The sequence below is a fragment of the Bradyrhizobium sp. SUTN9-2 genome, from assembly GCF_003122645.1.
GTDB classification, from domain to species: domain Bacteria; phylum Pseudomonadota; class Alphaproteobacteria; order Rhizobiales; family Xanthobacteraceae; genus Bradyrhizobium; species Bradyrhizobium yuanmingense.
The window spans coordinates 5,130,096-5,185,359 of record NZ_LAXE01000001.1; the positions used below are offsets into that span (position 1 = coordinate 5,130,096).

The 55,264-nt window shown below is 64.9% G+C and carries 55 protein-coding genes, 1 tRNA gene and 3 pseudogenes (1 of these 59 running past the window's edge); 27 read left to right on the forward strand and 32 right to left on the reverse strand.

Annotated elements, in window-relative coordinates; all coding sequences use genetic code 11:
• Nucleotides 1–595 (reverse strand): annotated as a pseudogene (locus XF30_RS23830) (hypothetical protein); the annotation flags it as partial.
• Nucleotides 596–870: 275 nt separating this feature from the next.
• On the opposite strand from XF30_RS23830, the gene XF30_RS23835 reads away from it, so the two are divergent.
• Nucleotides 871–2,121, forward strand: coding sequence for a cyclopropane fatty acid synthase (locus tag XF30_RS23835; RefSeq protein WP_036022698.1), 1,251 nt, complete (start codon nt 871–873; stop codon nt 2,119–2,121).
• Between the two features lie 9 nt (nt 2,122–2,130).
• Here the strand turns inward: XF30_RS23835 and XF30_RS23840 are convergent, their stop codons facing one another.
• Nucleotides 2,131–2,442: a hypothetical protein gene (locus XF30_RS23840; RefSeq protein ID WP_225112255.1), complete on the reverse strand. Its 312-nt coding sequence runs from the start codon at nt 2,440–2,442 to the stop codon at nt 2,131–2,133.
• Nucleotides 2,443–2,887: 445 nt separating this feature from the next.
• On the opposite strand from XF30_RS23840, the gene XF30_RS23845 reads away from it, so the two are divergent.
• On the forward strand, nt 2,888–4,393 hold the full coding sequence (locus XF30_RS23845; protein WP_036000744.1) for a replicative DNA helicase: 1,506 nt from the start codon (nt 2,888–2,890) through the stop codon (nt 4,391–4,393).
• Between the two features lie 54 nt (nt 4,394–4,447).
• Nucleotides 4,448–5,725, forward strand: a complete 1,278-nt coding sequence (alr, locus tag XF30_RS23850; protein ID WP_192893438.1) for an alanine racemase — start codon at nt 4,448–4,450, stop codon at nt 5,723–5,725.
• A gap of 11 nt (nt 5,726–5,736) precedes the next feature.
• Here alr and XF30_RS23855 read toward each other — a convergent pair whose 3' ends face one another.
• The gene (locus tag XF30_RS23855) at nt 5,737–5,952 is read right to left on the reverse strand and encodes a hypothetical protein (RefSeq protein ID WP_036034055.1); all 216 of its coding nucleotides are present in this window, start codon (nt 5,950–5,952) and stop codon (nt 5,737–5,739) included.
• Nucleotides 5,953–5,991: 39 nt separating this feature from the next.
• Between XF30_RS23855 and XF30_RS23860 the strand changes: the two genes are divergently transcribed.
• Nucleotides 5,992–6,762: an exodeoxyribonuclease III gene (locus XF30_RS23860; protein ID WP_109144012.1), complete on the forward strand. Its 771-nt coding sequence runs from the start codon at nt 5,992–5,994 to the stop codon at nt 6,760–6,762.
• Between the two features lie 175 nt (nt 6,763–6,937).
• Here XF30_RS23860 and XF30_RS23865 read toward each other — a convergent pair whose 3' ends face one another.
• Nucleotides 6,938–7,714: a potassium channel family protein gene (locus XF30_RS23865; RefSeq protein ID WP_036000861.1), complete on the reverse strand. Its 777-nt coding sequence runs from the start codon at nt 7,712–7,714 to the stop codon at nt 6,938–6,940.
• Nucleotides 7,715–7,852: 138 nt separating this feature from the next.
• Between XF30_RS23865 and XF30_RS37860 the strand changes: the two genes are divergently transcribed.
• The 10 genes and pseudogenes from XF30_RS37860 (at nt 7,853) to XF30_RS23915 (ending at nt 14,802) form a co-directional block, all read left to right on the forward strand.
• The gene (locus tag XF30_RS37860) at nt 7,853–8,053 is read left to right on the forward strand and encodes a hypothetical protein (protein WP_141697612.1); all 201 of its coding nucleotides are present in this window, start codon (nt 7,853–7,855) and stop codon (nt 8,051–8,053) included.
• Nucleotides 8,054–8,220: 167 nt separating this feature from the next.
• Entirely contained in the window at nt 8,221–8,961 is a 741-nt protein-coding gene (locus XF30_RS23875; RefSeq protein WP_036000760.1) for a FadR/GntR family transcriptional regulator, read from the forward strand.
• Between the two features lie 48 nt (nt 8,962–9,009).
• Nucleotides 9,010–9,915: pseudogene (locus XF30_RS23880) on the forward strand (NAD(P)-dependent oxidoreductase); the annotation flags it as partial.
• 10 nt (nt 9,916–9,925) lie between these two features.
• Nucleotides 9,926–10,276: pseudogene (locus XF30_RS23885) on the forward strand (ABC transporter permease subunit); the annotation flags it as partial.
• Nucleotides 10,277–10,325: 49 nt separating this feature from the next.
• Nucleotides 10,326–10,994 carry an amino acid ABC transporter permease gene (locus XF30_RS23890; RefSeq protein ID WP_036000865.1) on the forward strand — a complete coding sequence of 223 codons (669 nt, stop codon included), beginning with the start codon at nt 10,326–10,328 and terminating at the stop codon, nt 10,992–10,994.
• A gap of 1 nt (nt 10,995) precedes the next feature.
• Nucleotides 10,996–11,754, forward strand: coding sequence for an amino acid ABC transporter ATP-binding protein (locus XF30_RS23895; protein ID WP_036000768.1), 759 nt, complete (start codon nt 10,996–10,998; stop codon nt 11,752–11,754).
• Between the two features lie 21 nt (nt 11,755–11,775).
• Nucleotides 11,776–12,570, forward strand: a complete 795-nt coding sequence (locus tag XF30_RS23900; RefSeq protein WP_036000770.1) for a transporter substrate-binding domain-containing protein — start codon at nt 11,776–11,778, stop codon at nt 12,568–12,570.
• Nucleotides 12,571–12,642: 72 nt separating this feature from the next.
• Nucleotides 12,643–13,089 carry a ribose 5-phosphate isomerase B gene (rpiB, locus tag XF30_RS23905; protein ID WP_036000775.1) on the forward strand — a complete coding sequence of 149 codons (447 nt, stop codon included), beginning with the start codon at nt 12,643–12,645 and terminating at the stop codon, nt 13,087–13,089.
• A 12-nt stretch (nt 13,090–13,101) separates the two neighbouring features.
• Nucleotides 13,102–14,019, forward strand: a complete 918-nt coding sequence (locus XF30_RS23910; RefSeq protein WP_109144014.1) for a ribokinase — start codon at nt 13,102–13,104, stop codon at nt 14,017–14,019.
• Nucleotides 14,020–14,076: 57 nt separating this feature from the next.
• A complete protein-coding gene (locus XF30_RS23915) occupies nt 14,077–14,802 on the forward strand; it encodes a sulfite exporter TauE/SafE family protein (RefSeq protein WP_109144015.1) in 726 nt (241 codons plus the stop codon).
• A gap of 12 nt (nt 14,803–14,814) precedes the next feature.
• Here XF30_RS23915 and XF30_RS23920 read toward each other — a convergent pair whose 3' ends face one another.
• Together XF30_RS23920 and XF30_RS23925 are read right to left on the reverse strand one after the other, a co-directional pair.
• The gene (locus XF30_RS23920) at nt 14,815–16,866 is read right to left on the reverse strand and encodes a putative bifunctional diguanylate cyclase/phosphodiesterase (protein WP_502696138.1); all 2,052 of its coding nucleotides are present in this window, start codon (nt 16,864–16,866) and stop codon (nt 14,815–14,817) included.
• Between the two features lie 17 nt (nt 16,867–16,883).
• Nucleotides 16,884–17,996, reverse strand: a complete 1,113-nt coding sequence (locus XF30_RS23925) for an ABC transporter substrate-binding protein (RefSeq protein WP_036000788.1) — start codon at nt 17,994–17,996, stop codon at nt 16,884–16,886.
• A gap of 226 nt (nt 17,997–18,222) precedes the next feature.
• On the opposite strand from XF30_RS23925, the gene radA reads away from it, so the two are divergent.
• The 5 genes from radA (at nt 18,223) to XF30_RS23950 (ending at nt 24,397) form a co-directional block, all read left to right on the forward strand.
• The gene (radA, locus tag XF30_RS23930) at nt 18,223–19,668 is read left to right on the forward strand and encodes a DNA repair protein RadA (protein ID WP_109144017.1); all 1,446 of its coding nucleotides are present in this window, start codon (nt 18,223–18,225) and stop codon (nt 19,666–19,668) included.
• A gap of 167 nt (nt 19,669–19,835) precedes the next feature.
• Nucleotides 19,836–20,465, forward strand: a complete 630-nt coding sequence (locus XF30_RS23935) for a CvpA family protein (RefSeq protein ID WP_036000794.1) — start codon at nt 19,836–19,838, stop codon at nt 20,463–20,465.
• A 29-nt stretch (nt 20,466–20,494) separates the two neighbouring features.
• A complete protein-coding gene (purF, locus tag XF30_RS23940; protein WP_109144018.1) occupies nt 20,495–22,018 on the forward strand; it encodes an amidophosphoribosyltransferase in 1,524 nt (507 codons plus the stop codon).
• A gap of 139 nt (nt 22,019–22,157) precedes the next feature.
• A complete protein-coding gene (locus tag XF30_RS23945) occupies nt 22,158–22,898 on the forward strand; it encodes an SDR family NAD(P)-dependent oxidoreductase (RefSeq protein ID WP_109144019.1) in 741 nt (246 codons plus the stop codon).
• A 275-nt stretch (nt 22,899–23,173) separates the two neighbouring features.
• Nucleotides 23,174–24,397 (forward strand): ABC transporter substrate-binding protein, encoded by a 1,224-nt coding sequence (locus XF30_RS23950; RefSeq protein ID WP_036000868.1) that lies wholly within the window; start codon nt 23,174–23,176, stop codon nt 24,395–24,397.
• Between the two features lie 139 nt (nt 24,398–24,536).
• On the opposite strand, the gene XF30_RS23955 is transcribed toward XF30_RS23950, so the two are convergent.
• The 9 genes from XF30_RS23955 to XF30_RS23995 all read right to left on the reverse strand — a co-directional run bounded on the left by XF30_RS23955 (nt 24,537) and on the right by XF30_RS23995 (nt 34,315).
• On the reverse strand, nt 24,537–25,793 hold the full coding sequence (locus XF30_RS23955) for a TCR/Tet family MFS transporter (RefSeq protein ID WP_109144020.1): 1,257 nt from the start codon (nt 25,791–25,793) through the stop codon (nt 24,537–24,539).
• Complete coding sequence (gene der, locus XF30_RS23960; protein WP_109144021.1) at nt 25,790–27,172, reverse strand: ribosome biogenesis GTPase Der; 1,383 nt, start codon at nt 27,170–27,172, stop codon at nt 25,790–25,792. The genes XF30_RS23955 and der overlap by 4 nt, the downstream gene beginning before the upstream one ends.
• 121 nt (nt 27,173–27,293) lie before the next feature.
• Entirely contained in the window at nt 27,294–27,830 is a 537-nt protein-coding gene (locus XF30_RS23965) for a hypothetical protein (protein WP_109144022.1), read from the reverse strand.
• A 31-nt stretch (nt 27,831–27,861) separates the two neighbouring features.
• A complete protein-coding gene (locus tag XF30_RS23970) occupies nt 27,862–28,515 on the reverse strand; it encodes a tetratricopeptide repeat protein (protein ID WP_036022675.1) in 654 nt (217 codons plus the stop codon).
• Nucleotides 28,516–28,681: 166 nt separating this feature from the next.
• Nucleotides 28,682–30,274, reverse strand: a complete 1,593-nt coding sequence (locus XF30_RS23975; protein WP_109144023.1) for a class I adenylate-forming enzyme family protein — start codon at nt 30,272–30,274, stop codon at nt 28,682–28,684.
• Between the two features lie 73 nt (nt 30,275–30,347).
• Nucleotides 30,348–30,932 (reverse strand): NnrU family protein, encoded by a 585-nt coding sequence (locus XF30_RS23980; protein ID WP_109144024.1) that lies wholly within the window; start codon nt 30,930–30,932, stop codon nt 30,348–30,350.
• Nucleotides 30,933–31,002: 70 nt separating this feature from the next.
• Nucleotides 31,003–31,581, reverse strand: coding sequence for a UCP034077 family protein (locus tag XF30_RS23985; RefSeq protein ID WP_036022667.1), 579 nt, complete (start codon nt 31,579–31,581; stop codon nt 31,003–31,005).
• Nucleotides 31,582–31,657: 76 nt separating this feature from the next.
• Complete coding sequence (locus XF30_RS23990) at nt 31,658–32,635, reverse strand: ABC transporter substrate-binding protein (RefSeq protein ID WP_109144025.1); 978 nt, start codon at nt 32,633–32,635, stop codon at nt 31,658–31,660.
• Between the two features lie 57 nt (nt 32,636–32,692).
• Nucleotides 32,693–34,315, reverse strand: coding sequence for a peptide chain release factor 3 (locus XF30_RS23995; protein WP_036034125.1), 1,623 nt, complete (start codon nt 34,313–34,315; stop codon nt 32,693–32,695).
• Nucleotides 34,316–34,473: 158 nt separating this feature from the next.
• On the opposite strand from XF30_RS23995, the gene sugE reads away from it, so the two are divergent.
• The gene (sugE, locus tag XF30_RS24000; RefSeq protein ID WP_036022660.1) at nt 34,474–34,788 is read left to right on the forward strand and encodes a quaternary ammonium compound efflux SMR transporter SugE; all 315 of its coding nucleotides are present in this window, start codon (nt 34,474–34,476) and stop codon (nt 34,786–34,788) included.
• Here the strand turns inward: sugE and XF30_RS24005 are convergent.
• The 7 genes from XF30_RS24005 to XF30_RS24035 all read right to left on the reverse strand — a co-directional run bounded on the left by XF30_RS24005 (nt 34,781) and on the right by XF30_RS24035 (nt 41,281).
• Complete coding sequence (locus XF30_RS24005) at nt 34,781–35,785, reverse strand: inorganic phosphate transporter (RefSeq protein ID WP_036022657.1); 1,005 nt, start codon at nt 35,783–35,785, stop codon at nt 34,781–34,783. The genes sugE and XF30_RS24005 overlap by 8 nt on opposite strands.
• A 12-nt stretch (nt 35,786–35,797) precedes the next feature.
• Nucleotides 35,798–36,442, reverse strand: coding sequence for a DUF47 domain-containing protein (locus XF30_RS24010; protein ID WP_036000836.1), 645 nt, complete (start codon nt 36,440–36,442; stop codon nt 35,798–35,800).
• A 157-nt stretch (nt 36,443–36,599) separates the two neighbouring features.
• Nucleotides 36,600–37,568 (reverse strand): branched-chain amino acid ABC transporter permease, encoded by a 969-nt coding sequence (locus XF30_RS24015; protein ID WP_036022655.1) that lies wholly within the window; start codon nt 37,566–37,568, stop codon nt 36,600–36,602.
• A gap of 1 nt (nt 37,569) precedes the next feature.
• On the reverse strand, nt 37,570–38,433 hold the full coding sequence (locus XF30_RS24020) for a branched-chain amino acid ABC transporter permease (RefSeq protein WP_036000843.1): 864 nt from the start codon (nt 38,431–38,433) through the stop codon (nt 37,570–37,572).
• 76 nt (nt 38,434–38,509) lie between these two features.
• The gene (locus XF30_RS24025; RefSeq protein ID WP_036000846.1) at nt 38,510–39,730 is read right to left on the reverse strand and encodes an ABC transporter substrate-binding protein; all 1,221 of its coding nucleotides are present in this window, start codon (nt 39,728–39,730) and stop codon (nt 38,510–38,512) included.
• A gap of 56 nt (nt 39,731–39,786) precedes the next feature.
• Nucleotides 39,787–40,533, reverse strand: a complete 747-nt coding sequence (locus tag XF30_RS24030) for an ABC transporter ATP-binding protein (RefSeq protein ID WP_036022650.1) — start codon at nt 40,531–40,533, stop codon at nt 39,787–39,789.
• The gene (locus XF30_RS24035) at nt 40,526–41,281 is read right to left on the reverse strand and encodes an ABC transporter ATP-binding protein (RefSeq protein ID WP_018317619.1); all 756 of its coding nucleotides are present in this window, start codon (nt 41,279–41,281) and stop codon (nt 40,526–40,528) included. The genes XF30_RS24030 and XF30_RS24035 overlap by 8 nt, the downstream gene beginning before the upstream one ends.
• Nucleotides 41,282–41,621: 340 nt before the next feature.
• Between XF30_RS24035 and XF30_RS24040 the strand changes: the two genes are divergently transcribed.
• Nucleotides 41,622–42,269 (forward strand): hypothetical protein, encoded by a 648-nt coding sequence (locus XF30_RS24040; RefSeq protein ID WP_167361655.1) that lies wholly within the window; start codon nt 41,622–41,624, stop codon nt 42,267–42,269.
• A 3-nt stretch (nt 42,270–42,272) separates the two neighbouring features.
• On the opposite strand, the gene XF30_RS24045 is transcribed toward XF30_RS24040, so the two are convergent.
• Nucleotides 42,273–42,632: an ArsC family reductase gene (locus XF30_RS24045; RefSeq protein WP_109144027.1), complete on the reverse strand. Its 360-nt coding sequence runs from the start codon at nt 42,630–42,632 to the stop codon at nt 42,273–42,275.
• A 105-nt stretch (nt 42,633–42,737) separates the two neighbouring features.
• Here XF30_RS24045 and XF30_RS24050 point away from each other — a divergent pair, with 105 nt between their 5' ends.
• Nucleotides 42,738–43,109 (forward strand): tRNA-binding protein, encoded by a 372-nt coding sequence (locus tag XF30_RS24050; RefSeq protein ID WP_057028941.1) that lies wholly within the window; start codon nt 42,738–42,740, stop codon nt 43,107–43,109.
• 68 nt (nt 43,110–43,177) lie between these two features.
• On the opposite strand, the gene XF30_RS24055 is transcribed toward XF30_RS24050, so the two are convergent.
• Entirely contained in the window at nt 43,178–43,909 is a 732-nt protein-coding gene (locus XF30_RS24055) for a glutathione S-transferase N-terminal domain-containing protein (protein ID WP_109145833.1), read from the reverse strand.
• An 86-nt stretch (nt 43,910–43,995) separates the two neighbouring features.
• Nucleotides 43,996–44,142: a hypothetical protein gene (locus tag XF30_RS38645; protein ID WP_192893234.1), complete on the reverse strand. Its 147-nt coding sequence runs from the start codon at nt 44,140–44,142 to the stop codon at nt 43,996–43,998.
• Between the two features lie 166 nt (nt 44,143–44,308).
• On the opposite strand from XF30_RS38645, the gene XF30_RS24060 reads away from it, so the two are divergent.
• Nucleotides 44,309–44,512: a hypothetical protein gene (locus XF30_RS24060; RefSeq protein WP_036022634.1), complete on the forward strand. Its 204-nt coding sequence runs from the start codon at nt 44,309–44,311 to the stop codon at nt 44,510–44,512.
• 6 nt (nt 44,513–44,518) lie between these two features.
• Here XF30_RS24060 and XF30_RS24065 read toward each other — a convergent pair whose 3' ends face one another.
• Nucleotides 44,519–45,190, reverse strand: a complete 672-nt coding sequence (locus tag XF30_RS24065) for a DUF429 domain-containing protein (protein WP_036000909.1) — start codon at nt 45,188–45,190, stop codon at nt 44,519–44,521.
• A 941-nt stretch (nt 45,191–46,131) separates the two neighbouring features.
• On the opposite strand from XF30_RS24065, the gene XF30_RS38225 reads away from it, so the two are divergent.
• The 3 genes from XF30_RS38225 (at nt 46,132) to XF30_RS24080 (ending at nt 49,163) form a co-directional block, all read left to right on the forward strand.
• Nucleotides 46,132–46,287: transfer RNA gene (locus XF30_RS38225), tRNA-Arg, on the forward strand.
• Between the two features lie 98 nt (nt 46,288–46,385).
• Nucleotides 46,386–47,711, forward strand: a complete 1,326-nt coding sequence (locus XF30_RS24075; RefSeq protein WP_109144029.1) for a TROVE domain-containing protein — start codon at nt 46,386–46,388, stop codon at nt 47,709–47,711.
• Between the two features lie 111 nt (nt 47,712–47,822).
• Entirely contained in the window at nt 47,823–49,163 is a 1,341-nt protein-coding gene (locus XF30_RS24080) for an RtcB family protein (RefSeq protein ID WP_109144030.1), read from the forward strand.
• A gap of 74 nt (nt 49,164–49,237) precedes the next feature.
• Here the strand turns inward: XF30_RS24080 and XF30_RS24085 are convergent, their stop codons facing one another.
• From XF30_RS24085 to XF30_RS24110, 6 genes are all read right to left on the reverse strand, one after another.
• A complete protein-coding gene (locus XF30_RS24085; RefSeq protein WP_109144031.1) occupies nt 49,238–49,759 on the reverse strand; it encodes an RNA polymerase sigma factor in 522 nt (173 codons plus the stop codon).
• Entirely contained in the window at nt 49,756–49,965 is a 210-nt protein-coding gene (locus tag XF30_RS24090) for a YgaP family membrane protein (protein ID WP_192893235.1), read from the reverse strand. The genes XF30_RS24085 and XF30_RS24090 overlap by 4 nt, the downstream gene beginning before the upstream one ends.
• Before the next feature lie 94 nt (nt 49,966–50,059).
• Complete coding sequence (locus tag XF30_RS24095) at nt 50,060–51,244, reverse strand: serine hydrolase domain-containing protein (RefSeq protein ID WP_109144032.1); 1,185 nt, start codon at nt 51,242–51,244, stop codon at nt 50,060–50,062.
• A 73-nt stretch (nt 51,245–51,317) separates the two neighbouring features.
• Nucleotides 51,318–52,010 carry a GNAT family N-acetyltransferase gene (locus XF30_RS24100; RefSeq protein WP_192893236.1) on the reverse strand — a complete coding sequence of 231 codons (693 nt, stop codon included), beginning with the start codon at nt 52,008–52,010 and terminating at the stop codon, nt 51,318–51,320.
• A gap of 4 nt (nt 52,011–52,014) precedes the next feature.
• Nucleotides 52,015–52,362, reverse strand: a complete 348-nt coding sequence (locus XF30_RS24105) for a Lin0512 family protein (RefSeq protein ID WP_018646107.1) — start codon at nt 52,360–52,362, stop codon at nt 52,015–52,017.
• 217 nt (nt 52,363–52,579) lie between these two features.
• Complete coding sequence (locus XF30_RS24110) at nt 52,580–54,235, reverse strand: acetolactate synthase large subunit (protein ID WP_204524524.1); 1,656 nt, start codon at nt 54,233–54,235, stop codon at nt 52,580–52,582.
• A 162-nt stretch (nt 54,236–54,397) separates the two neighbouring features.
• Between XF30_RS24110 and XF30_RS24115 the strand changes: the two genes are divergently transcribed.
• On the forward strand, nt 54,398–55,264 hold the 5' portion of the coding sequence (locus XF30_RS24115) for a bifunctional helix-turn-helix transcriptional regulator/GNAT family N-acetyltransferase (protein ID WP_109144035.1). The gene runs 6 nt beyond the window's last position; 867 of the gene's 873 nt are visible here — the first part of the coding sequence; it begins with the start codon at nt 54,398–54,400; its stop codon lies off the right edge, out of view.

Genomic DNA, 55,264 nt, shown 5'->3' on the forward strand with positions numbered 1-55,264 from the left:
TTGGCGCTGTCAGGCTTGACGGGCTCCGGCTTCGGCTCGGTCTTCTTGTCGTCGGTCGTCGGCGCCGCGGCATCGACCTCGGGGCTTCCTCCGTGCCGGGCTTGGCGCGCCGCTTGCCTTTGCGTGCCTCGGGCGCAGCCTCTCCCTCCGGCTTGGCACCCTCCTCGGCCGGCCGCGCCGCACGCTTCTGGCGCGTACCCTCGGCGGCAGGAGCAGCACCCTCGCCCTCCGGCCTCGCGGCATCCTGCGCGCGCTGGCGTCGACCCTGTTGTTCAGGCGCGGCGCCGTCCTTCTTGGCGTCCTTGGCCTGATAGCGCGTGTCGGTGGCACCGTTCGAGATCAGATAGGCGGAGAGGACGCCCGCCATATCCGAACTCGTCGTGTAGTGCTGGCGCAGGAATCCCGGCAGCGAGCCGGGCGACACGGACTTCAGCAGCCCGCGCGGGCTCTTGTGGCAGACATTGCAGGTCTGCGAGAACAGCTGCGACGGGGTCTTGCCAGCCTCGAGGTTCGTCGCCTGCGCAAGAACGGAATTAGCCGCACCGAAGCCAATCAGAAGCAACACCGTCGCGAGGCTGAGCGCTCGGCTCGACATTCCCATCATCTCCGTTGAATTTCCGCAAATGCAGCCGGCATCCGGCGCGGCGGCGGTCACCTTTTAACCGATTGAGCCGCGAATGGAAGCAGGTCCGCGCGCAAGGATGTGATTAAGCGGTTTTCGAATATCTACTTTGAACACAGTGCAACTAGCGCAGCCGGAACCGGCTCGCTAGATTTGAATGCAAACGCATAGGAACCGCTGCGGCGCCTGGGCGTCAGTTATAAAGGCCGGGTAGTCGCATCTTTCGGGTTCGCTCGAGAGGATTGCCGATGGACCGTTTGTTGCGTCGATTTCTGTCCCAATTCATCCGCCGCGGGTCGTTGACGGTGACCAGCGCGAGCGGGTCGAAGTTCACCGTCGGCGACGGCTCCGGCGAGCCGGTCGCAGTCCGCTTCGTCACTGCGGACTCCGAGCGGAGGGTCCTCGTCAATCCCGAGCTGGGGCTGGGCGAGGCCTACATGAACGGCGAGTTCGTGGTCGAGCGCGGCACCATAGCTGATGCCCTCGCGATCCTGCTCGATCAACCCGACCCATTGCCGCAGTGGGCAAAGCCGTGGTGGCACCTGCGCTACCTGACGCGGCACCTCAAGCAGTTCAATCCCCGCCCGCGCTCCCGTCAAAACGTCGCTCATCATTACGATCTCGACGGCCGGCTCTATTCGCTGTTTCTCGATGCCGACAAGCAATATAGCTGCGCCTATTTCGAGACGCCCGAGATGTCGCTGGACGACGCGCAGCTTGCCAAGAAGCGGCACATCGCGGCGAAGCTTCTCGTCAGCAATGGCCAGCGCGTGCTCGACATCGGCTCCGGCTGGGGTGGCCTCGGGCTCTATCTCGCCGAGATCGCGAGCGCCGACGTCACCGGCATCACGCTGTCGACCGAGCAGCTGGAGGTCGCCAATGCGCGCGCCGCCGAAAAGGGCCTGACGGGCTCGGCCAGATTCCAGCTCCAGGATTATCGCGACGTCGAAGGTACGTTCGACCGCATCGTCTCCGTCGGCATGTTCGAGCATGTCGGGGCGAGGTTCTACGACGCCTACTTCCAGCGCTGCGCCGAGCTGCTGAAGGAAGACGGCGTCATGCTGCTGCATTCGATCGGCCGTTCGCAGGGCCCGGATTCGACCAATCCGTGGATCGCCAAATACATCTTCCCCGGCGGCTACATTCCCGCGCTCTCGGAGGTGCTGCCGGCGATCGAGCGCGCGGGCCTGCTGGTCTGCGACATCGAGATTCTGCGCCTGCACTACGCCGAGACGCTGAAGGCCTGGCGCGAGCGGTTCATGGCGCGGCGCGAGGAAGCCGTGCAGCTCTACGACGAGCGCTTCGCCTTGATGTGGGAATTTTACCTCGCGGCCTGCGAGATGACGTTCCGCAAGCAAGCCATGATGAACTTCCAGATCCAGATCACCCGTCGCCAGGGCGTGGTGCCGATGACCCGCGACTATATCCCGCAGGAAGAAGCCCGGCTGCGGGCCCGGGAGGGCGCGGCCATGCCGAAGCTCAAGCTGGCTGGTGAATAGGTCCGGATCCTAGTGACGCAGGGTCGAAATCCCGGACGTCCGGAAAGACGCCGTTAACGCCAATTGCGCCCGCAATTCCAGCAGGATTTCGGGGGCGACCGGCTGGCGACGTACCTCGGGCCGCTCCGCGTGCTTCATAGCCGCGATCAGCCCCGACAGCCAAAGCCGGCTGCCTGCCTCGCTTCGCCAGTTCTGGTGCTGCCGTTCTGGCTGCATCGCTCGCCTCGTATCCCTGTTGGCGGGGAATGAGATAATCCCCTGCCCATCCGCCTGTTCCGACATGACACCCGAAAGAATCCGGGGAGATGTGATCTGGTTCACAGAAGTCTGGTCGGGCCTGGCTTAGACCGTCGCCATGAGCAAAGAGACCCAAACCTCATTCGACGTGCAGGACGACCTCCGCACCGATTACGCCCTGATCGTCACCGGCGTTGGGGCGGCTCTGGTTGCGCTGGTCTACCTCCTGCTGGTCTGAAGCCGAGCCGAATCGGTCAGCGTGCGTCATTTTGCGCGCCTCTCGGTAGGTCTGCGCGTCAGCCCCCAGGGTTCACGGGTTTCAGGATTTTTCCGCGGCGCGATCACAGCCCTCTGCGCCGAGCGAGCTCCGCCAAAATCCAGTCAAGCGCGGCGCGTGCTGCGACTGCTAATCATCCACCATTTTAACTGAGCGGTTGATAGCGGTCAGCTTTTGCTTCCGCTTTGACCTGCGGCGGCGCTTTATCCCGGCCCCGCATCCGCCCAAGAAAATTGCTAAGCACGTCCGACCATGGCACTGACTGATTCGAACGTTCTCAAACTCGCGCCCGATGCCGGAACTCCCGCCTATCGGAGCGCACCGCACAATATCGAGGCGGAACAGAGCCTTCTGGGCGCAATCCTGGTCAACAACGACGCCTTCTACCGCGTCTCCGACTTCCTGGAGGCGAAGCACTTCTTCGAGCCGCTGCACCAGACCATCTTCGAGACCGCGGGCAGCCTGATCCGGATGGGCAAGATCGCCACCCCGGTCACGCTGAAGACGTTCCTGCCGGCCGATACCGATGTCGGCGGCATGACCATCGGACAATACCTGGCGCGGCTTGCGGCCGAAGCCACCACCATCATCAACGCCCAGGACTATGGCCGCACCATCTACGACCTGTCGCTGCGGCGCGACCTGATCGGCATTGGCGAGGACATGGTCAACGTGGCCTATGACGCGCCGGTCGACTTCCAACCGCGGGCGCAGATCGAGGATGCCGAGCGAAAGCTGTACGAGCTCGCCGAGTCCGGCCGCTACGACGGCGGCTTCCAGAAATTCTCGCAGGCCCTCACCGTCGCGGTCGATCTCGCGGCCAAGGCATTCCAGCGCGACGGCAAGCTGTCGGGCATTTCGACGGGCCTGCGCGACCTCGACACCAAGATGGGCGGTCTGCAGCATTCCGACCTCATCATCGTCGCGGGACGCCCCGGCATGGGCAAGACGTCGCTGGCGACCAACATCGCCTACAACGTCGCGCAGGCCTACGTGCCGGAGCTTCAGGCCGACGGCACCATGAAGGCCGCCAATGGCGGCGTGATCGGCTTCTTCTCCTGCGAAATGTCGGCCGACCAGCTCGCCACGCGTATCGTGGCCGAGCGCACCGGCATTCCCTCCTCCCACATCCGCCGCGGCGGCATCACGGAAGCCGATTTCGAGAAGATCCGGCAGGTCTCGATCGAGCTGCAGTCGCTGCCGTTCTACGTCGACGCCACCGGCGGCCTCTCCATCGCGCAGCTGATGGCGCGCGCGCGCCGACTCAAGCGCCAGAAGGGCCTCGATCTCCTGGTGATCGACTACATCCAGCTGCTCTCGGGCTCGGGCAAGCGCGCCAGCGACAGTCGCGTGCAGGAAATCACGGAGATCACGACCAGCCTGAAGGCGCTGGCCAAGGAGCTCAACGTTCCCGTGATCGCGCTGTCGCAGCTCTCGCGTCAGGTGGAATCGCGCGACGACAAGCGGCCGCAGCTGTCGGACTTGCGCGAATCCGGCTCGATCGAGCAGGACGCCGACGTCGTGCTGTTCGTGTTCCGCGAGGAATATTACCTCGCCATGAAGGAGCCGCGCCCCGGCACCGAAGAGCATGCCAAATGGCAGGCCGACATGGAACGTACCGTGGGGCGCGCCGAAGTCATCATCGGCAAGCAGCGCCACGGTCCGACCGGCACCGTCGAGCTGCACTTCGATGCCTCGGTCACGCGCTTCGGCGACCTCGCGCATGACGGCCAGCTGCCGGACCGCAGCGACTACTAGATTGTTCCCCGGGTTGAACGGGGCCGGTCTCTTGCGTAAAACGACGCCATGACAATGGCGTCCGCCCCGAAATCAATCCCGCAATCCGGCCCCCTCTCCCCGGAGGCCAACCAGGCTGCCGCGCTCGCCGCCTTCGGCGGCGTGCTGACCGTCGATCTCGATGCGATCATCGCCAATTGGCGCAAGCTCGAGAAGACCGCGGTGCCGGCCGAATGTTCGGCGGTGATCAAGGCCGACGCCTATGGCTGCGGCGCCGAGCAGGTGTCGCGCGCCCTGAGCAAGGCCGGTTGCAAGACCTTCTTCGTCGCCACCATCGAGGAAGCGCGCAAGGTGCGCGCCGCCGTTCCGGAGCCCACGATCTACGTGCTCGGCGGCTATTTCCAGAACACCGGCGAGCACTACGCCAAGATCAATTGCCGTCCGGTGATCGGCGATCTCAACGAGCTCGCCGAATGGGACGTGTTCTGCCGCCGCACCGGCTGGAACGGGGGCGCCGCTGTTCACATCGACACCGGCATGAACCGGCTCGGGCTGACGCTGTCGGAGGCGCAGGCCATCATCCCCCGCATCAACGCCGGCGATCACGGCATCACGCTGGTGATGAGCCATCTGGTCTCGGCCGAGCAGCTCAACAGCCCGATCAATGCCAGACAGCTCGCGACCTTCCGCAGCATCGCCAGTGAGTTCACAGGCGTGCCGGCGGCGCTCGCCAACTCCTCCGGCATCTTCCTCGGCGCGCCCTTCCAGTTCGACCTGGTGCGCCCCGGAGCTGCGCTCTACGGCGTCAACCCGACGCCGGAGGCCGACAATCCCATGCAGCAGGTGGTCGACCTCAAGGCGCGCATCGTGCAGATCCGCACCATCGATCGCGGCGAGACCGTCGGCTATGGCGGCACCTGGACCGCGCGGCGGCCGACGAAACTGGCGATCATCGCGGTCGGCTATGCCGACGGCTATTTCCGCGCCGCCAGCTCCAATGACGGCACCCGCGGCGCCGATGTCATCGTGGCGGGCAAGCGCTGCCCTGTCGCGGGCCGCATCTCCATGGACCTGATCGCGATCGACATCACCGATCTGCCGCCGAACGCGGTGCGGCGCGGCCACATGGTGACGCTGCTCGGCGAAGGCATCACCGTCGACGAGCTCGCGCACCATTTCGGCACGATCGGCTATGAGGTGCTGACCAGCCTCGGCCGCCGCTATGCCCGCGTCTACAAGGGTGGCAATGTCGAGGAGCCGCTGACGAAGCCGGAGCCCGTCTCGAACGCCGGGGAGCCGCCTTCCCCACAGTCAATCGAACAGCCGTCGGCGTTGCCGCCGCTGCCGAGTTAAACCACCCGTACCTACTTCTTCTTTCTGCTGTCCAGCGCCGTCTTGCAGGTGGCGCTGAGCTGGTCGCGCTTGGCGTTGAGACAGGCGACGATGCCGCCACCCGGCGCGATGCCGGCGCAGAATTTGTCGTAGTCAGCCTTGCACGCGCCGCGCGTTTCGGCTGACTGTGCCGTGGCCCCGGAGAACGCGACGATGAAGGCGGTAGCGGCAAAGCTCAACTTGGACATTGTATCTCCGGGGACGAAAGGCAGAGCCGGTAGCTCTAGATGAAGATCGCGACATTCAACATCAACAACATCAACCGCCGCCTGCCCAATCTGTTGGCATGGCTGCGAATGGCGAAGCCCGATGTCGTCGCGCTTCAGGAGTTGAAGGCAAGTGATGGCGAATTTCCGGCGGCCGCCATCGAAAGGACCGGCTATGGCGCGGTGTGGCGTGGACAAAAGACCTGGAACGGCGTCGCCATCCTCGCCCGCAATGCCGAGCCCGTGCTGACGCGCGACCGTTTGCCGGGAAAGCCTGCCGATCTCGAAGCGCGCTACATCGAGGCCGCCGTGCGTGGCGTCATCGTCACTAGCATTTATCTGCCCAACGGCAATCCGCAGCCGGGACCGAAATTCGACTACAAGCTCGACTGGTTCGCGCGGCTGCGGCGCCACGCCAACACCTTCATCAAGCAGGACCTGCCGGTGGTGCTCGCCGGCGACTACAATGTTGCGCCCACCGAGATCGACATCTATCCGACGCGCTCATGGGACAAGGATGCGCTGATCCAGCCGAAGAGCCGCGCAGCCTTTGCCGCGCTGGTCGAGCAAGGCTGGTGCGACGCGATCCGCGAGCTGCATCCGGACGAGCGCATCTACACGTTCTGGGACTACAAGCGGAACCGCTGGCCACGCGATGCGGGCCTGCGGCTCGACCATCTCCTGCTCAGCCCTGCCCTCGCCCCGCGCCTCGCCAAAGCCGGCGTCGACAAGAAGATCCGCGGCGAGGACGGCGCCAGCGATCACGCGCCGGCGTGGGTGGTGTTGCGGTGACCCAAACGCTGTCAGCAGCGGGCCGCCCGATAAAACCTGAAAACAACCCCATGCACAGTAGCTGGCCCCAGTCCGCTCAATGACTTACGGGTAAACCGAAATCAAAGTTGATCCGTCGGGCAAAACACTGGCATGATGTCACCATCGAAGGCGTCCACGTGGCGCCGAGGGCTCTTCAGATCGCCCCTTCATCGGGAATGTTGAGGACGGTGCCGCAAGCCTTGCAATGCACCGCGTCGGCATCGTGCCTCTGGAGCCCGCACGTCGGGCATGGAAACCGCACCTTGTGGGGACTGAGGAGCGCGCGGGCGAGATTGAAGAACAGCGTCACGCCGAAAATCATGATCACGACGGTGATCAGACGACCGAACGTACCTGCCAGCGTGATGTCGCCGAAGCCGGTCGTCGTCAGCGCCGTGACGGTGAAATACAGGGCATCGGCATAGTTCCGGATCTCGTCGTTGCGAAACTTCTGGGTCTCGTACACGATCCCGGTCATGACGAAGATGAAAACGGCGAGGTTCGTGACGGCGAAGATGACCTCTTCGTTGCGACGAAAGAACGGGGAATCGATGCGCAGCCTCACGAGCATCTGGTAGTCGCGAAGCAGCCCCAGCGTTCGCAGGATCCGGAGAAAACCGCCCGCCTCGCCGGCAAGCGGCGCCAGGAAGGATACGATCGCAACCATGTCTGCCCAGGTCGCGAGCTGGGTGAATTTTTGAAACGGATGCCGATCGACCAGGAGCCGGGCGGAGAAGTCGGCCAGCAGAATAACGCCGAACAGGACGTCGAGCGTCTCGACGATGTCACTGGGCGGCAGGAACGAGGTCGCAATAATGAACAGCACCGTCACGATATCGAAGATGAGCAGCGCATAACGGAAGCGCACGCCGTCCGGCGTTGCGCCCTCGTAAAGGAGTCGGACGTTGCTTTTGAGAGACGTGAGGGTCACTGCACCATGATCGCGGTTTGCACGGATGATGGCAACTCGGAGCGAGTGCCGCAACCGACGACGTTTGTATAGCTAGAGTGGGCCTCGCGATTAGGAACCCGGACCGCGACGCGGTGTTCAGCTCTCTTTGGGGGCTGAATGCTCAAACCCGACGATTGTCGCAAGCTTGCGGAGCAATATCGAGCGCGCGCGAATGATGCCACATCGGCGAAGCGCCTCGCCAATGTGCTTCTGAGCGTTTCCAACGCCTATCTCGCTCTGGCGAGCCAACTGGAGCTCCTTGCGTCCGTCGAACATCAGGAGCACGCGAGGAGAGCCGGTCGGAACGTTCAAGGCTGAGCCGTCAGACGAAAGATGCAAACCGAGCCGGCGGCGGCGCCATGAAACCTCCTCATTGCGGTGCCCCGCGATCGAGTTCGCCCCGCTGATCCCTCGGAGGGAAGCCTCTTGACCTCCGCGGCCTGGTAAGCATACTGGTCTGACCACGATCAGACCAAGAGATGGGGATGGAGTTCAAGCGAGCCGCCGACGGCGAAAAGGGGTTCGAGAAGGTGTTTGCCTTCCTGCGCGAGCGCCTGCTTACCGGCTCGCTCAGGCCGGGCGACCGCCTGATTTCGGAGCGCGAGCTCGCCACCCTGCTCGGCGTCAGCCGGCCAATCGTCCGCGAGGCTCTGCGCGCCCTCACCGTCCTCGGGATCGTCGAGATCCGCGACCGCATCGGCACCGTCGTGACGCGGCCAGATGTCTCGGTGCTGAACGACTTCTTCACTTTCGCCCTCGCCCAGCAGGCCGACATGCTCGAGGACGTCATGCAGGCGCGCGTCGCGATCGAATGCCAGGCGATCCGGCTCGCCTGCGAGCGCGCCAACATCGCCGATTTCGAACGGCTGCAGCGCGCGCTGACGAAGATCGGCGAGACCATCGACGAAGCCGATGCCGGCGGCATGGCCGATTTCGACTTCCACCGCGCGATCGTCGTCGCCTCACATTCGGAGACGCTGAGCGTGCTGCACGCCTCCATGGCGGGCCTGTTGACACATTCGCATCGCAGCCGCCGCGAACTGGTGCAGGCCTTCCCGTCGATGAAGACCTACCTTGTCGACGATCACCGCCGCATCTTCGAAGCCCTCATTGCGCGCGATCCCGAGCGCGCGGATGCGACGCTGCGCAAGCATTTCGCCATCGGCGACGAATACCGCAGACGCGCCGTCGTCGGCGACATCGACAAGACCAGTGCCTCGGGCTGATCGCGCACAGCCCTTCAATCAAGACGCCAATTAAACAAGAAACGGACTGACGACATGGGACGGAACGACAAGGGCAAGGTCGGCTTCATCGGCATCGGCACGATGGGGCGGGAGATGGTGCGCAACCTGCAGGCGGCGGGCCACGCGGTCCGCGTCTTCGATCTGAACGAAGCCGCGCTGGCCGACAGCGTCAAGGAAGGCGCGACGCGTGCCAAAAGCCCTGCCGATGCCGCGCAAGGCACCGATATCGTCATCACCATGCTGCCCGACACGCCCCACGTCGAGGCGACGATCTACGGCGAGCAGGGCCTGCTGAATTTCCCGCCGCCGGGCAAGCTGATCGTCGACATGAGCACGATCTCGCCGGTCGCCGTTCGCCGCATCCATTCGGACCTGCAGAAGACAGGCGTCGGCTTCATCGACGCGCCGGTCTCCGGCGGGCCGGTGGGCGCCAGGAACGCCGCGCTCTCGATCATGGCCGGCGGCGATGCGGACACGTTCGCCAAGGCCGAGCCGTTCTTCCGCGCGATGGGCACGACCATCACCCATGTCGGCGCATCCGGCGCCGGCCAGACCGTCAAGCTCTGCAATCAGCTGATCTGCGGCATCAACATCCAGGCGATCTGCGAGGCGCTCGCGCTCGGCCGCGCTTCGGGCCTCGATCTCAACCTGCTGCGCCGGGTGCTGCTCGGCGGCTCCGCCGCTTCCTGGATGCTGGACAAGCTCGGCCCCGCGATGATCGCCGGCGACGTCTCCGCGGGCTTCCGGATCGATCTGCAGCTCAAAGACCTTCGCCTCGTGCAGGAGCACGCACAGGCCCTGAACGTGCCCCTGCCCGGCACCGCGCTCGTCACCAGCCAATATGTCGACGCGCGCGCCCATGGCGAAGGCAGCAACGGCAACCAGGCGCTGTTCCGCGTCTATGACCGCATGACCAACCAGACCACCGGCTGACCCTGGAACGATGAGCCTCCAACTCGACTTTCCCGCAGTGCTGGAGCGTTGGCCGAGCTTTCTGGCCGGCGCCGTCCTCACGCTTGAGTTGGCATTCTTCGCGACCGTGCTAGGCGCTTTGCTCGGCACGCTCGCGGCGGTCGGACGCGGCACGCACAATTCGCTGATTGCAGGCGCCTGCAAAGTCTATGTCGAGACCATCCGCAACACCCCGCTGCTGGTGCAGATCTTCCTGGTCTATTTCGGCCTCGCCAGCCTCGGCCTGAAATACTCCGCCTTCACGGTGGCGGTGGCGGCGCTGACCATCAATGTCGGCGCCTATACCGCTGAGATCATGCGGGCCGGCTTCGAGGCGATCCCGCTCCTGTTTCCGCGCCGGCGCCGGCTCGGCACGCCGTTGTGAGATGACCATGGGCGGACATCTCAACATCAATCACCTGATGTTCCTCGGCCAGGGCGCGCTGTGGACCATTGGTCTGTCGCTGATCGCGCTGATCGGCGGCGGCATCGTCGGCTTCGTGATCGCGCTGGCGCGCATCTCGCCGCTGAAATCGGTGCGGCTCGCCAGTGCGATCTATGTCCAGTTGATCCAGGGCACGCCGCTGCTCGTCATCCTGTTCCTCGGCTATTTCGGTCTTGCCGCGATCGGCCTGAAGGTCTCGCCGCTGGTCGCGGCCGGTGCCTCGCTGACGCTCTACGTCGCGGCCTATCTCGGCGAGATCTGGCGCGGCTGCATCCAGTCTGTGCCGAAGCCGCAATGGGAAGCCGCCGAAGGCCTGGCGCTGAGCCGCACCCAGCGCATGGTCAAGGTGATCCTGCCGCAGGCGATCCGCATCGCGACGCCGCCGACCGTCGGCTTCATGGTGCAGATCATCAAGAACACCTCGCTCGCGTCCGTGGTCGGCTTCGTCGAGCTGATGCGCTCGGGCCAGATCGTCAACAACTCGCTGTTCGAACCGTTCGCCATTTACGCCATCATCGCCGTCACCTACTTCGCCATGTGCTATCCCCTGTCGCTGTTCAGCCAGAGGCTGGAACGGCAGATGGGTCGTGGCAGGTCCAACCTCGCGCCAACCTGACATGCAGCAAAACGCCCCCTCCTCCGAACCGATCGTGTCGCTCCACAACGTGCAGAAGAGCTTTGGCGCGCTCCGCGTGCTCGACGGCGTCTCCTTTGCCGTTGCACGTGGCGAGGTGCTCGCCCTGATCGGCCGCTCCGGCTCCGGCAAGAGCACGGCGCTGCGCTGCATCGACCGCTTCGAGAAGGTCGACGGCGGCCAGATCGTGGTCTGCGGGCATCGCGTCGACCGTCCCGACGTGAACTTGCGTGCGCTACGCCAGGACGTCGGCATCGTGTTCCAGAGCTACAATCTGTTTCCGCACCTCACCATCGAGCAGAACATCACGCTCGCGCCCTGCGCGGTGAAGGGCATGGCGACGTCGCAGGCCAAGGATCTCGCACGAAAAGTTCTGGCGCAGGTCGGGCTGGATGAAAAGCTGCACGCCTATCCCGAGCAGCTCTCGGGCGGCCAGCAGCAGCGCGCCGCAATCGCCCGCTCGCTCGCCATGCAGCCGAAGGTGATGCTGTTCGACGAGGTCACCTCCGCGCTCGATCCCGAACTCACCGGCGAAGTGCTGAAGGTGATCGAACAGCTCGCGGCTGACGGCATGACCATGGTGATGGTTACCCACGAAATGGGCTTCGCCAAGGGCATCGCCGACCGGATCGTGTTCATGCATCGCGGCAAGGTCCACGAGACCGGACCTGCCTCGATCCTGACGTCGCCGACCACGCCCGAACTCACGCAATTCGTGGGGACGGGGAACCTAAAATCATAACAGGGAGAGGAGAACCAAGGGATGACCAACAGAATGGTGCTGGGGACTGCCGCCGCGTTGTGCGGCCTCATCATGATGGCGGCAACGCCCGCGTCGGCCGATCTGCTCGACGACATCATGAAGGCGAAGAAGATCCGCATATCGACCGACCTCGCCATCCCGCCCTCGGGCATGATGGATTCCACCATGAAGCCGACGGGCTCCGATGTCGAAGTGGCGCAGATGCTCGCCAAGGATTGGGGCCTCGAGCTGGAATTCATCCAGACCACCGGTGCGACCCGCATCCCGAACGTCCTGACCGGCAAGGCCGACATCATCATCTCGACCCTGTCGGTGACGGCCGAGCGTGCCAAGGTGATCGACTTCACCAAGCGCTATGCGACGCTGCAATCCGACGTCGGCTGCCTGAAATCGTCGACCGTGAAGGACTGGCCGGACCTGAAGGACAAGTCGATCGGCGTCTCGCGCGGCACCACGCAGGACACAACCTTGTCCAACATGAAGGACAAGGACCTCAAGATCGCGCGCTATGACGACGATGCCACCATGGTGACGGCGGCGGTGTCGGGCCAGGTCGACTGCGTCGGCTCGTCCGCGACAATCATCAACCAGATCGGCGTGAAGAATCCCTCGCGCGTGTTCGAGTCCCGGATTCCGCTGGCGACCTTCGACCTCGCGATCGGCCTGAAGAAGGGTGAGCAGCCGCTGATGGACAAGCTCAACGCCTGGATCACCGACAACGTCAAGAACGGCAAGCTCAACGCCATCTACAAGAAATTCCACGGCGTCGATCTGCCGGCGGACATGCGCAGCTGAACTACGGGGAAAGATATCGTGACAGCCGCGCGCGGCTGTCACGATCAATGCAAAGATCAAGAAGGACAAAGAATGCGTCTCGTCATCGGATCCGACCACGCCGGCTGGCCGCTCAAACAGACCGTCATCGACCACATCCGCAAGCTCGGCCACGAGGTCATCGACGTCGGCTCCTATGACGACAAGCCGGTGGATTTCCCCGACATCGCCCGCGCCGTGGCGGCGAAGGTGACGTCGGGCGAAGCCGCGCGCGGCATCATGGTGTGCGGCACCGGCGTTGGCGCCTCGATCGCCGCCAACAAGATGAAGGGCATCCGCGCCGCGGTCTGCCACGACGTCCACTCCGCGCATCAGAGCGTCGAGCATGACGACGTCAACGTCATGTGCATCGGCGCGCAGATCGTCGGCGCCTGGCTCGCTGTCGATCTCGTGTCGTCGTACCTGTCCGCCGAATTCTCCACCGACGAGGATTTCCGCCGCCGCGTCGAGAAGCTGCGCGTCATGGACGAGAAAGGCTGAGGGCTCTCCGCCATGATCCTGGTGTTCGGATCGCTCAACATCGATCTGGTCGCGCAGGTTCCGGTGATTCCAGGTCCCGGCCGAACGGTGCTGGCGCCGTCCTACCGGACGCATTTCGGCGGCAAGGGTGCCAATCAGGCCGTTGCCGCCGCGCGGATCGCCGGGCCTCGACGCGTGAGCATGGCTGGCCGCGTCGGCCGGGACGGATTTGGCGACAGCGCGATCGAGAACCTCAGAGCCAACGGCGTCGACGCCGATCACGTCATCAGAGCCGACGAGCCGACCGGCTGCGCTTTCATCACCGTCGATCAGGCCGGCGAGAACGCAATCACGGTGGCGAGCGGCGCCAACATGACGGCGCGTGCCGGCGATCTTGCGAGGGAGCTGTTCAATTTGGACACCGTGCTAGTGCTTCAGATGGAGGTGCCCTTTGCGCACGCGCTGGAAGCTGCCCGAAGAACCGCCGCGGCCTCCGGCACCGTCATCTGGAACCTTGCACCCGTTCCGGAGCAGATGACGCGTGAGATGGTCACGGAGCTTCTCGCCGTCACCGACTATCTCCTCGTCAACGAGCACGAGGCGCGCGACGCCGCCACCGCCATCGGTCTGGCGTCCGCCGACTACGAAGCCGCAAGCGCCGGACTCGCGAAGTCCGGCAACCTCACCTGCATTGTCACCGCCGGCGCACAAGGCGCGCTCGCCGTGACGGCGGAAGGCACCCGCCTGCGGGCGCCCGCCCAGCGCATCACGCCGGTGGACACGACCGGTGCCGGCGACACCTTCGTCGGCGCCTTTGCGGCGATGATCAGCGAAGGCGTGTCGCTGCAACGCGCGCTCGAAGTGAGTTGCGAAGCGGCGGCTTTGAAATGCCTCAAGGCCGGCGCCCAGACCGGCATGCCCATGCGCAGCGCGATGGGCTCCCTCGCGTAGGACTGATCGCCCGCATCGCTGCCCGCGGCTAAACTCTCCCGATTCCTGGAGGCTGTTTTGGCCTTTCTCTTCGTCCTCGCCGTCGGCCTCGTCGCCGGCACCATCTCCGGCATCGTCGGCACCGGCTCGTCGATCATGCTGATGCCGGTGCTGGTCTATGCCTATGGGCCGAAGGAGGCCGTGCCGATCATGGCGGTGGCCTCCGTCATGGCGAATTTTTCGCGGATCCTGGCCTGGTGGCGCGAGGTCGATTGGCGGGCCTGCGCGGCCTATTCGGTCACGGGCATCCCGGCGGCGGCGCTCGGCGCGCGGACGCTGCTGGCACTGCCCTCGCATGCCGTCGATCTCACCATCGGCCTCTTCCTGATCGCGATGGTGCCGGTGCGGCACTTTCTGGCGCGGCACGAGCTCAAGGCCAATCTCTGGCATCTCGCCATCGGCGGCGCGCTGATCGGCTATCTCACCGGCATCGTGGTCTCGACCGGGCCGCTCAGCGTGCCGTTGTTCCTGTTCTACGGCCTGTCCAAGGGCGCATTCCTCGCCACCGAAGCGGCCTCCTCGCTCGGGCTCTATTTCGCGAAGTCGGTGACCTTCGAGCGTTTCGGCGCGCTCACCGGCGAGGTCTTCATCAAGGGTCTGATCGCGGGCGCCTCACTGATGTCGGGCGCCTTCATCGCCAAACGCTTCGTGCTGCATCTGAGGCCGGAAACCTTCCGCCTGCTGATGGACGCGATCATGATCGCGGCGGGGCTCTCGATGCTCTGGACCGCAACGCAGCCGTGACCCAGCCGCTACTCAGACGGCGAATTCGGGGGTGATCGATGGGCCGTCAGAGACGACGCGGCTCGCCACGGCCGGCTGCCCGTCGAGCCATTGCAGCACGGCCTCGAGTGGCTGCGGCCGCTGATAGAGGAACCCCTGCCCGAGCCGCACGCCCATCTCGCGCATGGCCTCGGCCTGCTCGGCGCGCTCGATGCCTTCGGCGACCAATGTCAGTCCCAGCGTGGCGCCAAGCGATGCGATGACGCCGACAATGGCCTTGTCCTCGGCGCTGTCGGGGATCTCGCTGATGAACGCCTTGTCGATCTTCACCTTGTCGAGCGGAAACCGGCGCAGATGGGCGAGCGAAGAGTAGCCCGTGCCGAAATCGTCGAGCGCGATCGTGGCTCCCAGGCGCCGCAGGCGATGCAGCGTTTCGGAGGCGCTGGCGATGTTGTTGATCAGCGACCCTTCCGTGATCTCGAGCTCGAGCATCGATGCCGCGACACCGAAGCGCGCACAGGTCGCGCGCAGCTCGGCGGCGAGCGAGTGGTCGGCAAGCTCGGACGGCGGCAGATTGATCGCGATCCGCAGCTGCGGCCTGCCCGCAGCGGCCAATTGCTGCAAGGCCCGGCAGGCATCGGTCAGCACGTAGCGGGTCAGCCGCGCATTGTTCCCGCTGCGCTCGATCAGCGGCAGGAATTCGCCGGGGCCGATCACGCCGTGCTCGGGATGGCGCCAGCGGATCAGCGCTTCCAGACCTACGACCTCATGGCTATCGAGATCGACCTGGCTCTGGTACCAGACCTCGAACTGGCCCTCGGCGAAGCCGGTGGGAATTGCGAGCTCGAGATCCCTGCGGCGGCGATAGTCGCGCTGAAGCGCTTCGTCCAGCACGGCGACCGTGCCGGGCGCCTTGCTCTTGGCGTGATAGAGCGCGATGTCGGCGAGCGTCGGCAGATGCGACAGTTCCGGATCGTCGGCGTGGCGCACGGCAAGGCCGATGCTGGCGCGCGGCACCACCTGCTTGTCATGGAGGCGGATCGGCTCGGAAATGGCATCGAGCACGCGTTGAGCGAATGCGTGCGCGGCCTGCTCGTCGCTCACCTCGGGGCGAATGACGACGAACTCGTCGCCGCCGAGCCGGGCGACCCAGTCCTCGGCTTCGACCGCGCGACGAAGGCGCTGCGAAATCTGGACCAGGAACGCATCGCCGGCCTCGTGACCGAAGGTGTCGTTGATGCCCTTGAAGTCGTCGAGATCGATGAAGCAGAACGCGACCAGCGTATCCGGCGCGCCTCCATTCTGGCTCGTCACGGCGAGGCGCTCGGTCAGGGAGCGCCGGTTCGGCAGCCCGGTGAGCGGATCGTGCGTCGCCATGTGCCCGAGCCGGTCCAGCGCGCCCGACGTCGTGTGCTGCATGGCGTTGAAAGCGCGCGCGAGCTGCCCGAATTCGTTCGAGGACGTGACATCGGCCGGATAGGCCCGGCCGTCCTGCTTGCTGCGCTGGATCGCCGACATCATGGCCGCGAGCGGCCGGCCGATGAAGATGTTGGCGGAGATGCGCATGGCGATCAGGGTCGCGAACGTTGCCAGCAGCCCGACGACGAGCAGCAGCATCAGGCGGCTGCCCGCATCCGCGTACAGGGTCACACGCGAATAGGCGATGGCGATGCGGCCGGCCTGAACGGCCATGTTGCCGTTGCTGTAGTGGATCGGGTGCGAGACTTCGGCGACCGACTGGCCTTGGGGGCGTGCGACCACGCGGGCGATCGCAGCGCCGGTATCGTCATAGACGGCCGCCGCCGCAATGGTCTCGTCGTGCATGATCTCGTTGAGCACGCCCGTGACCTGGTCGTAGCGCATCTTCCAGAGCGGCTCGGCGATCAGCTCGGCCCGGCTCTCGGCGACGCGGGCCATGCGGGCGTCGAGTTGCCTGAGCTGCGACCAGAAGCTCGATGCCTCGACGCCGGCGGAGGCGAGCAATTGCACCAGCAGCAGAACGGGCACGGTGGCCCAGATCATCGCGTGGACGACCGAGCGCAAGCGCGGCGGCGCTGCCTGCTCGTTGCGATCCGGCTCGGTCATCGCCTCATCCTTGCGCATCAGTCGGCAACGCCTTCGGCGACCGGCAGCGACGAGATGAGCGCATCGAGGGAAAAGTCATATTGACCGCAGCGCCCGGCCTTCGCCCGGAACCGCGCGAAGTCGATCCGGTCGAACGCACGGGTCTTGATGAGGTCGCCGACCGAAGCGAGATTGTCGCGCGTGATCGCTGACGTCTTGACCTCGACGCGGGGCGAGACGGCTGCAAAATCGCAGCCATCGGCATAATCGCGCAGGAGAATGACGGACCAGCCGCCGAGCAGGAAATGCCCGCCATCGGTCAGGAGCATGCGGCCCGCCTTGATCTCGCGCAGCGCATCCTCCGACCAGTTGAGGCCGACCACCTGGATGTTCTCGCCGGGCACGAGGCCGGCGGCGATCGTCGCGCGCAGCGCGCCGAGCGCCATCGGATCGTTTCCGGCCCAGATCCCGGCGGGCCGGATCTGCTTGCGCGCGGCCCAGCTCAGGTAATTTGCCGTGACCCGCTCGGCCTCGGACTTCGTCCAGTTGGCGAACAGCATGCGGTCCACCACGACGTCGGACGCAGCATCCACCGCGAGCGTGAGGCCGGCGTTGCGGGCGATCGAGGCGGGCGTGGTCTCGTCGCCACCGATGCCGAGAATGTGGATCTTGCCGTCCGCGCTCTGCCATTTCTCGGCACGCGCCGCCGTGATCAGCGCATTGGCCATCCGCGCGCCCGCGGTCTGAAGATCGGTCGTGATGTCGCCGAGCCAGGTCTTGAGCTTTTGCCTGGGCGGTCCAAGGCGCACCGCGTCCTCGCCGATCAGCGTGTTCGAAAGCAGCAGCGTCTTGACGCCCGCGGCTTCGGCCGCCTCCAGGATGGGAACGGCGGCGGATTCCTCGTTCGACAGGATGAGGAAGTCGGGCTTGTCGGGACGGGCCACCACGCCGAAGCCGAGCTCCTGCATGGTGCGGTGGTTCCGCTCGCTGGTCAGCACCTCGACATGGGCATCGAGCTTGCGGCCGGCGGCCTGCATGGTCTGCGCGACCATGTCCCAATAGACCTCGCCGGACTTGCCGGGATTGACGAAGACGATGTTGAGGGGCTTGGCGATGCTACCGCCAACGGACCCGAAGACGCCGCAGGCCATGCCCGCCGCGAGCAATATTCGCAGGAATCTCGTCAATTTCGCCGCCCCCATTGGTTCCGAGATTGGACCCACGTCCGCTAAGAATTGGCAAAATCGCACCGGGCACAGCGGCGCAGGGCTAACGAAAGGTATATCTCCCGTGCCGAATTGAGATATTCGAAGCGCCGGCGATCGGCCTGCCAATCCGTGCTATCAGCACATCTGAAACCCGCGACTCGCGCTCCCCATGGCCAAATCCACACTGTCCTTCGTCTGCCAGAACTGCGGCGCGGCCTATAACCGCTGGCAGGGCAAGTGCGAGTCCTGCGGCGAGTGGAATACGCTCGCGGAAGAAGACACCAGCGGCAGCGTGCCGGTGTCGATCCGCTCCAAGCGCAAGGGAAGGACCTTCGCGCTGGAGAGTCTCGCCGGCAGGAGCCCGGATGCGCCGCGCCTGTCCTCGGGGATGACCGAGCTCGACCGCGTCACCGGCGGCGGCTTCGTGCGCGGCTCGGTGCTGCTGGTCGGCGGCGATCCGGGTATCGGCAAGTCGACGCTGCTGACGCAAGCGACCAGCCTGCTCGCGCGCGCTGGCCACCGCGTCGTCTACATCTCCGGCGAAGAGGCGGTCGCCCAGGTGCGCCTGCGCGCCGAGCGGCTCGGGCTGTCGGACGCGCCGGTGCAGCTCGCGGCCGAGACCTCGGTCGAGGACATCGTCTCGACGCTGTCGGAGGGCGCGGTGCCCCGGCTGATCGTGATCGACTCGATCCAGACCATGTGGACCGACACGGTGGAATCGGCGCCTGGCACGGTGACGCAGGTGCGCGCCTCGGCGCAGGCGCTGATCCGCTTCGCCAAAAAGACCGGGGCCGCCATCATCCTGGTCGGCCACGTCACCAAGGACGGCCAGATCGCCGGCCCCCGCGTGGTCGAGCACATGGTCGATGCGGTGATGTCGTTCGAGGGCGAAGGCTCGCAGCAATTCCGCATCCTGCGCGCGGTGAAGAACCGCTTCGGGCCGACCGACGAGATCGGCGTGTTCGAGATGACGGGCCTCGGCCTGCGCGAGGTCACCAACCCCTCCGAGCTGTTCCTGTCCGAGCGCGACCTCGGCACGCCCGGCACCGCGGTCTTTGCCGGCATCGAGGGCACGAGGCCCGTGCTGGTCGAATTGCAGGCACTGGTGGCCCCGACCTCGCTCGGCACCCCGCGCCGGGCCGTAGTCGGCTGGGATCCGAGCCGGCTCTCAATGGTGCTGGCGGTGCTGGAGGCCCATTGCGGGGTCAAGCTGTCCGGCCACGACGTCTATCTGAACGTTGCCGGCGGCCTTCGCATCCACGAGCCCGCGGCCGACCTCGCCGCCGCCGCGGCCCTGGTGTCGTCGCTGGTTAATGCGCAGTTACCCACCGATGCCGTCTATTTCGGCGAAATCTCGCTGTCGGGCGTGGTGCGCCCGGTGGCGCAGACCCCGGCCCGGCTCAAGGAAGCGGCAAAGCTCGGCTTCCAGCGCGCCGTGCTGCCCGAATCGGCACGGGGCGATGCGGGCGGCGATGCCGGACTGTCCCTGAACGCGGTGAACAGCCTGACGACATTGGTGGCCGAGATCGCAGCGCGGGGCTCCCGCCGGGGCGAATCCGGTGCACAGCCAGAGAAAAATGCCACACCGGCCAGATTCCGCCGCGGAGAGGGTTAGGTGGAGGTGACGCCGGAGGCCTCCGCCGCTATACAGCCGTCACAAAAGCAGCATGGGATTGCGTGGTTGCGGCCTTGCCGGGAACGCCGTCTGCCCTTCTTTTAGGGCAGCGGCCAAGCACCGATTCGCTAGAGCACCTTTGAAGTACGAGCGGACCAGACCAGCCGATGCCAGTAACCATTCTCGACCTGATCCTGCTCGGTGTGATGCTGATCTCGGGCCTGCTCGCGATGGTTCGCGGCTTCATGCGCGAAATCCTGTCGATCGCGGCCTGGGGTGCCGCGGCGATCGTGACGCTGTATTCGTTCTCGAAGCTGCTGCCGACCGCCAAGACCTATTTCAACAACGACACGGTGGCGAGCGTCGTCGTCGTGGCCGGCGTGTTCATCGGCACCCTGGTCGTGGTCTCCGTCATCACGGTCCGGATCTCCGACATGATCCTGGATTCGCGGATCGGCGCGCTGGATCGGACCCTCGGCTTCCTGTTTGGGCTGGCTCGCGGGCTTTTGATCGTCGTGGTCGCGTTCCTGTTCTTCACCTGGCTGGTGCCGGACAAGCAGCGCCCCGACTGGGTCAGCGGGGCCAAGTCCCGCGTCGTGCTGCAGGGAACCGGCGATTGGCTGATGGCCCTCTTGCCTGACGACCCCGAGAACACCATCTTGAAGAGATTCAAGAAAAACAAACCAGATGATGATCAAGCTGAATCCGAGCAGCAGCCTTCGGGCAGTGGCGACGGGTACAGTAAGTCGGCTCGTGACGGCATGAAAAAGCTGATCGAGAAACCTGCGGCGCGTTGATAGGGCCCCAAAAGAGAGGCGAGAACGAGATGCGACACCCTGACCAGGACGCCCTGCTTGATCTCGATCCAAACGCCGGTCCAGGCCCGGCGGCGCTTGAGCTTCAGGACGATCTGGAAGGCGATACGCTGCGCGAGGAATGCGGCGTCTTCGGCATCTACGGCCACCCTGATGCGGCCGCCATCACCGCGCTCGGCCTTCACGCGCTCCAGCACCGCGGCCAGGAGGCCGCCGGCATCGTCTCCTACGACGGCAGCCGCTTCCACTCCGAACGCCGCCTCGGCCTCGTCGGCGACACCTTCTCCCGCCGCGAGGTGATCGACCGCCTGCCCGGCAATGTCGCGGTCGGCCATGTCCGCTACGCCACGACCGGCGCGACCATCCTGCGCAACGTGCAGCCGCTGTTCGCCGAGCTCAATGCCGGCGGTCTCGCGGTCGCTCACAACGGCAACCTCTCCAACGGCCTGACGTTGCGCCGCGAGCTCGTCAAGAACGGCGCGATGATGCAATCGACCTCCGACACCGAGGTGATCCTGCACCTGGTGGCGCGCTCCAAGCGCGTCCGCTTCATCGAGCGCTACATCGACGCGCTGCGCGAGATCGAGGGCGCCTATGCGCTGGTCTCGCTGACCAACAAGAAGCTGGTCGGCGCCCGCGATCCGCGCGGCATCCGCCCGCTGGTGCTCGGCGAGCTCGACGGCTGCCCGATCCTGACCTCGGAGACTTGCGCTCTCGACATCATCGGCGCCCGCTTCGTGCGCGACATCGAGCCCGGCGAAGTCATCGTGTTCGACGAGAACGGCCAGGACATCCACAAGCCGTTCCCGCCGATGGCGCCGCGCCCCTGCATCTTCGAATACATCTACTTCTCGCGGCCGGATTCCATCGTGCACGGCCGCTCGGTCTACGAGGTGCGCAAGAATTTCGGCGCGCAGCTGGCGCGCGAGAGCCACGTTCCGGTCGACGTCGTGGTGCCGGTGCCGGATTCCGGCGTGCCGGCCGCGGTCGGCTACAGCCAGCATTCCGGCGTGCCGTTCGAGCTCGGCATCATCCGTAACCATTATGTCGGCCGCACCTTCATCCAGCCGACGCAGGCGATCCGCGAATCCGGCGTGCGCATGAAGCATTCGGCCAACCGCGCCGCGATCGAAGGCAAGCGCATCATCCTGATCGACGACTCGCTGGTGCGCGGCACCACCTCGAAGAAGATCGTGCGCATGATGCGCGATGCCGGTGCCAAGGAGGTGCATTTCCGCCTCGCTTCGCCACCGATCCTTTACCCTGACTATTACGGCATCGACTTGCCCGATCGCGGCGGCCTGCTGGCTGCGACGCATTCGCTGGAGGAGATGCGCGAGCTCATCGGCGCCGACTCGCTCGCCTTCCTGTCGATCGACGGCATGTACCGCGCCATGGGCGAGCCGGGCCGCGACCCCGCCAATCCGAAGTTTGCGGATCACTGCTTCACCGGTGTCTATCCGACCCACCTCACCGACCAGACCCAGACCGAGCCGCAGCCGCGGCAATTGTCGCTGCTGGCGGAGGCGAGCTGACCAAGGATCGTCCCCGGGGGCTCATCGGAGACTTCTTTTCGTCATGGCCGGGCTTGTCCCGGCCATCTTCGTCTGTAATACCCGCCGCAAAGAACGTGGATGCCCGGGACGAGCCCGGGCATGACGGAAGTATTCGACGATGACCAAACCTCTCGCCAACCGTATCGCTCTCGTCACCGGCGCCTCGCGCGGCATCGGCTTTGCCACCGCAATCGCATTGGCCAAAGCCGGCGCGCATATCGTGGCCACCGCGCGTACGCAAGGAGGGCTCGAGGAGCTCGACGACGAGATCCGGAAAGAGGGTGGCAGTGCCACCCTGGTGCCGCTCAACCTCACCGATTCCGACGGCATCGCGCGTCTCGGCGCCGGCCTGCACGAGCGCTACGGCAAGCTCGACATCCTCGTCGGCAATGCCGGCGTGCTCGGCCCCTCCTCGCCGATCGGCCATATCGAGCTGAAGACCTTCAACGACGTGATGGCGGTGAACGTCTCCGCGAACTTCCAGCTGATCCGCTGCATGGAACCGCTGCTGAAGCAGTCCGATGCCGGCCGCGCCGTGTTCATCACCTCGGGTGCCGCCAACAAGGCCACCGCTTACGTCAGCCCCTACGCGGCCTCCAAGGCCGCACTGGAGACGCTGGCACGTGCCTGGGCGCAGGAAACCGCAAACACGAAGCTGCGCGTCAACCTGTTCAATCCGGGCCCGGTGCGCACCCGCATGCGGGCCACCCTGATGCCCGGCGAGGATCCGGCGATGCTCGACACGCCCGAGCAGGTCGCAGAATTCATCGTGCCGCTGTGCGCGCCCGACTGGACCGAGACCGGCAAATTCTACGATTACAAGACCCGCACCCTGATGAGCTTCCGCGCGCCGGCCTGATTGCCCTCCGACGCCTTGGACGTCATGCCGGCGGTAATGTCCGTACCGCCGAGTTCGATACCGGAAAGCACATTTAGAATTTCAAGCCGACATCGAACGCGCTGAAATAGCGTCTCAACGCATTTTGCCCAAAAGTTAACCGATGGATGACGCTACGACGCAGCGTCATCCGGCTTTAGGTGCATTGCCGTCGGCCATGGGACACGGTAGAGCGTCAATTGGAATAAGGCTCCCGAAGAGAGCCGTCCGCATATGTGACAATGGAGGAAGCCTTTATGACGATGCCCGCACGCCGCGCCGCGGCTCTTCTGGCCTGTGCCGCTTTCGGCTTTGCCACATCCGCCTTCGCGCAAGACAAGACCATCAAGATCGGCGTGCTCAACGACATGTCGAGCCTCTATGCCGACATCGGCGGCCCGAACTCGGTGGCGGCAGTGAAGATGGCGGTCGAGGATTCCGGCCTGAAGGCCAAGGGCTGGACCATCGAGGTGCTCTCCGGCGATCACCAGAACAAGCCCGACATCGGCGTCAACATCGCCCGGCAATGGATCGACGCCGACAAGGTCGACGCCATCGCCGACACGCCGAGCTCCGGCGTCGCGCTCGCGGTGAGCAATCTCGTCAAGGAAAAGAATGCGGTGCTGCTCAATTCGGGTGCGGCCACCGCCGACCTCACCGGCAAGGCCTGCACGCCCAACACCGTGTCCTTCACCTACGACACCTACATGCTCGCCAACGGCACCGGCAAGGCGCTGACCAAGGCGGGCGGCGACAGCTGGTTCTTCCTCACCGCGGATTATGCCTTCGGCCATGCGCTGGAGCGTGATACCGGCGCGGTCGTCACGGCGACCGGCGGCAAGGTGCTCGGCGGCGTCAAGCATCCGCTGAACACGGCCGACTTCTCCTCCTTCCTGCTGCAAGCGCAGTCCTCCAAGGCCAAGATCATCGGCCTTGCCAATGCGGGCGGCGACACCACCAACGCGATCAAGCAGGCCGCCGAGTTCGGCATCGTCCAGGGCGGCCAGAAGCTCGCCGCGCTGCTGCTGTTCATCAACGACGTGCACTCGCTCGGCCTGAAGACCGCGCAGGGCCTGACCTTCACCGAGTCGTTCTACTGGGACCTCAACGACCAGACCCGCGAATGGTCGAAGCGTTTCCAGAAGGTCTCGCCCAAGGGCTCGATGCCCTCGATGACGGTTGCGGGCCTCTACGCCGAGATCCTGCATTACCTGAAGGCGATGGAAGCGCTCGGCAGCAATCCGCGTGACGGCGCCAAGGTCGTCGCCAAGATGAAGGAGCTACCGACCGACGATCCGCTGTTCGGCAAGGGCCCGCTGCGCCAGGACGGACGCCGCCTCATCCCCGCCTATCTGTTCGAGGTGAAGAAGCCCGAGGAGTCGAAGGGGCCGTGGGACTATTACAAGCTGGTCGCCACCATCGCGCCGGAAGATGCGGCCAAGCCGCTCAAGGACAGCGACTGCCCGCTGGTGAAGAAGTAGGATCGTAGGGTGGGTTAGCATGCGGCTGCGCAAAGCGCAGTCCGCTGGCGTAACCCACCTCTTCCGCCTCCGCGGAAATGAAAGAGGTGGGTTACGCCTCGCGGTTTGCGCTTCGCGCGAACCGCGAGGCTAACCCACCCTACGAGACTGTCCTGGTCGCACCCAGCGACCGCACCGCGATCGCCACGCACACCACCATCAGCACCGCGGCGAGCAGGAACGGGGCGCCGGGCAGATGCAGCGGCGCGCTGGCGCCGATGAAATAGGAAAATGTCAGCGTGAACAGGAACGGGCCGACGAGCTGCGACACGCTCTGCACGCTCGCGGTTGCGCCCTGCAGCTGGCCCTGCTGATCCGGCGTGACGAGCCGCGTCATCAGCGCTTGCGAGGCGGCACCAGAGATGCCCCACAGCGCCAGAATGGGAATCCCGAGCCAGGATAGCGGTCCGGTCGGCGCAGCGCCGAGGACCACGAATCCAATCGCGCCACAGCAGAGGCCGAGCAGGAGCGCGTTGCGCTCGCCGAGCGCATGCACGATGGGGCCGATCGCAAAGCCCTGCACCACCATGGCGCAGATGCCGACCATGGCGAGCGTCAAGCCCACCGTCTTGGCATCCCAGCCGTAGCGATAGGTCGCGTAGAGCACGAAGGTCGAGGGCAGCACGACATGGGCGACCTGCGCGATGAAGTTGACGATCGACAACGCGGCAAGCAGCGCGTCGGAGCGCAGCAGATGCAGCGCTCCGAGCGGACTGGCGCTGCGCCAGCGCAGCGGCGCGCGCTTGTCGGGCGCAAGCGACTCCGGCAGCACGAACAGGCCATAGAGCGCGTTGGCGAAGCTCAGGGCCGCCGCGGCCCAGAACGGCAGGCGCGGATCGATATCGCCGAGCAGGCCGCCGAGCGCTGGCCCCAAGATGAAGCCGGCGCCGAAGGCCGCGCCGATCCGGCCGAAGACCGCCGCACGCCGTTCCGGCGGCGTGATGTCGGCGATATAGGCGAAGGCGGTCGAGATGCTCGCCGAGGTGATGCCGGAGATCACGCGGCCGATGAACAGCCACACAAGCGACGGCGCCAGCGCCATCAAGACGTAATCGGCTGCGAGCCCGAAATTCGACAGCAGCACCACCGGCCGGCGTCCGAAACGATCGGACAGCGCACCAAGCACCGGCGAGAACACGAACTGCATCAAGGCCCAGGCGGTGCCGAACAGGCCGAAGATGCGCGCGGCATGTGCGGTGTCGTTGTCGACGAAGCTTTCAATCAGCTTCGGCAGGACCGGCATGATCACGCCGAGCGCGACCATGTCGAGCAGGATGGTGACGAAGATGAAGGCGACCGCGCCGCGCGGGGCCGGCGCTGCGTCCTGCACCACCGCCTCGCCGGCACCGTCGCTCACGATGGCCGCTTGCGCTTGTGCGCGAAGGGATTGGCCTTCTCGCGCAGTGTGATGCGCACCGGCGTGCCCGGCAGCTCGAAGGTCTCGCGCATGGAATTGGTGAGATAGCGCAAGTAGGATTGCGGCACGGCGTCCGCGCGCGAGCAGAACAGCACGAAGCTCGGCGGCCGGGCCTTGGTCTGCGTGATGTAGTTCAGCTTCAGCCTGCGGCCGGAGACCGCCGGCGGCGGGTTGGCCTGGATCGCCTGCTCGAACCAGCGATTGAGCGCCGAGGTCGGCACGCGCCTGTTCCAGATCGCATAGGCGTCCTGGATCGCCTGCATCAGGCGATCGATGCCCTCGCCCATCAAGCCCGAGACGGCGACGATGGGCACGCCCTTGACCTGCGGCAGCCAATGATCGGCATCGCGGCGCAGGCCGGAGATCGCGCCGCCGCCCTTGGTCTCCATCAGATCCCATTTGTTGACGGCGAGCACGACCGCCCGTCCCTCGCGCTCGATCAGGTCGGCAATGCGCAGGTCCTGCTCCTCGAAGCGGTTCTGCGAATCCATCATCAGCACGACGACCTCGGCAAAGCGCACCGCGCGCAGTGCGTCCGCAACCGACAGCTTTTCCAGCTTCTCCTCGATGCGCGAGCGCCGGCGCAGGCCCGCGGTGTCGAAGACGCGGAAATCGCGGCCCTTCCAGTTGATCTCGACTGCGATGGAATCGCGCGTGGTGCCGGCCTCCGGGCTGGTCAGCAGGCGCTCCTCGCCGAGCAGATGGTTGATCAGCGTCGACTTGCCGGCATTGGGCCGGCCGACGATCGCGACCCGAATCGGGCGCGTGGCCGCCTCTTCCTCGGAGATCGGCGCGTCGTCCTCATCGTCGTCTTCCTCGACGGGTTCGGGCATCAGCTTGGCCAGCGCATCGTAGAGCTCGCCCATGCCCTCGCCGTGCTCGGCCGAGATCTGGATGGGATCGCCGAGGCCGAGCGCGAATGCTTCCATTGCGCCGGCATCGCCGTGCTTGCCCTCGCTCTTGTTGGCGACCAGCAGCACCGGCTTGTCGGCCTTGCGGGCGAAATCGGCGAAGGCGCGATCGGTCGGCGTCAGGCCGATGCGGGCGTCGACCACGAAGAACAGCGCGTCGGCCTGCGCGATCGCGGTCTCGGTCTGCTCCTGCATGCGCGCGGTCAGCGAGCCCTTGGCGCCCTCGTCGAGGCCGGCGGTATCGATGATGGTGAAGCGGAGATCACCGAGTCTGGCCTCGCCTTCGCGGCGGTCGCGGGTGACGCCCGGCAGGTCATCGACCAGCGCGAGCTTCTGCCCAACTAGGCGGTTGAACAGCGTCGACTTGCCGACATTGGGCCGGCCGATGATGGCGATCGTGAAGGACATCGGTCATTCGTGCGCTGCCGAGGCTGCGCCTGTCAATGCAACGGGAAATATTGTTTGAGCATGATCTTTTCGGAAAACCGCTTCACACTTTGCGCTCGGCCCTCCGGGTCCGGATCATGCTCTAGCGCGAGAAGCTGCCGCTCGGCAGCGGTGCCGGGAAGGCGCTCTGCGATTGCTGCTGCGGGGGCTTGGCCGGCTGCGCCTGCTGGGTCGGCTGCTCCGGCGGCGGCGCGGTGGTGCGCCTGCGGACGATCTTGTGCTTGGGCGGCGGAGCGGACGTCGCTGGTGCTGCCTCCGGCTGGGCCTCGCCGTCGACCTCGCCGACGGGTGCTTCGGCCGGCGCGGCGGACTGCTTGGTATTCTTTGCCTTGGCCCCCTTTGCCGGCTTGGCCGGCTCCGGCTCCGCAGGCAGGGCCGCGACGGCAGGTGCGTTCGGGTCGGGCTGCTGCTGCTGTGCGCCTTTGTAGAGATCCCTCGGCACGCCCTGCTCGAGCCCCGGCACCCCCTCGGGGAAGACCGGCTTGCGGTCGCCCGGCAGCTTCTTCTTGGTGTCGAGGAAGTCGAGCAGATCGCTCGGATCGAAGCTTGAGCAGCCGCCCAGGGCGCCGGTGAAGGCGATCAGGACGGCGGCTGCGATCAAGCGTGGCGTGCGGCGCATCTTGGTGTCTCGTTACGTCAGAGAACCGTCGTCAGCTTTTGGCGACGGGTGGCAACAAAGCCTGGAGCGCCTCGGCGCGAGAGCGCAGGCCGGGCGGCGTTTCGCCGTCTCCGTCAATCGCCTCGAGCCATTTGCGGGCTGCAGTCATGTCGTTGTTACGCCAGGCCGACAGCGCCAGCATCTCGCGGGCGGTGTGGCGGAAGGTCGATTTCGGCGCGGCGGAAGCTTCCAGCCGCTGCTGGATGTCGGCATAGCCGGCGCTGTCGAGCAGGAGCCCCGCGGCGCGGATCTTGGCCAGATCCTGCCACTCGCCGCCAATGCTGCGGTCCGCGGCGATGTCGTCATACATCTTCGCGGCCGCCTTGGGATCGCGGCTCGCGGCCTCGGCCGCAGCACGCAGCCGCGCCAGGGTGCGATAGCCGGACGGCGCCTTGGCGGCGAGCTCGGTGAAGGCTTTCTCGGCGTCCTCGTGCTTGCCCTGCTCGGACAGCTCGGCGGCCTTCTCGAAAGCGGCGCCGGCCGCGGCGGCCTTCTGGGCCTCCAGATACCTATAACCCTGCCAGCCACCAGCGCCGGCGACGATCAGCACCATCAGCGCGATGAAGTAGATCGAATACTTGTCCCACAGCTTCTTGAACTGTTCGCGACGTACTTCCTCGTTGACTTCGTCAAATAATTCAGACACTTATGCCAATCCCATGCCCGTCCGGGTGCGCGCGCCAAAGCGTTCGCGTCAGGAATCCCGTCCCCGTGTGGCGGCGAGGTAGCCTAACGATATGGCGGTGGCAAGGCAAAGCGAGCCCGATCAAGGCGTTAACCACCCGGGACATCCCCGGATGCCCCTGCCCGGCTCAAGCTCCCAGCAGCTCCCGCAGCTGTCGCTTCAGTACCTTGCCGTTGGCGTTGCGCGGCAGGGGGTCTGTCGTGATCGCCATGGTTTCGGGAACCTTGTAGTCGGACAGGCGCTCGGCGCACCAGGCGCGCAGGTCCGTATCGGTCACCGGCTGTCGCGTCACCACCACGGCGTGGACGCGCTCGCCCAGCACCGGGCAAGCCCTGGCAATGATCGCGCTCTCGACCACGGCGGGATGGCCGGCCAGCACGGATTCGACCTCGGCCGAATAGATCTTCAGGCCGCCGCGATTGATCATGTCCTTCTGCCGGTCGAACACGCGAACGAAGCCTTCCGCATCGACCGAGCCGAGATCGCCTGAATGCCAGAATCCGCCCGTGAAGCTTTCGACGGTGGCCTTCGGGTTATTCCAGTAGCCCCTGATGACGGAGGCGCTCTGGATCCAGAGCTCGCCGATCTCGCCGGGAGGCAGCTCGCGCCCGTCCGGGCCCATCACAGCGATACGCGCGCCGGGACACGGCAGACCGACGCTGTCGATATGGCGCTCGGTCAGCTCGCCCGGCATGATGGTCGAGGGCGAGGTCGTCTCGGTCGCGCCGTAGCAGTTCATCAGCTTCAGGCCCGGAATCTTCGCCTTGAGCTTCTCGATGGTGGCGACCGGCATCGGCGCGCCGCCGAAACCGCCGATGCGCCAGCTCGAGAGATCATAGCCGTCGAAATCGGGCTGGAGCAGGCAGAGATTGTACATCGCCGGCACCATCACCGTGTAGGTGACGCGCTCGCGCGAGGCGAGCTTGAGGTAATCGGCGGCCTTGAACTCGGGCATGATGATCAGCGTCCCGCCGCAGCGGATCATGGTCGTAATGTTGGCGACTACGCCGGTGACATGGCCGAGCGGCACAGCTGCGATCGAGCGATCGACCTCCGTCAATTGCAGGCAGGACACGAACACCATGGAGGAATGGACGATGTTGCAATGGGCCAGCATCGCGCCCTTCGGCTTGCCCGTGGTGCCGGAGGTGTAGAGGATCATCGCGGTGTCCTCTTCGCTCACCTCGATCGGTGCCGATGCCGGAGCGTTTTCGGCGAGCGAAGAGAAGCTCGACCGCGCGGCATCGTCATCAATGGCAATGCGATGGATCACATCGGGCACGTCCTTTGCGTCGGGCAGTCGCTCGGCGAGCGAGGCCTCGTGGATCAGGATCTTCGCGCCGCAATCGGCGAGCACATAAGCGATCTCCGGCTTCTGCTGGCGCGTGCTGAGCAGCACGGTCACCAGCCCCTCATGCGCGGCGGCAAACAGCAGCAGCGGAAATTCGATGCGGTTGCCGAGCAGAATGGCGACGCGATCGCCACGCTGCAATCCGAGCTTACGCAATCCCGCAGCGATCCGCGCGGCCTGCTCCGCTGCCTGCCGCCAGCTCAGACGGACATTGCCGCAGATCAAGGCTTCGCCATCGGCATTGCGGCCGCGCGCCTCCGCGATCATCGCCCAGAGGCTCGACGGCCGATCGCAAAATGCCGGCACCACCCGCTCGCCAAAGCGCGCTTCGAGCCGCATCGGCGGGATCTGAGATTGCGACCAGTCCATCGGGATGCCCTCGGCTTGTTGCTCTCGTTATCTTCCCCGCACGGTCAGGCGAGCCCCGTCTTGCGCCGATCGGCTAGACCCCGATCACGGGCACGCCTATCACCACCGGATGGAACGCGAACGCGAGGGCCAGATAGGCGACCACGCCGACCGCGACCGCGATCAGATCGTTGGTGGGGCCGCCGACCGGAATCGGCGGGGCGCCGGCGTCGGTGCGAGCTTTGAGCGAGATGCGGTCATAGACCGCCCAGGCGAGGAACGAGCCGAACAGGACGATGGAGCCGAGATCGCCATTGGCGAGCAGATGCGCTGCCGCCCACAGCTTGATGCCGGCCAGCATCGGATGCTTCAGCGTCGCATAGACGCGGCCACGCATGTAGGACGCCACCACGAGGATGACTGCAGGCAGCATCAAGGCCAGCGCGATGTGCTTCATCGCCTTCGGCGGATACCAGACGTCGATCCAGCCGGAACTGCGGTAATGGGCATAGCCCCAGATGATCAGCACCAGCCCCGCCAGCGAGACCAGCGAATAGATGATTTTGTAGGTCCCCTCGCCCAGCCTCGCGATCGCCTGCGCGCGCGCCTTCCGTCTGGTTGTGAAAATATGGGATGCAAAAAACAGCACCAGCCCCAGGATCATGACCAGCAGACCCACGACATCCTCCCCGCAAAGCAGCCCCCGCCACTGAGGTATCATCGATCGGCCGATGCTCGCAACTCGCGCGCTATTTGCCGAGCTCCCGATTGTCGACATAACGGATCGCGATGGGCCGCCCGGCCAACGCCCCGCCGAGCCCGCTGGTCAATTTCAGCGGCAGACAGGCCTTCAGCGATGCATTGATGGCATTCAGATAGGTCGTCCGGGTGTCCGCCGGCACGCCCGCAGTCGCGTATGTGAGGCGCGGCGGGCCGATCAGGCCGCCGGTCTTGTTGAAGCTGAAGCGCACCGACATCTGCATGCCTGCGCGCGCATGGTCCGATGGCGGCGACCAGCAGCTGCGCAGCGCGGCGAAGAGGTCGCCGATCGTGTCGAGATCGTGATCGGGCTTCCGGTATTTGGCGCGGTCGGCCTCGGCAGGCACGCTCTCGATCGTGAGCTGGAGGTTCTGGCCGTAAGGGTAGTCGATCTCGGGAATACAGGGGCCGGGCTCGAGCGGGCTGCAATAGGATGGCGTGCAGGGCTCGCCGTCGAGCACGCTGCAAGGCTCGTGCGCGAACGGAATCGGATTGATCTGGCGTCGCTGCGCGTCGGCGGCGATCGAGGTCATTGCCAGCAAGGCAAGAACAAGAATGCAGCGCCACATGTACCGGGACCGCAATGGCATTTGCAACAGGTGGCGACGGCTATGAAAGCTTCAAGGCTGGCCGCGATGGTTCGCTTCACTCGACAATCTGATCCGCTTGCGCCACCAGCGTGGGCGGTAAATTCAGCCCCAACGCATTGGCTGTCTTGAGATTGAGCAGGAACTGGAATTCATTCGGTTGTTGGACTGGCAAGTCTGCGGGACGGGTTCCTCTCAAGACGCGGTCGACATAATCCGCCGAGCGACCGACGAGCTGCGTAATCGAGACTCCGTAAGACATCAGCCCGCCGTCCGTGACGAAGGACGGGAACGGATACATCGCCGGCAGACGATGCGCGGCCGCCAAGTTCAGAATCAATTGCCGATGAACGAGTGGAAATGCGTCGGGAAAGATCAGCAGCCCGCCGTCTGGCTGCTCTGCAAAGCGGGAGATCGCCTGTTCGAGCTCGGCGGCGTTGTGCGCCGGCGCCGGAACGAGCTGGAGCTGGACTGCCGGAATGGCCGCCTGCACGGATGGCATCAAGATCATGGGCGCCGTTCGCGGATTGAAGATTGCGGCAACCCTCCGTATCGCGGGTGCCGCCTGCTTGAGCAATTGCAGCCACTTGCCCGCCATTTCAGGCTCGAAGGTCGTGAACCCCGTGATATTTCCGCCCGGCTTGCCCAGACTTTGGACGAAACCGGCACCCACGGGATCGGCAACGACCGTGAAGATGATCGGCAAGGTCGGCGCGCGTCGCCTCAGGGCTTCCACAGAGGGAGTGCCGATTGCCAGAAGCACATCCGGCCCCCACTTCACGAGCTCAGCCGCTTGAGCATCGGCGACATTCGGATCGCCGGCCCACCAGCGATACTCGATATGGATGTTGCGCCCCTGTTCCCAACCGAGTTCACCCAGACGCTGTCTCAGTTTCTGGTAGCCGGCCTGGCTCTCCGGATCGCTCGCCCTACCTCCCGCCAACACACCGATCCGCCGCACATTCCCCTGCGCGGATGTGCTCAGCGGATAGGCCGCCGCGCCTGCAGCGAGCATGATGAATTCGCGCCGCCTCATGACCGTCGACCTCGCTATGCGTTGCCGTCCTGCATCACGGAGAACGTCTGGGAAACATTACCCCTTTTTCTTGACGTCCTTGACGTTGCTAAACTCGATACCCTCGGCACGCTCCTTGGTGTAGCCGAGGTAGAACTCGTTCCGGGCGAGATAGACGGGATCGCCGTCGACGTCGTCGGCAATGCTCGAATTATTGGCGGCGATGAAGCTGTCGAGCTTCTTGCGGTCCTCCGAGGAGACCCAGCGCGCCAGCTGGAACTCGCTGACCTCGAACTCGACCGGTAGCGAATATTCCGCCTCGAGCCGGGCCTTGAGCACATCGAGCTGCAGCGCGCCGACCACGCCGACCAGCGCCGGGGCGCCGTCGCGGGGGCGGAACACCTGCACCACGCCCTCTTCCGACATCTGCTGCAGCGCTTCCTTCAGCTTCTTCGCCTTCATCGCGTCGGTGAGACGGACACGGCGGACGATTTCCGGCGCGAAGCTCGGCACGCCGACGAAGTTGAAATCCTCGCCCTCGGTCAGCGTATCGCCGATGCGCAGCGTGCCGTGGTTGGGAATGCCGACGACGTCGCCGGCGAAGGCTTCGTCCGCGACCGAGCGGTCCTGCGCGAAGAAGAATTGCGGGCTCGACAGCGGCATGCTCTTGCCGGTGCGCACGAGCTTGGCTTTCATGCCGCGGCTGAGCTTGCCCGAACACAGGCGCGCAAACGCGATGCGGTCGCGGTGGTTGGGATCCATGTTGGCCTGGATCTTGAACACGAAGGCGCTCATGCGCGGATCGGTGGCCTCGACCTTGCGCTGGTCGCTGTCCTGTGCGCGCGGCTCGGGCGCGAACTTGCCGAGACCCTCCAGGAGGTCGCCGACGCCGAAATTGCGCAGCGCGCTGCCGAAATAGACCGGCGTCAGATGTCCCTCGCGGAACGCGTCCAGCTCGAACGGCTTCGACGCCTCGGTGACGAGCTCGAGCTCGTCCTTCACGGCGGAGACGTCGAGATTGGCGTTGAGCTTGGCGAGCTCTTCGATCTCGATCTCGAGCGCCGCGCCGGTCTTGGCGCCGCCGCCTTCGAGCAGGCGCACGCCGCCATTGACGACGTCATAGGTGCCGAGGAAGTCGCGGCCGCGGCCGACCGGCCAGGTCATCGGCGTGGTGTCGAGCGCCAGCGTCTTCTCGATCTCGTCGAGCAGCTCGAACACGTCGCGGCTCTCGCGGTCCATCTTGTTGATGAAGGTGATGATCGGGATGTCGCGCAGACGGCACACCTCGAACAGCTTTCGGGTGCGCGCCTCGATACCCTTGGCCGCGTCGATCACCATCACGGCGGAATCGACCGCCGTCAGCGTGCGATAGGTATCTTCCGAAAAGTCCTCGTGGCCCGGCGTGTCCAGCAGGTTGAAGACGAGGCCTTCGAACTCGAAGGTCATCACCGAGGTCACCACCGAGATGCCGCGCTCGCGCTCGATCTTCATCCAGTCCGAACGCGTGTTGCGCCGCTCGCCTTTGGCCTTGACCTGGCCGGCGAGGTTGATAGCGCCGCCGAACAGCAGCAGCTTTTCGGTCAGCGTGGTCTTGCCGGCGTCGGGATGGGAGATGATCGCAAAGGTCCGCCGCCTCGCCACCTCGGCGGCAAGCGGGGAACGGGCCGGCGATTCGGCTGTGGTGGCGGCGATGTCGGACATGGCGGGAGCGTGTGGCAGGGAAAACGGGCCTGATCAAGCCTCATTTGGTGATTGCGAAGGTTTCCGGCCAGCCCCATATCCCCCTTTTGGGAGGACGACCTCCCTGCCCATCAGCACACCAGCCGCGGGGACGACCCTGCCTTGAATGGAGGGTCGTCATGGCCTGGAGCATCCTGTTCGTCGCCGGTCTCCTCGAGATCACCTGGGCCATCGGCCTGAAATACACCGAGGGCTTTAGCAAGCTTGTCCCGTCCGCGGTCACGCTCGCGGCCATGGCCGGCAGCGTCATCCTGCTCGGATTTGCGCTCAAATCCCTGCCCGTCGGAACCGCCTATGCGGTCTGGACCGGCATCGGCGCGGTCGGCACCGCGACGCTCGGCATGGTTCTGTTCGGCGAGCCGGCGACGGCCTTCCGCCTCGCCAGCATCGGCCTGATCGTCGCCGGCATCATCGGACTGAAGCTCGTCACTTGACGAGCTGGACCACCCACCAGGTCAGCGCGGCCACGATGCCTGAGGCCGGGATCGTGATCACCCAGGCATAGACGATGGAGCTTGCGACGTTCCAACGCACGGCCGAGACGCGGCGGGCGGCGCCGACGCCGACGATGGCGCCGGTGATGGTGTGGGTGGTCGAGACAGGAACCCCGAGGTAGGTCGCCATGAACAGGGTCACCGCGCCCCCGGTCTCGGCGCAAAAGCCCTGCATCGGGGTCAATTTCGTGATGCGCAGGCCCATGGTGCGGACGATGCGCCAGCCGCCCATCAGCGTGCCCAGCGCCATCGCCGCCTGGCACGACAGCACCACCCAGAACGGCACCGAGAACTCGCTGCCGAGATGGCCCTGCGAATAGAGCAACACCGCGATGATGCCCATGGTCTTCTGCGCGTCGTTGCCGCCATGGCCGAGCGAATAGAGCGAAGCGGAGACGAATTGCAGGATGCGGAAGGCGCGGTCGACCGCGAACGGCGTCGAGCGCACCGAGGCCCAGGACACGATCGCAACCAGCGCCATTGCGAGCAGGAAGCCAACCAGCGGCGACAGCACGATGGCCAGCACGGTCTTGGACAGGCCGCTCCACACCGCAGCCGAAATACCGGCCTTGGCCAAGCCGCCGCCGACTAGCCCGCCGATCAGCGCGTGCGACGACGACGATGGAATGCCGAGCGCCCAGGTCACGAGGTTCCAGACGATGGCGCCGACGAGGGCTGCGAAGATCACCTGGGCGTCGACGACCGCGGGATCGATGATGCCTGTGCCGATGGTCTGGGCGACGTGCAGCCCGAACACCAGGAACGCGATGAAATTGAAGAACGCGGCCCAAAACACCGCGAATTGCGGCCGCAGCACTCGGGTCGAGACGATGGTCGCGATCGAATTGGCGGCGTCGTGCAGGCCGTTCAGGAAGTCGAACAGCAGAGCGACGGCGATCAAGCCGACCAGGACGGGAAAAGCCAACGCAGCATCCACGGCGGCCCTGCCCTACACTTGCTCGATGACGATGCTGTTGATCTCGTTGGCGACGTCGTCGAAGCGGTCGGCGACCTTCTCGAGATGGTCGTAAATCTCGACGCCTACGATGAAGTCCATCGCATTGCCGTCGCGATGCTTGAGGAACAGCTCCTTCAGGCCGATGTCGTGGAGATCGTCGACACGGCCCTCGAGCTTGCCGAGCTCCTCGGTGATCGCGGTCAGCATGGCGACGTTCTTGCCGATCTCCTGCATCAGCGGCAGCGCACGGCCGACCAGATTGGCGCATTCGATCAAGAGTCCGCCGATCTCGCGCATCGGCGGCTCGAAACTGCGCACCTCGAACAGCATCACGGCCTTGGCCGTCTGCTGCATCTGGTCGATGGCATCGTCCAGCGACGTGATCAGGTTCTTGATGTCGCCGCGGTCGAACGGGGTGATGAAGGTGCGGCGCACCGCCGTCAGCACCTCGCGGGTGATATTGTCGGCGTCGTTCTCGAACTGGTTGACGCGCTGGCAATAGACCGGCGTCTCCTCGCCCCCGTTGAGCATGCCCTGGAGCGCGACCGCGCCCTGGATCACGGTCTGGGCATGGCGGTCGAACAGGTCGAAGAACCGCTCTTCCCTGGGCAGGAACGCACGAAACCATCGCATCATGGGGACAAACTACCGGTTGGAAAATGGTCAGGCCCGCAAGGGCTGTCACAAAACTGTCATAGACCATTTTCGATCCGCGCGCGTGTCGCCTCACGCCCGCGGAGCCGGATCATCCACCGCTTTCATGCATCAATGAAATTGATGCAATATCAGTTACTTAGAGCGAACGCCGGAAGTAATGCGCGATTTCGCCGACGACACCGCGGCGGAAGGTCAGCACGCAGACCACGAAGATCGCGCCTTGGATCACCGTCACCCACTGGCCGAAGCCGGCCAGATATTGCTGCATGGCGATGATCACGAAGGCGCCGACCACGGGACCGAAAACGGTGCCGAGCCCGCCGACCAGCGTCATCAGCACGACCTCGCCCGACATCGTCCAGTGCACGTCGGTGAGCGAAGCGTTCTGCGCCACGAACACCTTCAGCGCACCGGCAAGGCCGGCGAGCGTCCCCGACAGCACGAAGGCCAGGAACTTGTATTGGTCGGTGCGGTAGCCGAGCGAGATCGCGCGCTGCTCGTTCTCGCGGATCGACTTCAGCACCTCGCCGAACGGCGAGTTGATGATGCGGAAGATCAGGAGGAAGCCGGCGAGGAAGCCGACCAGCACGACATAGTACAGCACCGTCGGCTTGGACAGATCGAGCACGCCGAACATGCGTCCCTGTGGGATGCCCTGGATGCCGTCCTCACCATGGGTGAACGGGGCCTGGAGATAGATGAAGTACAGGAGCTGCGACAGCGCCAGCGTAATCATCGAGAAATAGATGCCCTGGCGTCGGATCGAGATGTAGCCGGTGACGATCGAGAGCACGAACGCCGCGGCGACGCCGACGAGAATGCCGAGCTCGGGCGGCAGCGCCCAGACCTTCAGCGCATGCGCGCTGCAATAGCCGGCCGTGCCTAAGAACATCGCGTGGCCGAACGACAGCAAGCCGCCATAGCCGACCAGCAGATTGAAGGCGCAGGCGAGCAGCGCAAAGCACAGCGCCTGCATCACGAAGAACGGATAGACGCCCGTGAACGGCACCGCTGCGAGCAGCAGCGCCATCACTGCGAATACAATCATCTCGTCGCGCATTGCGCGCGGGGTCACAGGAAGCGTGTCGTCCGTCAGGGTTGTCATCTCAGGCCGCCCTTCCCGTCAATCCCGTCGGCTTCACCAGCAGCACCAGCACCATCAGCACGAACACGACGGTGTTGGAGGCCTCGGGGTAGAAATACTTGGTCAGGCCTTCGATCACGCCGAGCGCAAAGCCGGTGATGATGGAGCCCATGATCGAGCCCATGCCGCCGATCACCACCACCGCGAACACGACGATGATGAGGTCGGCACCCATCAGCGGCCGCACCTGGTTGATCGGCGCCGAGAGCACGCCGGCAAGCGCGGCAAGGCCGACGCCGAGACCGTAAGTGAGCGTGATCATGCGCGGCACGTTGATGCCGAAGGCACGCACCAAGGTCGGATTTTCGGTCGCGGCGCGCAGGTAGGCGCCGAGCTGCGTCTTCTCGATCAGGAACCAGGTCGCAAGGCACACCGCCAGTGAGAACACGACGACCCAGCCGCGGTAGATCGGCAGGAACATGAAGCCGAGATTCATGCCGCCCCTGAGCTGGTCGGGGATGGCGTAAGGCAGGCCCGAGGAGCCGAAATAGTTCTGGAACACGCCCTGCACGATCAGCGCGATGCCGAAGGTCAGGAGCAGACCGTAGAGATGATCGAGCCCGGTCAGCCATTGCAGCATGGTCCGTTCCAGGATCATACCGAAGATGCCGACGATGATCGGCGCCAGCAGCAGCGCCCACCAATAGTTGATGCCGCCGAGGTTCAACAGGAAATAGGCGACGAAGGCGCCCATCATGTAGAGCGCGCCATGGGCGAAATTGATGATGTTGAGCATGCCGAAGATGACGGCAAGCCCGAGACTGAGCAGCGCGTAGAACGAGCCGTTGATCAGTCCCACCAGTAGCTGAGCGTAGAGAGCCTGCATCGATCCCGCACCCGGTCCCTTCTATTCCTCAACAACAGGCCGGCACCGCTGCGGCGCCGGCCCGCATCGTTCACCGTTACTTCTTCACCAGCGGACAGGCGCTTTCCGACAGCGGCCGGAAGGCCAGGTCGCCGGGAGTCGTGCCGATCAGCTTGTAATAGTCCCAGGGGCCCTTGGATTCCTCGGGCTTCTTGACCTCGAACAGATAGGCCGGATGCAGCTTGCGACCGTCCGCACGGATCGTTCCCTTGCCGAACAACGCATCGTCGGTCGGCATCTCCTTCATCTTGGCGACCACCTTGGCCCCGTCATGCGGATTGCCGCCCATCGCCTCCAGCGCCTTGAAGTAGTGCAGCAGGCCCGAATAGACGCCGGCCTGCACCATCGAGGGCATCGCCTTGTTCTTCATCCGCTCGGAAAAGCGTTTGGAGAAGGCGCGCGTGCCGTCGTTCATGTCCCAATAGAAGGTCTCGGTGAAATTCAAGCCCTGCGCCACCTTCAGACCGAGCGAGTGCACGTCGGTGATGAAGAGCAGCAGGCCCGCAAGCTTCTGGCCGCCCGAGACGATGCCGAACTCGGACGCCTGCTTGATGGTGTTGGTGGTGTCGCCGCCGGCATTCGCCATGCCGATGATCTTGGCTTTGGAGGCCTGCGCCTGAAGCAGGAAGGACGAGAAGTCAGCGGTATTCAGGGGATGCTTGACGTTGCCGATCACCTTGCCGCCCGACTTCACCACGACCGCGGCAGTGTCGCGCTCGAGGGCATGACCAAAGGCGTAGTCCGCGGTGAGAAAATACCAGGTGTCGCCGCCCGCCTTCACCAGCGCCTGCCCGGTACTGTTGGCCAGCATATAGGTATCATAGACCCAGTGGACCGTATTCGGCGAGCATTGCGCGTTGGTGAGATCCGACGTCGCCGCACCTGTGTTGATCAGGATGGAATTCTTCTCTTTGACGATATTGTTCACCGCCAGCGCAACGCCGGAGTTCAGGACATCCATGAAGATGTCGACCTTCTCGACGTCGATCCATTGCCGAGCAATCGTGGAGCCGATGTCAGGCTTGTTCTGATGGTCGGCGGAGATCAGGTCGAGCTTCCAGCCCTTGGCAGCGAGCCCGGAATCCTCGATCGCCATCTGTGCGGCGACGGTCGAGCCGGCGCCACCGAGATCGGCATAAAGTCCTGAATTGTCGGTCAGCACGCCGATCTTGATGTTCTTGTCCTGCGCGACCGCGCCGCCTGCCGCGCCGAGCGCCAGGGCCGTCCCGAGCAACATTGCCGAAATGCTGTGCTTCATAATCCGACCTCCCAATATTCCTTTGATAGTTACTCTCGATCGTCCGGCCTGCTCGGCTACACACCGAGATAGGTGTGGAGCTTGTCCATGTTGGCGGCAAGCTCCGAATTGGAAAACCCGTCAATGATCTTGCCGTGCTCGACTACGTAATAGCGGTCGGCGACGGTGGAAGCGAAGCGGAAGTTCTGCTCGACCAGGAGGATCGTGAAGCCCTCCTTCTTGAGCCGCGCAATGGTATGGCCGATCTGCTGGATGATGACGGGTGCAAGACCCTCGGTCGGCTCGTCCAGCATCAGAAAGCTCGCGCCGGTGCGTAGGATGCGCGCGATCGCCAGCATCTGCTGCTCGCCGCCCGACAGCTTGGTGCCCTGGCTGTTCAGCCGCTCCTTCAGGTTCGGGAACAGCTCGAAGATCTGGTCGAGCGGCAAACCGCCTTCGCGGACAACCGGCGGCAGCATCAAATTCTCGCGGACGTCGAGGCTGGAGAATATGCCCCGCTCTTCCGGACAGAAGGCGACGCCCATGCGCGCGATCTTGTCGGAGGTCGCGCGGATGATCTCCTGGTTGTTGAACTTCACCGAGCCGGTGCGCTTGCCGATGATGCCCATGATCGACTTCAGCGTCGTCGTCTTGCCGGCGCCGTTGCGCCCGAGCAGGGTGACGACCTCGCCCGCGTTCACGTCGAAGTTGATCCCGTGCAGGATGTGAGACTCGCCGTACCAGGCTTCCAAGTTGCGGACTTGCAGGATGTTCCCGCCAGTCGCAGCCCTGGCCGGAGCCTCGGCGATCGCTGTATCAGGCATGACCGGCTCCCAGGTAAGCTTCCTTGACGCGCTCGTCCTTGGTGAGCTCGGAGTAGTGGCCTTGCGCGAGCACCTGCCCGCGCGTCAGCACGGTGATGATATCGGAGAGGTTGGCCACGACGCTTAAGTTATGCTCGACCATCAGGATGGTGTATTTCGCGGAGATGCGCTTGATCAGCGCCGCGATCTTGTCGATGTCCTCGTGGCCCATGCCGGCCATCGGCTCGTCGAGCAGCATCATCTCCGGGTCGAGCGCCAGCGTGGTCGCAATCTCAAGTGCACGCTTGCGCCCATAGGGCATCTCGACCGCCGGCGTGTTGGCAAACTCGTTGAGGCCGACATCGTTCAACAGCTCGCGCGCGCGGTCGTTGAAGCGGTTGAGCACCGACTTGGAGCGCCAGAAATCGAACGAAGAGCCATGCTGGCGCTGCAGCGCGACACGGACGTTCTCGAGCGCGGTGAGATGGGGAAACACCGCCGAAATCTGGAACGAACGGACCAGCCCCATGCGGGCCACATCCGCCGGCGCCATCGCGGTGATGTCCTGCCCTTTGTACAGGATTTTCCCGGCCGACGGCTTGAGGAACTTGGTCAGAAGATTGAAGCAGGTCGTCTTGCCGGCCCCGTTCGGGCCGATCAACGCATGAATGCTCCCACGGCGAACCTTGAGCGCAACGTCGCGGACGGCGAAGAAGCCCGCGAACTCCTTGGTCAAGCCTTCCGTTTCGAGAATGAACTCATCGGCCAAACAGTTTTCCCCCTGCCCGCGCGCGGCGCGTGGCTGTCCTTGTTGCTTCGGCTGTCCGGAGGACTTGCAGCCCACCGGGGCGCCGCCTCCGGGCGCGGAATATGCCGGAGGTGACGGGGGTTAGGCAAGGCGGAAAGCTGAGCAGGTCAGGCCTCCGGCCGGGGTACAAATGCTCCCTTAGTCGCAGAGGTCGATGTCGTGCCTGCCCGGCCTTTCCGGTTCGCAAGGCACCGGCCATCAAGCCGTCGTTAACGGTCTTTCGTCTCCCGCGCCAGCCTTCATCGAAAATTTTCCCGCAAGCCCGATCATCCCGGGGTTTTCACGCGCGGAGAATATTGTCTTGGATTTTGCAAGCGCCGCTCCCTCCGTCGTCAAGTCGATCCGCCAGCGTGATCTCCTCAACACGTGGCTGCGACTTTATGCGCGCCAGCAGATCGCTCCCGCGATCTGGGAGTATCAGCCCGCGCGGCTCGAGGAGGAGCTGTCGGATCTCATCTATTATACGGTGGAGCTTTCGACGCCGACGCCGCGTCTGGTCATCCAGAGCGAAGGCACGCGCATCTCGCGCGCCTATGGGCATACCGGCAAGGGCGTTTCGCTCGATGATTACGTCGGGCCGCGGCTCGCACCATACGTGATGCCGATCTATCATGAATGCGTCGCGCGCGGCCTTCCGATCTACAGCGTTGCCGACGTCGACGACGCCTATGGCCGAATCGTCGCGTATGAGCGGCTGCTGCTGCCGTTCCTGACCGACGGCAGGGTCAGCCACGTCATCGCGTCAGTAAAGACCTTCTGCGAGGACGGCGGCTTCGAGATCAAGAATCTGATGCGCGGAAATGACGCGCTGCCGCGCCCGAAGCTGCGGGCCGTGATCGATCGCGAGCTGTTTCATCGCGCCCCCGGCCGCATCGCACCCGCCGATCCGGTCGAGTTCTCGGACCAGCCGGGCCGCGCCATCTCCAACGAGATCATTGAGCTGAACTAGCCGTCAGCGCGCCTTGCCGCCGACCTCCTTGGCATAGATATCCGGCTTGAAGCCGACCAACAGCTTGCCGCCGATTTCGAGCACCGGCCGCTTGATCATCGATGGTTGCGCTAGCATCAAGGCCAGCGCCTTCTTCTCGGTGAGGCCTTCCTTGTCGAAGTCGGGCAGCTTCTTGAAGGTCGTCCCGGCGCGATTGAGCAGGGTCTCCCAACCGACCTTGTCGCTCCACTGCTTCAGCCTGTCCTTCTCGACACCCGCCGCCTTGTAGTCGTGAAACGCGTAAGCCACGCCATGGCCATCGAGCCAGGCGCGGGCCTTCTTCATGGTGTCGCAGTTCTTGATGCCGTAGATGATGGTGGGCAAGACGGTCCTCGCGCATGGCGTAGCAATGATGTGCGTGGCGTTGTACGAAACTCCGCGTCGCGCGACAATGTCGCGAGACGCGTCACCCCACCGAACGGACATCCCATGCACGTCACCCACGATCCCGCAGCGGCGGCCGCACCGACCATCGACTTCGACACATTCCTCGCGGTCGACGTCCGTGTCGGCACCATCGTCGACGCCAAACCGTTTCCGGAAGCGCGCAAGCCGGCCTGGCGGCTGTGGATCGATTTCGGCCCCGCCATCGGCGTGCGCAAGAGCTCGGCCCAGATCACCGAAAACCACCCGCTCGAAAGTCTCGTGGGCCAACAGGTCGCGGCCGTCGTCAATTTTCCGCCGCGCCAGATCGGCCCGGTCGTCTCCGAGGTGCTGACGCTCGGCTTCCCCGATGCCGACGGCAAGGTCGTGCTGGTGCAGCCGAGCAAGCCGGTGCCGAACGGCGGACGGCTGTTCTAGAGCATGATCCGGAAAAGTGTGTAGCGGTTTTCCGAAAAGATCATGCTCAAACACTAACCTAAAGCGACTTAGGGCCGCTGCGGAATGTTCAATCCGCGCTGCACCGCGGGGCGCGCAAGCCCGCGCTCGAGCCAGGCGCCGACCGCCTTGAACTGACTGAACTCGACGAGATCGCCGGCGCCATAGAAGCCAATGAGATTGCGCACCCAGCCGAGCATGGAGATGTCGGCGATGGTGTAGTCGTCATCCATGAACCATTGCCGGCCGGCGAGATGCGTATCCATCACGCCGAGCAGGCGCTTGGCTTCGGCGACGTAGCGGTCACGAGGCCGCTTGTCCTCGTAATCCTTGCCGGCGAATTTGTGGAAGAAGCCGACCTGACCGAACATCGGCCCGACGCTACCCATCTGGAAGTGCAGCCACTGCAGCGTCTGATAACGCCGCGCGGCATCCTGCGGCAGCAGCTTGCCGGTCTTCTCCGCGAGATATTGCAGGATCGCCCCGGACTCGAACAGCGCCAATGGTTTCCTGTCGCGGGGACCGTTGGGATCGAGGATCGCCGGAATCTTACCGTTGGGATTGAGCGAGAGGAATTCGGGCGTCTTCTGGTCGTCCTTGCCGAAGTCGACCAGATGCGCTTCGTAAGGAAGCTCGATCTCCTCCAGCATGATCGAAACCTTGACGCCGTTCGGCGTCGGCAGCGAATAGAGCTGAAGTAATTCCGGATGCTTGGGTGGCCAGCGCCTGGTGATCGGAAAGACTGACAGACGGTCCCAGTTGGGGACAGGAATGGAGGACATATCGGACATCGGGACTCTGGGTGCATGGACTGAGGCGTGCTCAATCTAGGCAAGGTACCGCACCGCGCAAGTCACTTCCGGCTGTGCTAGGGCGGCAGTGTCGCCATCGCCACGAACGGGGGCATTGCTTCATACTGCAGCCGAGACTCGATGAACCGTTGACCCGTGATCAGCAGCAGGGCCGTAAAGGCAACCGCGAGCATCGCGGTCGCCAATTGGCACACGTCGTACATTGTATTGTATATCCCTCGACAGCCTCTGGCGTAGAACGTCGGCTCAGGCGCCACGTTCCAGGCGACGACAAAATATTGCTATTTTTTCCCGATCTCGCTGCGACGGCATCGCTCTGTTCCGGCGGCTCTCAAAGGGACCAATGGCCCCCTCGCGCGTTGTCGCTCAATGAACATCGAGAAACGCGCCCTGCTCGACCACGCCGAACGCTGTCGCCGCGTCGCGAACGATCTCACGCACAGCAAAGCGGCGCAGCGGTTGCGGGCGATGGCCGACGAGTACCAAGCGCGAGCAGCGAGACTGGGCGACGAGGGCGGCTCATATCCAGGCCCCAACAGCCGCGGTCATCTCGAAGGCGAAGTCGAGGGCTGATCGCCTTCAGAAGTTGATCTCCATCCGTAGTCCGCGCGGATCGATCCTGCCGTCACCAACGGATTGCGTGCTGTCGCGCGCTGCGACAGCGCAGGCACAGGCGTCGATGAGATCGTCGCGACCGATCCCGGTGCCGTGGCGAAGCGTGAGCCATCTCTTGACCTCAGTGAAGCCGCGGCCTCTCAAAAGCGCGATACGCTGCTCGCGGCCCCGCGGCGAGGACTTCGGTTCGAGCCGCACGCGTCCTGCCAGATTCCAGAAGATCAATTCCGGATGCGCTTCGCCGATCGTCGCCTGCCGCGCCGGCGTCATGGCCTCGTCGACCTCCCTCATCTTGTCCCTGATATTCCAGAGCTGCGCCGACACGCCCCTGCCCTCGCCTTCGTGCTTCCAGTAATGGCGATTGGCCGCCGCCATGTCGTGGAACGCCCAGAGGTCGCGGCGCGCGCCGAGAAACACGGCTGGGCCGATCAGTTCGCGTGCGCGCAAATCGCAGGCGCGGTAGCCGCTCGCGTTCAGTCCGATCGGCATGTCGATCATCGCGCGGGCGTGCGGGATTGCGAGCAGACGCATCAGGCTTGGCGAATAATCGAAGCCTTGATCGCCGCGCTCGTCAATCCACGCTGCGACCCAGCCGAAGCGAAATCCGTCGAGCCCCAGATAGTTTTTGCAAGTCATGCGTCCGTCAATTTCAGTTTCCTCGCGCGTCTCGCTTGACATCCGCAAGTTGCGGGCGTATGTCCCGCGCCCTCGCAAGCACTTCCGTTTGCGACAGACACCATGAACCGAGCGATGTCGTACCGCTACGAAAGAATTATCCGCATACCGAATAGCCCAAAGCTGTTCGATTGCGCATGCCCGGCTCATGGGAGCGATCTTGCCTGACCGCAAGATCGACAGTCCGCTTCTCACGGACCCTCCCGAGCCTGCCGCTCCGGAGGGTTTTTTGTTGCCCGCCGCGCGGCCCCACCGAACATCCCGGCAATGGCCGGAACGAGGGACCCGGATCTCGGGGCTCGCGCTGGAGAGGCGCGTGCCCAAGTGCGCGGGGCCTGCCGGAGGGAACGAGGCGATGAGCCGGACACCGATGGCAGAGCGAACCCAGTGGGTTCGCAATGTGCGGCGCGTCGACAGCGCCGCGATCGAATTTTTCTAACTCGGTTTGCCGTGAGGGATCGCGGCTCAACCGACGCTGGTGGTGAAGATGTCGGATACTTCTCCACACGGCACAGCGGGTATGCCTCCCGCCTTTGACACACGCACCGGGATGCGGCCTCGGAAAAGGCTTGCACGCGGCCCGGCGCAGGATCTATCCGTTGGGGACAGAGACTGTGTTGTTGTCACTGAAAGCCGATATCGCCCGTTCCCCAGCGTACCCATCAATGGCCGATGCGAAAGCACTGGCCTGGCGGTGGTGAAGATGTCTGTTACTTCGTGGTAAAGGCGGGAAAGCGCCGAGCAGGTTCGAACCCTGCGCGCCGAAAGGCGGATCGCCCGCAAGGGCAGCAACAGCATCGATCGTTCCCCGCCAACCCGTCACGATCCGTGGTGAAGATTTCTGTTACTTCGCCTGCAACGCGAGAGGTCGCGGGTTCGAATCCCGCCCGGTGTCCCATGCACCGGTAGCTCAGAGGATAGAGCGCTTTCCGGCGAGCTTCGGCTCGTCGGGTACAGCAATCGCCCGTTCCCGGATCGTGTCCCCTAGCCACCGCCGGTGGTGAGGAGCGCTGTTACTTCGGATCGCAATGTCGAAGGTTCGACTCCTTCCGGACGAAAGTCCGTAGCTCAGCGGTAGAGCATGTGACTTGCCCGCAAGGGCAGTACAGCCTCGCCTGTTCCGTTTCCATCCCCATCAACCCAAGAGGAGGCCATCATGGTCAGGCTCAACAAGATCGTTCGCGCCTTCACGCGGGAGGGCGCACGCGCAATTCGCTTCACGCCCGAGATGGAGCTGAAGCGCGCGCTGATGAACTGCCTCCTGTGGGAGGACCAGTTCTACGAGGATGGCGTCGCCATCGCCGACCGCATCAAGGCCCTCGTGCCCAAGGTCGCGCCCGCGCGCGTCGCGCAGCTTGCGATCGAGGCGCGCGAGGTGATGAAGCTGCGGCACGCACCGCTCCTCGTCATCCGCGAGATGGCGCGCAGCGAGAAGCACCGCACCCTCGTTGCCGACACGCTCGCCCAGGTGATCCAGCGTCCCGACGAGATGACGGAGCTGCTCGCGATCTACTGGGCGGATGCGCTGGGGCCGATGCAGCAGCGCAAGCGTCAGCCGGTCTCCGCGCAGGTCAAGAAGGGCCTTGCCCGCGCGCTGACCAAGTTCGACGCCTATCAGCTCGCCAAGTGGGACCGCGACGGCGCGGTGCGGATCAGGGACGTTCTGTTCCTGGTGCACGCCAAGCCGAAAGACGCCGATCAGGCGAAGGTGTGGAAGCAGCTCGTCGATGGCGAGCTCGCCTCCCCCGACACCTGGGAGGTTTCGCTCTCGGCCGGCAAGAACAAGCGCGAGAGCTTCGAGCGGCTGATCGCCGAGCGAAAGCTCGGCGGCCTGGCGCTACTGCGCAATCTGCGCCTGATGCAGAACGCGCAGGTCCCGCGCGAGACCATCGCAGGCGCGATCGAGGCGATGCGGACGGATCGTATCCTGCCCTATCGCTTCATCACGGCGGCGCGCTATGCGCCGGACTTCGAGCCCGAGCTCGAGGCTGCGATGCTCAAGTCGGTCAAGGACCATGTGCGGCTTCCGGGCCGCACCCGGCTCCTGATCGACGTGTCCGGCTCGATGTTCGCGACCCTCTCCGCGCAGTCGGAAATGACGCGCGCGGAGGCGGCGTGTGGCCTTGCCATTCTCGCCCGCGAGATCTGCGACGAGGTCGAGATCTTCACCTTCTCCAACGAGGTCGTGAAGGTCCCTCCCCGCCGCGGTTTCGCGCTGCGGGATGCGATCATCAACTCGCAGCCGCATGGCGGAACCTATCTCGGCAAGGCGGTGACGGAGATCGACTGCAAGGGCGATCGCCTCATCGTTTTCACCGACGAGCAGAGCCACGACCAGGTGCCCGAGCCGAGGGCGCGCGGCACCATGGTCAACGTGGCCTCGTATCAGCACGGCGTCGGTCACGGCGCCTGGACCCGCGTCAACGGCTTCTCCGAGGCCGTGGTCGCGTGGATCGCGGCGTCCGAGACGGCGTTGACCTGATGCGCAACAACAATGGCCCCGGACGCGAGATGCGCCCGGGGCCAGCGAAATCTCTGAAATGATCCGCCCGCCCCCGTTATGGTGCGCGCGGAATGACAAGGATCTACGACCATGCGACGACCCGACCCCTACATGGAACGCGCCCGCGAGCTCTGCCTCGCCGCCGGTGTCGATCCCGACTCGCGCGTCGGCGAAGGACGCGGCCAGCCGGCCTGGTGCCTGTACAAGGACGCCGCGCGCAAGGAGCATCTTGCCCGCGAGGCCAATGCGACCGCGAGCTCGATTGCCGCGTTCCGGACGCAGGACGCCCGTTTCCAGAATGCGCCGCTGAAGGTGTTCGGACCCCACGAGGAGGCGACGATTGCGCAGATGCGCAATTGCATGGCCATCGGCAATGTCGTCTCCGGCGTGATCTGCGCCGACGGCCATCTCGGCTATGCGCAGCCGGTCGGCGGGGTCATCGCCTATGAGAAGCAGATCAGCATCTCCGGCGTCGGCTTCGACATTGGCTGCGGCAACATGGCGGCTCGGCTCGACACGCGCTTCGACGACATCGCGGAGATCGCACCCACGATCATCCGCGACGTCGCCAAGGTGATCTCGTTCGGCGTCGGCCGTGCCAACGCGGAACGGGCCGAGCACGACCTGTTCGACGACGGCGAGGCCTGGCGCGAAAGCGACATGGAGGACTACCGTCAGAAGGCCGTGAAGCAGCTCGGCACGGTCGGATCGGGCAACCACTATGTCGACCTCATGCGCGACGAGGAAGGCTTCGTCTGGATCGGCGTCCACTTCGGAAGCCGCGGCCTCGGGCATACCTCCGCGACGCGCTACCTCAAGGCCGCCGGCGGCAAGGACGGCATGAACGTCCCGCCCGCCGTAGTCGACGAGGACAGCGAGCTCGGCCGCCGCTACATCGCGGCGATGCAGCTCGCCGGGCGTTATGCCTATGCAGGCCGCGAGTGGGTCGTCGAGCGCGTCCGCCAGATCATCGGCGGCAGCGTCACCGAGAGCGTGCACAACCACCACAACTATGCCTGGCGTGAGACCCACGACGGCAAGGATTTGTGGGTGGTGCGCAAGGGCGCGACGCCGGCGTTTCCCGGCCAGAAGGGGTTCGTCGGCGGCTCGATGGGCGACGACGCCGTCATCCTCGAAGGCGTCGACAGCCCGGAAGCCAAGGCCTCGCTCTACTCGACCGTGCACGGCGCCGGCCGCCTGTTCGGACGACGTGAGGCGAAGCGGCGCTTCTCGCGCGAGGAGATGGACCGTTGGCTGAACGAGCGCGGCGTCACCTTGATCGGTGCCGACCTCGACGAGAGCCCGATGGCCTATCGCCGCCTGCCGGACGTGCTGGCCCAACACGCCGGCACCGTGCGCGTGCTGCACACGCTGCGGCCGTTCGCCGTCGCCATGGCCGGCGAAGGCGAGTTCGATCCGTGGAAGGACTAAAGCGAAGCCGTGGGCGGGAGGCGACGTCTCCCGCCCACGTCACTCCGTTTTTTTCCTTTGAATCTGGTTGTCTCTCATCTCGTCAGATATTCGCGCATCAAGGCGCGGGCGCGATGCAGCCGCGCCTTCACGGTCTGCCTGGTCGCGCCGAGCGCGGCGGCAATCTCGTCGATCGTCATCTCCTTGACGTCGCGCATCAGCGCGACATCGCGATAGTGCGGCGGCAGGGCCTCGAACGCCGCGGCGACGTCGAGCCGCAGATCGGCCTCAGGGCGCAACAGCAGTGCGGCCTCCGCCTCGGCACCATCAACAGTCGGCACGAGGCCGGTTCGGCGTGCAAGCCGCAGGCATTCGCGCCGGACCACGCTGAACAGCCAGGCCGACAACGCCAGCAGCGAACGGATCGTGCCGACGTGGCGGAACAGGATCCACAGCGCCTCCTGCGTCGCATCCTCGGCGTCCGCCGAGCTGCGGCAGGTTGCCCGCGCATAGCGACGAATATCTGGCTGCGTCGTCTCGAGCAGACGCGCAATCGCCTCGGCATCGCCGAGCCGCGCGGCCTCCAAAAGATTTGGCGAGATCGCCGCCGCGCTCACGACATCCCTCCCTTGCCGATGCCTGCCATCGCGCACATCGGGCAATAACCGACGAAACCGGTCAGCGCGAAGCCGGCGCCACCGAGCGCGACCAGCCATGCCGTCGCGCCGGCAAGATAAACGAACGCCGCAGCCGCCACCGCAATCCCCAGGACGACCCGCACCACCTGATGCAGCCCGCCCATGTTCTTTCGATAGAATCCCATCACATCCTCCGATATGGGCCGAGACCGATTGCCTCGACCATCAAGAGGACGCGACGGCCAAAAAGGATTCGCGCTGGTAAAAGATTCTTTGCGGTCAACCTCCGACCGCCTGAGAGGCAAGGCGCTTGAACTCGAAGAAGAACGGATTCCAGAAGCCCATGTAGCGCTGGGTCATCAGGACGCCCGCAGTGTTCGCTTCCGGACAGATCCACCAATGGGTACCGGCAAGGCCGCCCCATTGGAATTCACCTGTCGAGTTCGGCGGATCGAACGGCGTCGGCGCGAAGGTGACGGCGCCGCCGAGGCCAAAGCCCTTGCCGGGAATCGGCCCGAGATTGGCAAAGCGGATGGTCTGGCCTGCGGGCAGCTGGTTCGTCATCATCTGCCGCAGCGTCTCCGGCTTCAGCAGCGCATCTGACCCGGGCAGCAGCGCACGCAGCAGTGCTAGCATGTCCGGCAAGGTCGAAACCAGACCGCCGCCGCCCGAGAGCCGCGGCAGCGGCCGCCGATAGGCTTGCGGGTAAGGCAGATGGTCGGCGCGCGCGAGGCCGGGCTTCATGGGGTCGAGCACGTCGGCGCCGTTGTAGAGCGCGACCAGCCTGCCCTGCTGGGCCTCGGGGACATGGAAGCCGGTGTCGATCATGCCCAGGGGATCGAAGATGCGCGCCCTCAGGAAGACATCGAGCGGCTGGCCCGAGACGACCTCGACCACACGGCCGAGCACGTCGGTCGCCACGGAATATTCCCAGGCCGTGCCAGGGTGATAGGACAGCGGCAGGTCGGCGAGCCTGTCGATCATGTCGCTGAGCGGCGTCAGCGGATTGAGCACGCGCGCCTCGTTGTAACCCTTGAACAGCACCGTGCCGGGATCGAAGATGCCGTAGCTGAGGCCGGAGGTGTGGGTCAGGAGCTGGCGGATCGTGATCGGGCTCTTCGCCGGCTCGACATCGGCAAGGCTCGAAGCGTTCTGCTTCAGCACCTTGCGATTGCCGAGCTGCGGCAGGAATTTTTCGACTGCGTCATCGAGGCCGATGCGGCCTTGCTCGACCAGCAGCATGATCGCGCAGGTGACGAAGATCTTGGTGTTGGAGAACGCCCGGAAGATATGATCGGGCCGCAGCGCAGTGTTGGCCTCTCGGTCGGCAAAGCCCACGCATTGCTGATCGACCACCTCGCGGCCGCGCAGCACGGCCCAGGATACGCCGGGAATGATCTCCTGATCGACGTAGCGCTGCATCGCCGTCCGTACGGCGGAAAAATCAGTCGTTCTGGCGTCCATGTGCTCCCCCCCCCGATTTGTGGTTGGAATCGATATAGCGCGATTTCTCGGGATATGAAGCCCACGGTGCAGCTCATCCCTGCTTCATCAGCACGGTGACCTGCAGCCGGCGCCGAATCCGCATGCCCTGCCGCTGGTACAGCGCGATGGCAGACGTATTGCTCGCGAACACGTGCAGGAACGGAATTTCGCCGCGCGCCTCGATCTGGCGCGCGATGGCGGCGAGCAACGCCTGTGCGTAACCGCGACCGCGATGATCGGGATGCACGCAGACCGCCGTCATCTCGGTGAAATTGCCCGGCTTCATCCGCTCGCCGGCCATGGCGACCAGCTCGCCGCGTGCACGGATGCCGAGGAATGTGCCGAGCTCGTGCGTCCGCGCCGCAAACGGCCCGGGTTTGGTCAGCTCGGTCAGCGCCATCATGGCGGGAACGTCAGTCGCGCCGAGGCGGACGATCTCGGCATCGCGCAGCGAAGTGTCGGCGGGCGAGCCGATCAACTGCTCGCCGGGCTCCGCGAGCAGCACCTTGAAGCCGGCGGGAATTTCGACGGGCTCGGGCGTGAACAGCACCGCGACTTGCGAGCCCGACATGAGATCGCCGAGCGCCGCAAAACTTGCCGCGGACATGTCCGCCATATCGGCAAACGGCGTCATGTCCACGGGATAGCGCAGAGCCCGCGGGCCGCCCTCGGCCAGATGCTTCTGGCTCGTCGTCAACGCGCTCCAGATCGGACGATCCAGCAGCGCCTCATTGCTCGCGGACATCGGCCTAATCCTTGTCGAAGCTGACGATGACGGCGGCATTGGCGATCAGGATGGGATCGTTGGCCACTTCCGTGGCCGAGGGGATCTCCAGCCCGCCCTTGACCGCGGTGACGGTCACGGTGCCGTAAGGCAGCTCCTTGGCGACGGCTTCCTTGTCGACGGCTTCTGGATTCGGCACGCCGATCGTGACGTCCACGAACATGTCGTTCGCGGTCTTGCCGATCATCCGGAAGAAGCCGAGGCTGGAATGCCTGATGGCATCGGAGACGGCGCGCTTGGCCGCCTTGGTAGCGTCCCTGCCGTGGACGTCGACGCCCATGCCCATCTCGGTGACACAACGAACGCGGGTCATTTCATATTCCTGTGGTGGTTGGATCGGGTGATTGCGAGTGTCGGCGATCGGGCTGCGCGAGACAAGTGGAGTTGTCAGATCGACGGAGGGTCTCCGCCACAGGCTCCGTCATTGCGAGCGCAGCGAAGCAATCCAGAATCTTTCCGCGGTGACAGTCTGGATTGCTTCGTCGCAAGGGCTCCTCGCAATGACGAACGGTGAGAGCGTCGCACAAAATTCACGCCTTCGCCTTCTCGTGCGCCCGCAACTCGTCGACCAGCACCCGCACGTTCTCCGAATAATCGATCGGGACCACGACCAGATGCACGCCGCCCTCCCTGAAGGCGGCATCGAGCGTCGTGCCGAAGCTGTCGATGCCTTCGATGCGATGACCCTTGGCGCCATAAGCCTTGGCGTATAGTGCAAAATCCGGATTGCCAAACGTCATGCCGTAATCGGCAAAGCGGTCGACGGCCTGCTTCCAGCGGATCATGCCGTAGGCCTTGTCCTCCAGCACCAGCACGACCAGGTTGAGCTTGAGGCGGACCGCCGTCTCCATCTCCTGGCTGTTCATCATGAAGCCGCCGTCGCCGGCAACCGCAAGCACGCGGCGGTCGGGATAGAGCATCGCGGCCATCATCGCCGACGGCAGGCCGGCGCCCATGGTCGCCAGCGCATTGTCGAGCAGCAGCGTGTTGGCGACGCGGGTGCGGTAGTTGCGCGCAAACCAGATCTTGTACATGCCGTTGTCGAGGGCGACGATGCCGTTCTCCGGAATCACTTGGCGGATGTCGTGCACGATGCGCTGCGGCGTCGGCGGCCAGCGCGCTTCGGTGGCGCGGTCGGCGATGTGCTTCAGTATCTCTTCGCGCAGCGGCAGCAGCGCCCCGGCCTGCGGCAGCTTGCCTTCGAGTCGATCCGCCAGCAGCTCCAGGCTCGGGCCGACGTCCCCTACGACCTCGGCATCGGGGAAATAGACCTGCTCGACGCTCGCCGGCGTGTAGCTGACGTGAATGACCTTCGGGCCCGAGGGCCCCATGATGAAGGGCGGTTTCTCGATCGGGTCGTGACCGATCGCAACGATCAGGTCGGCAGCGTCAATGGCATCATGCACATAGTCGCGCTCGGATAAGGCGGCAGTGCCCATGTAGAGATTGGTGCCGCCGGGCACGGTGCCCTTGCCCATCTGAGTCGTGAAGAACGGAATGCCGGTCCGCCGCACGAAGCTTGCGATGCCGTGTGTCGACCGCGGCCGGCTGGTCGCCGCGCCCATCATCACCAGCGGGCGCTTGGCGGCCATGATCATCTCGGCGGCGCGGTCGAGCGCGGCGCGATGGGCGACCGGGATTTCGATCGGATGGACCGGGATCACGGGGACCGCAGGCACCTCGTCCCCGGCAACGTCCTCGGGCAGTTCGAGATGCACCGGCCCGGGCCGCTCCTCCATCGCGACGCGAAAGGCGTCGCGCACCACGGTCGGGATGCTGGAGGCGCTGACGATCTGCCGCGACAGTTTCGTGAGCGGCTTCATGGTCGCCACCACGTCCACGATCTGAAAGCGGGCCTGCCGGCTGCTCATGATCGGCTTCTGGCCGGTGATCAGGATCATCGGCATGCCACCGAGATGCGCGTAGGCGGCGCCCGTCGACAGGTTGAGAGCACCCGGGCCGAGCGTCGACAGACAAACGCCGGGCTTGCCGGTCAGCCGCCCGTGGGTGGCGGCCATGAAGGCGGCGGCCTGCTCGTGGCGGGTCAGGATCAGCTCGATCCTCGAAGCACGCAGCGATTCAACCAGATCGAGATTCTCTTCGCCGGGGATGCCGAAGATGCGGTCAACACCCTCATTCTCCAACGCCGCGACAAACAGGTCCGATCCCTTCGCTTTGCGTTCCATCCCGCCCAATGCCGCCTCCGCTCGTTGTGAATTCAGACTCCCCGAGCGGCCGCATGGTAACGGCTCGCGACACGGGAACAACTCACAAAGAGGCGCGCAACTGCAACTCGATCAGCTCTCGCTCGATTGACAAGCCGCGATATCTGACTAAAGTCAGATATCATGCTCGATCCCGTCTCCCGCGTTCGCCGCTTCAACCGCGCCGTCACCTCTGCCGTCGGAGCGCTCGATACGTCGTTTCTCGGGCGCGGCCGGCCGCTCGGGGCGGCGCGCGTGCTCAATGCGATCGGGCATGGGCGATCGGACGTGGCGGAGATCCGCGACTATCTCGGTCTCGATTCCGGGCTGATGAGCCGGCTGCTCCGCAGCCTCGAGGACGAAGGGCTGATCGAGACCGCCGCACGCGAGGACGATGCGCGGCGGCGCATGGCAACGCTCACACGGGCGGGCCGGCGCGAGTTCGCAGCCTACGAGGCGCTGTCCAACGCGCAGGCCGAAGGCCTCCTCGCGCAACATTCGCAACGCGAGGCGTTGCTGGCGGCGATGGACCTGATCGCCTCCGCGCTGACGCGCGAGCGCGTCGCGCTGGAGGAGACGGATCCGCGCTGCGAGCAAGCGCGCTACTGCCTCGGCGAGTACTATGCCGAGCTCGGCCGCCGCTTCAGCCAGGGCTTTGACGTCTCGCTGTCACGCGACCCCGACGCCAAGGACATGCGCCGGCCGCGCGGCACATTCCTCGTTGCGATGTCGGACACGCTGCCGATCGGCTGCGTCGGCTTGAAGGGCACCGATCACGGCTACGCCGAGATCAAGCGGCTGTGGGTCGCGCCCGCCGCGCGCGGGCTGCGGCTCGGCCGCCGCCTGATGGATGCGGCCGAGAGCGCCGCGCGCGAGCTCGGCATCGCGCTGCTGCGGCTCGACACCAACAGCGCACTGCCCGAAGCCGGTCAGCTCTATCGCAGCACGGGCTGGCGCGAGATCCCGCGGTTCAACGACGATCCCTATCCGGACCTCTTCTTCGAAAAGCGC

What these genes read in the sequence shown, in the direction of transcription:
- XF30_RS23900 (WP_036000770.1), top strand. Translation starts at nt 11,776, where the DNA reads ATGACCAACAGAATGGTGCTGGGGACTGCCGCCGCGTTGTGCGGCCTC.
- XF30_RS23990 (WP_109144025.1), bottom strand. Translation starts at nt 32,635, where the DNA reads ATGAGGCGGCGCGAATTCATCATGCTCGCTGCAGGCGCGGCGGCCTAT.
- sugE (WP_036022660.1), top strand. Translation starts at nt 34,474, where the DNA reads ATGGCCTGGAGCATCCTGTTCGTCGCCGGTCTCCTCGAGATCACCTGG.
- XF30_RS23845 (WP_036000744.1), top strand. Translation starts at nt 2,888, where the DNA reads ATGGCACTGACTGATTCGAACGTTCTCAAACTCGCGCCCGATGCCGGA.
- der (WP_109144021.1), bottom strand. Translation starts at nt 27,172, where the DNA reads ATGTCCTTCACGATCGCCATCATCGGCCGGCCCAATGTCGGCAAGTCG.
- alr (WP_192893438.1), top strand. Translation starts at nt 4,448, where the DNA reads ATGGCGTCCGCCCCGAAATCAATCCCGCAATCCGGCCCCCTCTCCCCG.
- XF30_RS24020 (WP_036000843.1), bottom strand. Translation starts at nt 38,433, where the DNA reads ATGCAGGCTCTCTACGCTCAGCTACTGGTGGGACTGATCAACGGCTCG.
- XF30_RS23855 (WP_036034055.1), bottom strand. Translation starts at nt 5,952, where the DNA reads ATGTCCAAGTTGAGCTTTGCCGCTACCGCCTTCATCGTCGCGTTCTCC.
- XF30_RS23910 (WP_109144014.1), top strand. Translation starts at nt 13,102, where the DNA reads ATGATCCTGGTGTTCGGATCGCTCAACATCGATCTGGTCGCGCAGGTT.
- purF (WP_109144018.1), top strand. Translation starts at nt 20,495, where the DNA reads ATGCGACACCCTGACCAGGACGCCCTGCTTGATCTCGATCCAAACGCC.
- XF30_RS37860 (WP_141697612.1), top strand. Translation starts at nt 7,853, where the DNA reads ATGCTCAAACCCGACGATTGTCGCAAGCTTGCGGAGCAATATCGAGCG.
- XF30_RS23835 (WP_036022698.1), top strand. Translation starts at nt 871, where the DNA reads ATGGACCGTTTGTTGCGTCGATTTCTGTCCCAATTCATCCGCCGCGGG.
- XF30_RS24095 (WP_109144032.1), bottom strand. Translation starts at nt 51,244, where the DNA reads ATGGACGCCAGAACGACTGATTTTTCCGCCGTACGGACGGCGATGCAG.
- XF30_RS24060 (WP_036022634.1), top strand. Translation starts at nt 44,309, where the DNA reads ATGAACATCGAGAAACGCGCCCTGCTCGACCACGCCGAACGCTGTCGC.
- XF30_RS24065 (WP_036000909.1), bottom strand. Translation starts at nt 45,190, where the DNA reads ATGACTTGCAAAAACTATCTGGGGCTCGACGGATTTCGCTTCGGCTGG.
- XF30_RS24105 (WP_018646107.1), bottom strand. Translation starts at nt 52,362, where the DNA reads ATGACCCGCGTTCGTTGTGTCACCGAGATGGGCATGGGCGTCGACGTC.
- XF30_RS23945 (WP_109144019.1), top strand. Translation starts at nt 22,158, where the DNA reads ATGACCAAACCTCTCGCCAACCGTATCGCTCTCGTCACCGGCGCCTCG.
- XF30_RS24100 (WP_192893236.1), bottom strand. Translation starts at nt 52,010, where the DNA reads ATGTCCGCGAGCAATGAGGCGCTGCTGGATCGTCCGATCTGGAGCGCG.
- XF30_RS24110 (WP_204524524.1), bottom strand. Translation starts at nt 54,235, where the DNA reads ATGGAACGCAAAGCGAAGGGATCGGACCTGTTTGTCGCGGCGTTGGAG.
- XF30_RS24055 (WP_109145833.1), bottom strand. Translation starts at nt 43,909, where the DNA reads ATGTCCTCCATTCCTGTCCCCAACTGGGACCGTCTGTCAGTCTTTCCG.
- XF30_RS24030 (WP_036022650.1), bottom strand. Translation starts at nt 40,533, where the DNA reads ATGCCTGATACAGCGATCGCCGAGGCTCCGGCCAGGGCTGCGACTGGC.
- XF30_RS23995 (WP_036034125.1), bottom strand. Translation starts at nt 34,315, where the DNA reads ATGTCCGACATCGCCGCCACCACAGCCGAATCGCCGGCCCGTTCCCCG.
- XF30_RS23965 (WP_109144022.1), bottom strand. Translation starts at nt 27,830, where the DNA reads ATGCGCCGCACGCCACGCTTGATCGCAGCCGCCGTCCTGATCGCCTTC.
- XF30_RS24090 (WP_192893235.1), bottom strand. Translation starts at nt 49,965, where the DNA reads ATGGGATTCTATCGAAAGAACATGGGCGGGCTGCATCAGGTGGTGCGG.
- XF30_RS23860 (WP_109144012.1), top strand. Translation starts at nt 5,992, where the DNA reads ATGAAGATCGCGACATTCAACATCAACAACATCAACCGCCGCCTGCCC.
- XF30_RS23890 (WP_036000865.1), top strand. Translation starts at nt 10,326, where the DNA reads ATGGGCGGACATCTCAACATCAATCACCTGATGTTCCTCGGCCAGGGC.
- XF30_RS24075 (WP_109144029.1), top strand. Translation starts at nt 46,386, where the DNA reads ATGGTCAGGCTCAACAAGATCGTTCGCGCCTTCACGCGGGAGGGCGCA.
- rpiB (WP_036000775.1), top strand. Translation starts at nt 12,643, where the DNA reads ATGCGTCTCGTCATCGGATCCGACCACGCCGGCTGGCCGCTCAAACAG.
- radA (WP_109144017.1), top strand. Translation starts at nt 18,223, where the DNA reads ATGGCCAAATCCACACTGTCCTTCGTCTGCCAGAACTGCGGCGCGGCC.
- XF30_RS23925 (WP_036000788.1), bottom strand. Translation starts at nt 17,996, where the DNA reads ATGGCCTGCGGCGTCTTCGGGTCCGTTGGCGGTAGCATCGCCAAGCCC.
- XF30_RS23985 (WP_036022667.1), bottom strand. Translation starts at nt 31,581, where the DNA reads ATGTGGCGCTGCATTCTTGTTCTTGCCTTGCTGGCAATGACCTCGATC.
- XF30_RS23950 (WP_036000868.1), top strand. Translation starts at nt 23,174, where the DNA reads ATGACGATGCCCGCACGCCGCGCCGCGGCTCTTCTGGCCTGTGCCGCT.
- XF30_RS24025 (WP_036000846.1), bottom strand. Translation starts at nt 39,730, where the DNA reads ATGAAGCACAGCATTTCGGCAATGTTGCTCGGGACGGCCCTGGCGCTC.
- XF30_RS23975 (WP_109144023.1), bottom strand. Translation starts at nt 30,274, where the DNA reads ATGGACTGGTCGCAATCTCAGATCCCGCCGATGCGGCTCGAAGCGCGC.
- XF30_RS38645 (WP_192893234.1), bottom strand. Translation starts at nt 44,142, where the DNA reads ATGTACGACGTGTGCCAATTGGCGACCGCGATGCTCGCGGTTGCCTTT.
- XF30_RS24050 (WP_057028941.1), top strand. Translation starts at nt 42,738, where the DNA reads ATGCACGTCACCCACGATCCCGCAGCGGCGGCCGCACCGACCATCGAC.
- XF30_RS23895 (WP_036000768.1), top strand. Translation starts at nt 10,996, where the DNA reads ATGCAGCAAAACGCCCCCTCCTCCGAACCGATCGTGTCGCTCCACAAC.
- XF30_RS23920 (WP_502696138.1), bottom strand. Translation starts at nt 16,866, where the DNA reads ATGACCGAGCCGGATCGCAACGAGCAGGCAGCGCCGCCGCGCTTGCGC.
- XF30_RS23935 (WP_036000794.1), top strand. Translation starts at nt 19,836, where the DNA reads ATGCCAGTAACCATTCTCGACCTGATCCTGCTCGGTGTGATGCTGATC.
- XF30_RS24080 (WP_109144030.1), top strand. Translation starts at nt 47,823, where the DNA reads ATGCGACGACCCGACCCCTACATGGAACGCGCCCGCGAGCTCTGCCTC.
- XF30_RS24015 (WP_036022655.1), bottom strand. Translation starts at nt 37,568, where the DNA reads ATGACAACCCTGACGGACGACACGCTTCCTGTGACCCCGCGCGCAATG.
- XF30_RS24010 (WP_036000836.1), bottom strand. Translation starts at nt 36,442, where the DNA reads ATGATGCGATGGTTTCGTGCGTTCCTGCCCAGGGAAGAGCGGTTCTTC.
- XF30_RS23875 (WP_036000760.1), top strand. Translation starts at nt 8,221, where the DNA reads ATGGAGTTCAAGCGAGCCGCCGACGGCGAAAAGGGGTTCGAGAAGGTG.